Genomic DNA, 54,683 nt, shown 5'->3' with positions numbered 1-54,683 from the left:
ACCTCGCGGTCCTCGCCCTGGATCAGGGCGTCGAGCGCCAGCAGGTTTTCCGGCAAGTCGTCGACAATCAGCAGTTTGGCGGTAGTGTGGCTTAGCATGCGCTGTATTCCAGGGTCGCGAGCAACTGCCCGATACCGCTCAGAGTAAGGATATGGTCGGGCTGGTGCAGGGCCAGGGCGGCCTCCGGCATCAGGGCAACCTGTGCGTCACGAGGGTCCTGGACGATCGTGCGCCCCCCATTGTTCTTGATGTAGGCAAGGCCCCTGGCGCCGTCTTCGTTGGCCCCGGTGAGCAGCACACCCAGCAGGCCATCGCCATAGGCATCGGCCGCCGAGATGAACAGGAAGTCGATCGCCGGGCGCGAGAAGTGCACGGGTTCTTCCTGGCTCAGCGACAGCGTCAGGTCGCGTTCCACCGACAGGTGGTAACCCGGCCCCGCCACATAGATCTGCCCGCTGCTGATGCTCTCCTTGTCACGTGCCTCGCATACCGGCCGATGCAGCCGCCGCTGCAGCACGCCAGCCAGTTGGCTGTGGCGGTCGTCTGGCAGGTGCAGCACGCAGAGCACCGGTATGGCGAACGCCGATGGCAGCGTGCCGAGCACCTGGAACAATGCCGCCACGCCACCGGCCGAGGCGCCGATCACCACTGCGCGTACGCCGCTCATGATTTACGGAAGATCCGTTGGGGCTTGACCAGCGGCTCGAAACGGTCGCTGTAGGCCGAAAAGTCCACCGACTCCTTGCTACCCAACACCAGGAAACCGCGGTGGCAGAGCGACTCATGGAACAGGCCCAGCGCCCGATCCTGCAGGTCCTTGTTGAAGTAGATCAGCACATTGCGGCACGACACCAGTTGGGTCTCGGAGAACACGCTATCGGTGGCCAGGCTGTGGTCGGCGAAGGTCACGTTGTCGCGCAGGCTGCTGTCCATGATGGCGTTGCCATAGGCGGCGGTGTAGTACTCGGCGAAGTCACGGCGGCCACCGGCCAGGCGGTAGTTTTCCTCGTACTCGCGCATGCTCTGCATCGAGTAGATGCCCTGCTTGGCCCTGTCCAGCGAATGCGGGTTGATGTCGGTGGCGTAGATGATGGTGCGTTCAAGCAGCCCTTCCTCACGCAACAGGATGGCCATGGAATACACCTCCTCCCCCGTGCTGCAGCCCGCGATCCAGACTTTGATCGACGGCCAGGTACGAAGCAGCGGCACCACTTCGTTGCGCACGGCAAGGAAGTGGTCAGGGTCACGGAACATCTCGCTGACCGGGATCGTCAGGTACTGCAGCAACTGCATGAACATGCCCGGGTCGTGCAGGACGCGCTCCTGCAGCGCAGACACCGTCAGGCAATCGAACTGACGCAGCGCGTGGAGAATCCGGCGCTTGATCGAAGCGCCGGAATAATTGCGGAAATCGTAGCTGTACTTGAGGTAGATCGCCTCGATCAGCAGTCGGATCTCGATGTCGGTGTTGCGTTCGCTAGTCAAATTCGCTCCAGTTGCGGCAGCCAGACACGGATCAACGAGAACAGGCGGTCCAGGTCGATCGGCTTGGCCAGGTAATCATTGGCACCGGCTTGCAGGCAACGCTGCTGGTCATCCTTCATGGCCTTGGCGGTCACGGCGATGATCGGCAGTTTGCGCCAGCGCGGTTGCTGACGGATCAGGCGGGTGGCCTCGAAGCCGTCCATCTCCGGCATCATCACGTCCATCAGCACCAGGTCGATGTCGTCGTGCTGCTCCAGGCGCTCGATGGCTTCGCGCCCGTTGCGGCCGATTTCGACAATGGCGCCCTTGTGCTCCAGGGCACTGGTCAGGGCGAAGATATTACGCACATCGTCGTCCACCAGCAGCACCTTGCGGCCCTCGAACACCTTGTCGCGGCTGCGCGCGGTCTTGAGCATGCGTTGACGCTCGTTGGACAGCTGCGATTCGACCTTGTGCAGGAACAGCGTTACCTCGTCCAGCAGGCGCTCCGGCGAACGTGCGCCCTTGATGATGATCGAGCGTGAATACTTGAGCAGGTCGGCTTCTTCCTCGCGGGTGAGGTTGCGGCCGGTATACACGATCACCGGCGGGAAGGCGCGGATATCCTCGGCGGTCATGCGCTTGAGCAGTTCGTTGCCGAGCATGTCTGGCAGCTTGAGGTCGATGATCATGCAGTCGTAGATGTTCTGGCGCAACAGCGCCAGTGCATCCTGGGCCATGGCGACGGCCGTGATCTCGACATCGTCGTCGCCGATCAGCCGGGCGATGCTCTCGCGCTGCAGGTCGTCGTCTTCCACCAGCAGGATGTGCTTGAGCTTTTGCGTGAGCTTGGCTTCCAGGCGAGCGAACACCTCCTTGAGCTCCTCGCGGCTGGTGGGTTTGACCGCATACCCCACCGCCCCCATGTGCATGGCCGCCTCGACGCGGTCTTCCACCGAAATGATGTGCACCGGGATATGGCGGGTGCTGGCCTGCTCCTTGAGGCGCTGCAGGACGGTCAGGCCTGAGTGGTCGGGCAGGCGCATGTCCAGCAGGATCGCATCCGGAATGTACTGGGCCGCCAGCTCGAAGCCTTCGTCGGCGCCATGGGCCACCAGGCAGCTATAGCCCAGCTCATGGGCCAGGTCGAAGAGGATGCGGGCAAAGTTTGGCTCGTCTTCGATCACCAGAATGCAGCGGGTATCGAAAGGGGCCCGCTCGCGGTCGTCGGCAAAGGCCGGCGCCGGGCGCGTGACAGCGGCGGCCAGCGGCGCTTGCGGTGCAGGCGGCAACGCATCGACGGCCGGGCGCAGGCTTTGCGGCTCGACGTCTTCGGACTCGGCGGCATAGCGCTCCGGCAGAATCAGGCTGAACACGCTGCCTTGCCCGGGGCTGCTGTCGACATTGATCTGGCCTCCGAGCAAATGCGCCAGGTCACGGGAGATCGACAGACCCAGGCCAGTGCCACCATAACGGCGATTGCTGGTGCCATCGACCTGGTGGAAGGCGCCGAAGATCGCCTGCTGCTGATCGGCCGCAATGCCGATGCCGGTGTCACGGACTGCGAACACGATACCGCTGTCAGCGTGGAAGCTGACGTTCATGCTGACCTGGCCACGCTCGGTGAACTTGATGGCGTTGGACAACAGGTTCTTGAGGATCTGCTCCAGGCGCTGACGGTCGGTGAACAGCGTGACCGGTACATGCGGCTCGACCTTGACCTCGAAGGCAAGCCCCTTGTGACCGGCAAGCGGCTGGAACATGCCGCGCAAGCCTTCGACCAGGCGCTCGACCTGGGTGGTTTCGGGCCGTACTTCAAGCTTGCCGGCCTCGACCTTGGCGATATCGAGAATGTCGTTGATCAGGTTGAGCAGATCGTTGCCGGCCGAGTAGATGGATTCGGCGAACTTGACCTGCTCCTCGCTGAGGTTGCCTTCAGCGTTTTCTGCCAACAGCTTGGCCAGGATCAGCGAGCTGTTTAGCGGCGTGCGCAGCTCATGGGACATGTTGGCGAGGAATTCGGACTTGTACTTGCTCGATCGCTGCAGGTCGTCGGCACGGGCCTGCAGCTCCAGCTGCGCCTGGCTCAGCTCATCGTTCTTGCGGTCCAGCGCTTCGGTGCGTTCCGACAACTGCTCGTTGGTCTGCTCGAGTTCGGCCTGTTGGGTTTCCAGATGGGCCTGAGACTCCTTGAGCACCCGTGACTGCTCTTCGAGCTCTTCGTTGGCAGTCTTGAGCTCTTCCTGCTGCACCTGCAGCTCTTCATTGAGTTGCTGGGTTTCGGCCAGCACTTCCTGCAGGCGCTGGCGATAACGGGCACTCTCGATGGACATGCCCAGGTTGCCGCCAACCCGCTCCAGCAGCTCTTCATCCCGCTCTTGCAAGGGGCGCAGGAAACCCAGCTCGATCACCCCGTTGATCTGCCCGTCTTCGGTCGCCGGCATCAGCAGTGCGCTGCGCGGCAAGCCGCTGCCCAGGCCGGAACTGAAGCGATAGAAATCTTCGGGCAGTTCCTCCAGGCGCAGCAAGCGGCCTTCGCGGACCGCCTGGGCCAACAGGCCATGGTGGTCCGACTCGATCTGCTCTCGGGCCTGCTCTTCGGTACTCAGGCCATAACAGGCCACACGCACCAGCCGGCCATGCTCGTCGCGCACGTACACGGCGCCCACCACGCTGCCCAGATAAGAGGCAAAGAAGCGCAGGATGTTCTCGCCAAGCATGGGCAAGGTCAGCTGCCCGAGTACCTGCTGCGCCAGTTGGGTCTGGCCGGTGCGCAACCAGGCCTGGTGCTCCAGGCGCTGCGCCGAGCGTTGCTGGGCTTGCAGGTTGTCAGCGTAGTTGGCCGAAAGTGCCAGCAGGTCGCGACGGCCCAGGTAGGCCAGCAATGCACTGAGGCCGACAATGAACAGCACGAAAGCCGAAATCGCCGTCACGGTGACGGTACTGACTTTTTCGTTACGGGCCATGCGCAATTGTTGTTCGGTAATGATCAGGTCATCGAATTCCTTGCGGATTTCATCGGTGATGCGCTTGCCCCGGCCATTGCCGATCGAGGCCTGGTAATCGCCCTGGCTGCGGCGCAGGCTGATCATCTCGCTGCCGAAGTCGTTCCAGGCCTGCTGCAAGGCCATCAGCCGGTCAATACGGTCAACCTGCTGCGGGTTGTCCTCGACCATGCTGCGCAGGCTTTGCAGGCTGCCGAGAATACGTGGCTTGGCCACCTCGTAGGGATCAAGGAAGCGCTCGTCGCCCGTGATCAGGAAGCCGCGCATGCCCGTTTCCATGTCGATCGACAGCTTGACCGCTTCGTTGGCATTGCCGATCACCCGGTCGGTGTGCTCGACCCACTGCATGGCCGAAAGCAGGTAATTGATCACCGCAACGAAGGCCACGGCCCCCAGCAGGCCAACCCCCAGGGGGAGGCCGATGTTGCGGCTCAACAGCTTGCGAAAGCTTCGCTGGTCCATCGAGGCTGCTTGAATCATGAGAAAACGCCCGAGCTAGAAAAGTCCATTGAAAAGAGTGGCCGATCCGTCGTTGTTGTTATCTGCCACTGCCTGTCCTGATATGCGAGTCTAACCAGCTTTGACGGGTCTGGCAGGGCATTGAGCCAGTATTTGAAGGTTGCGTTCTGCAATCGTTCCATCTATTTGCATGGAGCGGTATCCTCGGGAACTTCTGATGCCGCGCGGTACACAGATTAAAGACACTCATTTGTACAGGATTTGAACCATGCACCTTCTGGTAGTCGAAGACGACGACATCGTACGCATGCTGATGGTCGAAGTGCTCGACGACTTGGGCTACAAGGTCATCGAGGCAGAAGACGCCACAGCCGCCCTGCGTGTACTTGAAGACCCCAGCCAGGCACTGGCACTGATGATGACCGACGTGGGTCTACCGGACATGCGAGGTGAGGAGCTGGCGGGAAAAGCGCGCGAACTGCGGCCACTGTTACCGGTGCTGTTCGCCAGCGGCTACGCCGACAGTTTCAATGTGCCGGAGGGCATGCACCTGATCGGCAAGCCGTTCAGCATCGACCAGTTGCGGGACACGGTGGTGGGTATTCTGGGTACCCCTTGAGCACGGCGGAGCCTGTTTCGCTCGTAGGCGCGGGCGTGCCCGCGAAGAGGCCGATACAGGCAACCCACCTCACAGCTCTCTGCGCAGCAGATAGGTATCCATGATCCACCCCTTGCGCGCCCGCTCCCGCTCGCGCACTTCCAGTATCTGCGCCTTCACCGCCTGCAACGGCCCGGCAATCAGCACTTCATCCTCGGTCCCCAGGTACGCGCCCCAGTAGATGGTCAACGCCGGGTCATCGAGCCCGGCAAAGGCGCACTGCCCGTCGAGCATCACCACCACATTGTCGACAGCCCCCTGCTCGGCCAGGCGTCGCCCCGGCAGCACGGTCAGGGGCTCGCCGATGCGGTTGAGCGGCACCTGATGCCGCGCCGCCAGCGCCTGCACACTGCTGATGCCAGGGATGACCTGCAAGCGCAGCGTCACGCCCTGTTCGCGAACCAGGTCGAGTATGCGCAGGGTGCTGTCGTACAGGGTGGGCTCGCCCCACAGCAGGAAGGCACCTGTTTCCCCGTCGCCAATTTCCTCCTCGATAAGGCGCGCATACAGCGCAGCACGCTGCCGGTGCCAGTTCTGCACCGCGCCCAGGTAGTCTTGCGCCTGCGCATCGCGCAACGGGTCGACCACCGGCACCAGGCGATAACCACCTTCGGGGCGATAGCGCTGCAGAATGGCCTTGCGCAGGCGCACCAGTTCATTTTTGTCGTCGCCCTTGTCGAGCACGAAGAACACGCTGGCACTGCGCAGCGCATCGACCGCTTCATAGGTGACCTGGCGCGGGTCACCCGCGCCGATACCGATCAACAACAGGTCTTTCATTGCCCTGCCCTTTGCGGGAACCCGCCACCATTGTCAGGCGGTTACCGGTATTTGGCAAAGCAGCTGCTTAGAAGATCGAGAAGTTGTAGCTGACAATGACCCGCGTCTCATCCATGTCTCGCGCCCACCGTTCATAGTTGCTGCGGTAAGTGGAATTACGCAGGCGTACGCTGACATCCTTGAAGGTGCCACTTTGCACCTGGTATTTGAACTCGGTGTCGCGTTCCCATTCCTTGCCTTCGACACTGCTACCCGGCACCTTGATATTGTCGCCGTTGATATAACGGGTGAAGAAGGTCAGGCCGGGTACACCCAGCGCCTTGAAGTCGTAGTCATAGCGCACTTGCCAGGAGCGCTCCTGTGCAGCGGCAAAATCATTGACCTGGGCGTAGTTGACCAAGTACGGGTTGCTGCCATCCAGGTACGGCATGGCACTGTTGCCATACATGCGCTGCCAGCCGGCGCTGAGCTTGTGGCCTCCGAGGCTGTAGCCAAGCATGCCGCTGAAGGCGCGATGGTCGATTTCGCCCGCACGGGCATTGCCGATGTCATCACTCTTGATCAGGCGCATGTCAGCCGACAGGCTGCCCACCGACAGCGGCTGACTGGCCACCAGGCCGAGGAAGTGCTGGCGGTAGATATTCTCCAGCTTGGCCACTTGGTACTGCGCGCTGAAACGCTCGTTGAAACGGTAGTCGACACCGGCCAGGTCGAAGTGGTCGGCTTCTGTATCGCAGGCATAACGCTTGTTCTTGCAGTGCACGCGGATGTCCTGGCGGTCGGTGGAATCCCGAGCGGTGTATTTGTCCAGGCGAGCCAGGGTGAACTTCAGGTCGTGCAGTTCTTCAGAGGTGAGCATGGCCCCATGGAACAGGGTCGGCAGCAGACGGCCATCGTTGTACTTGAGCAACGGCACATCCGGCATCATCGAACCGTACTTGAGCACGGTATTGGACACCTTGACCTTGGCCGCCAGGCCCATCTTCGCATACTGGTCGGCCGAGTGCCGGGGGTCGTGGCCAGACGAGGGCAGCAATCCACTGTTGCTGTCGGCCGGGCTGGAATCCAGTTTGAAGCCGAACATGCCCAGCGCATCCACACCAACACCTACCGGGCCTTGCGTATAACCCGATTGCACATTGAGGATAAAGCCTTGTGCCCACTCTTCGCGCTTGGATGCGCCCTGGCTGGAACTGCTGTAACCGTCCCGGAAGTCGCGGTTGAAATAGACATTGCGTGCTTCGATCTTGGCACTGGCGTCTTCAAGAAACCCGGCAGCCTGGGCGTTGACACCGGCACACAATAGAAACAGGCCGGTAACACGGTGCCCAGGGGCGAGGGGGAAAGGGGAAAACATGCGAGGAAACATCCAGAATGAAGACGAGTTAACAACCTGTGGCACCTGTTGGCCACGGTACTGCGGCAGGTCCGAACATGAGTCGACCATCATCTGAAATGATCGCGCAAAGGCTCTGTCACGGGCCATTGGACCATGGTCTAGGCCCTCTGTCGTGCAACCGCAGAAAAACCGGAGAATACCGCGCGCAAAACTAGGAAAGTTCCCGCCTTACTTGCAAAAAGTTAGCAGTTTACCCAGTAGCCATGAATGACTACACTCGATATCAGCGAACAGTGAAACCCAACTGCGTGGCCGGCGTTTTTACGCGTCTTCAATGTTCGTCACGCCCTGCCACGACTGACGTACAGGAGTGATTACAGTGTCCAGACTTGCAGAGTTTCGTGCTGCCGAAAAAGCGCTCCAGGAACAGATGGCGCAACTGGAAGCGTTGAAAAAGGATGCCGGCCTCAAACGCGAAATCGAATTCGAGCAGAAACTAGTCGGCCTGATGAAAAGCTATGACAAGAGCCTGCGCGATATCATCGCCATCCTCGACCCGAAGGCTGTGGCCCGCGCTTCCAGCACACCCCCCAAGCAACAACGCCGCCCGCGGGTGGTCAAGGTCTATCAGAACCCTCACACCGGCGAGCGAATCGAGACCAAAGGCGGCAACCACCGTGGCCTCAAGGCCTGGAAAGAACAGTATGGGGCCGCCACGGTAGAAAGCTGGGTACGCTGATGAAATGCCCACACAGGCTTCACACTTTTTTCACAAGGGCTGGCTCAGTATCGAAACAGCTAAAGGACTAGCGACCCCATCACGCGCCCGCACATGCGGGCCTCTAATTTCAGCGCCCTGCCTTTGCAGGGCGCTTTCATTTGCGCAATCGGCGCACTGCCGTATCATGGCCAGCCTGTCTGTTTTGCCGGCGCCCTGCGCCCGGCCCCGTCTCAGGAGTTCCCATGAGCCTGCACGATCTGCAAACCCTGCCTGGCGTCACCGCGCAACCTGACGCCGCCACCGCCCAGTTCGTCTTCAACCACACCATGCTGCGGGTCAAGGACATCGAGAAGTCGCTGGACTTCTACACCCGCGTTCTGGGCTTCCGCCTGGTGGACAAGCGTGACTTCCCTGAAGCCGCTTTCAGCCTGTACTTCCTGGCCCTGGTCGACCCTGCCCAGATCCCCGCTGATGACACCGCCCGCCACCAGTGGATGAAGTCGATCCCTGGCGTGCTGGAGCTGACCCACAACCATGGCACCGAAAACGATGCCGATTTCGCCTACCACAATGGCAACACCGACCCACGCGGCTTTGGCCACATCTGCATTTCGGTACCCGACGTCCGCGCCGCTTGCGCGCGCTTCGAGGAACTGGAAGTGCCGTTTCAGAAACGCCTGCAGGACGGCCGCATGAACCATCTGGCCTTCGTCAAGGACCCGGACGGTTATTGGATCGAAGTGATCCAGCCAACCGAGCTCGAAGGCTAAGCGTTCGTCGCGGCGCGCTCGTCAGGCCGGGAACTCCCGGCCTCTTGCTGTGGTATATGAAGGTAACTGCTTCACATACCACAGCGAGGTAAGGACGATGCAATCTCTTCACTGTGAATACCGCGAGCACACCATCACTGCCAGCGTGATGCCCCATCCCGACTCACCCCTGCCCTATGCCGCCGGCTGCCTGATCACGGCACCTGACGGGCACACCAGCAAGCGTATGTCGATGCCCATGCAATTCTTCTCCGACCTTGAAAATGCGCAGCGTGTGTCGCTGGCCCATGGCCGCGCACTGGTCGACAAACAGCTGGATAACGGGCACGAGGTGTTCTGATCCGGTTTCGCCTGTACCCCCCTTCGCCGCCGGAGCTGCGAAGGGGGGGTAGGATTAACTAGGTAGCCCGCGCGTATGCCACCGCCGCATCCACCTGCTCCTGCGTCGGCCTTACCCCGGTGTACAACACGAACTGTTCCAGCGCCTGCAGCGCAATGACCTCCAGCCCAGTGATCACTGGCTTGCCCAACGCCTGAGCCCGGCGAATCAACGGCGTCTGCACCGGCATCGCCACCACATCGAACACCCGTTCCGCCGCCGCGATGGCGTGCTCGGGAAACGCCAGCTCTTCTGCCTCCAGCCCGCCTGCCATACCGATCGGCGTGACGTTCACCAGCATGGGGGGGCAGATGTCGCCTGTCTCAGGCACCCAGCGATAACCACAGACATCCGCCAACTGACGCCCGGCCTGCTCGTTGCGTGCAACGATGATGCCTTCGGCAAACCCGGCATCGCGCAAGGCGCTGGCCACGGCCTTGGCCATGCCCCCGCTGCCTCGCAGGGCAAAGGCCGTGCCCGGATCGACCTGATGCTGAGCCAGCAATTGGCGCACGGCAAGGTAATCGGTGTTGTAAGCCTTGAGGTGGCCATTGCAATTGACAAGGGTATTGACCGACTCGATGGCCGCCGCCGAGGGATCGATTTCGTCGACCAAGGCCATGCAGGCTTCCTTGTACGGCATCGACACCCCGCAGCCGCGAATACCCAAGGCGCGGATCCCTGCCACCGCCGCCGGCAGGTCATCGGTGCGCATGGCCTTGTAGTAGAAGTCCAGGCCCAACTGCTGGTACAGGTGGTTGTGAAAGCGCACGCCGAACGTGCCGGGGCGACCGGCCAGAGAGATGCAAAGCACGGTGTCCCGGCTGGGAGTTGTCGGCATAACAGGCTCCTTGGTCATGACTGAAACGTTTATTCAGCGTAACAGAGTCAGCCACTGGTCGTCCCTTACACAACCTTTACCGTTCCCCTGTGCTCAGCTGACAGAGACCGGAGTCATAGTAACAGGGCCCCGGACGTGGGGTTTTCCTGCGAGGTTGTTTTATGAACCGTCTCATTCCCGGAATCGTCCTGCTGGTCGGTGCCCTGGCCATCAGCGGGCCTGCAGCAGCTCACGGCGGCTATGGCGGCCATGGGCACGGTGGTTGGTATGGGCCGGGGCCCCTGCTGGGTGCGGCAGTGGTCGGCGCCGTGGTGGGGGCGACGGTTTATGGCGGCCATGACCGTACGGTGTATGTCGAGCGCCAGCCGGTCTATTACGCGCCGCCGCCGGTGTACGTACAACCGCCTCCACAGCCGGTGTACTACCAGCCCTACTACGCGCCTCCCCCGCCGCCACCGGGCTACCGCACCTATTATGGGCCGCCACCGGTGCATTACGGGCCACCGCGCTGGTAAAGGTTGACAGGACCAATGATCACTATCGAGGAAGTTGATTTCAAACAGATCCGGCTGCTGCGTATGGTAGAGCCATGTTTTAAAGGAGGTCCCCATGGCCACTATCCAGATCATGTCCGTTGTCGGTAGCGCCGTTCCCGCCTCACTGCGTGAGCAGGGCCTGCTGGCGTGCTGGTACCTGGTTCGCAACGGCGAAGCCGTGAGCGGCCCGATGCCGACCCGCGCCTCAGCCCAGGCACTGGCCGAACAGTTGCAACCAGGCACTTTGGTTGCCTGAACCGAATTTGTTGTGCGTTGCTCCCTACGCCCTTGTTGCCCGCCAATTTGGCGGGCTTTTTTTTCTTCACGGATTGCCCGGGCTGCCACCTCATGTTTGCCCGCTACTGCCCAGCTTACTGGTCAGCACCATGACCTTGCCTTGCAGCCGGCCTACGGTCATCACCAGCTCGTTTCGCTCCTTGGTGAGCAGATCAGCTTTTGCCTGCGCCTCCCTTCGAGCATCCCGTTCGATGTCCAGCAGCTCTGTCAGGTGGCGGATGACGGCAATTTCTGCGGTGTCCATCGCGCGGTCGACTGCATCCCTCGACAACCATTTACGCAGCCACAGAAACGCACCCAGCAATACAGTCCCCGTACCGCCCAGCCAAGCGACGGTACCCGGGCCGAGGTCGGTCGGATCCATGTGAACCTCATTACAGATGATGATGTGATCAGCCCTGGAGAAAAATGTCTCGTCAGCTTTCCTTGTTTGTGCGCTTAATTTAGCCTACAGCTAACATCACGACAAGAGCAGATTTAGCCATGCGCACATTTAGCAGCAAGCTAAACACTGGCATGCTTCACCCCATGGACATCTACCAAATTCGCAAGCACAACCTGGTGAAACTGATCGGCAGCCAGAGAAAGGGGACCTGCGCAGAGCGCTGGGGGATGGCGCCTGCACACCTGAGCCAGATCCTTTCCGACAAGACCGTGAAAAACCTGGGCGATGACGTGGCCCGTCGCATCGAGGGCATCGAAGGCTTGCCACGGGGCTGGTTCGACGCGCTGTCGCCAGGCGAAAACATGCAAGCGGCTGTCGAGCCAGGAGACAACAAGCTCTCTGCAGCCGACCTGGTCAAACAGATGCTTGCCCGAAGCGGCAAAGGTATCTCCGAAGAAACCCGGCAAAGGCTGCTGGCAGCGGCGCAAGAGCCTGCAGATGCCACGCTGCTGGAAGCCGAGCCGCTGCGCCCCGGCCTGGTCGGTGACGAAGTGTGGATCGCCCACTATGACGTGCGGGCAGCCATGGGTGGCGGCCAGATCCCCCACGACTACCCCGAGATGTTCAAGGACGTTCGCGTCAGCCCCAGCCACCTGCGCGAACTGGGCGTGACGTTCAGCGAGCACCATCACCTGAAGATGGTGACCGGCTGGGGCCAGTCGATGGAGCCGACCATCAGGCACCGCGACCCGCTGATCGTCGACGTCAGCATCCGCGAATTCGTCGGCGATGGTATCTACTTCTTTTCCTGGGGCGACCACATCTACATCAAGCGGCTACAGATCGCGGACGAGGACCACTTCGAGATGATCTCCGACAACTCGCGGCACAAAGACCGCATGATTCGTCGGGAAGAGACCTACATACAGGCCAGGGTCCTGCTGGTGTGGAATGCCCACCTTGTATAAACCGAAGCCCGCCCTGACCAGCGGGCTTTTGCTGAAGCTCAGAACGGTGCAGCCTCCTCGACCTGAGCCTCGCAGTCGCGCTCGACGATAAAATCATCACGCTCTTCCACGCTACTGCGCGCCCATCGCACCGTCACGCTAGCGTCATCATTGAACGTCAGCTGCAACTCGGGCATTTCCAGCAGCTGGCCGATCACCTCCTCCCATTCCGCTTCACCGTCTGTATCCAGACGGTGCACCACTACCCAGCGCTGCGTCTGTGCGAGCGGGTGGTTGATCATTGACGATACCCGCAGGCTAAGCCGCTCTAATCCGGTCATTTCCTGGCGCTGATGGGGTTCCGACTTCATGTGGCTTGCCATATTCTCATCCTGATAGCTGTATATTCGTACAGTGCTCAGCAAAAGCTTATCTCACCGCCAAATCCTGCGTAAAGCCCCCCACTGCGGAAAATTTCGCCAGTAGGTAATTTTCCGTGAAGCGAGATTAATTTAGCCACAAGCTATTGACCATGATTTAGCTTAAGGCTAAGTTTGTGTTCAGCCGTCGCTTGTACGGCGGCTATGCCACTCAAACCTTTTCTCCAGGAGTTCCCCATGGCCGTAGATATCAGCCACCTCACCATCGCCACGCCGGTAGCCGTCTCCTCAACCAACCCCGTTGCTCTGGAGCTGAACGGTGCTGAAGCGATTGCCCGCTTTCCCAGCATCGTGACGGTGCTCAGCGATGGCTCGATCCAGTTCTCAGCCCCAACCAAAGGGGCTTCGAGCAAAAGCACCCGCAGGACACGCTGCGAATGGACGGAAACGCAAGACTGGACGCTGGCCAGCGCCCAGGATCACTGGAATCGCCAGACAATGACGCTGACCAAGGTCAACTCGGCGCAGAAGGTGGTCATCGCCCAGATGCACGTACGCGGGGACGACGGCCCGCCGGTAAAGGTGTTCTGGAACAAGGGCAACATCACCCTGGGGTTTCGGCGCACCTTCAACCAGACCGACCCGGTGAATTCCACAGTCCTGAAGGGGGTGCCACTGGGTGCGACGTTCCACATCAGCATTCACACCACGTCTGAAGGCGTGGTAACCGTGACGGCCGAATGCAACGGGGTATCCGCTTCGTCGGGCGATTTGCAGCTCGACAGTACCTGGGCTTCACGCCTGTTCGAGTTCCACGGCGGGGTCTACAACCAGGTCGACTACACCGACGCAACGCCCGCCGAGGACGGCTCGATCTGCATCATCAGCGAGCTCTCGCTCATCCATCGCTGAACGTCGATGCCCAGCCCTGCTATCAAAATCCCTCAGGGCGTCGCATGAATGCAAAAAGCCCAGCGCGGGGCTGGGCTTCTATCAGCTGGGCTGAACAGTACTTCCGCCAGCCTTTAAACACTGTACTGGCAGTTACTCCAGTGGGCGCTTGTGATAACTATAACGCTCGGCATTGGATGCCCGCGATGGGTCCGGCGGGCCTGATCTCTGCCTGCCTCGAAAGGGCCGATTATGTGCGGAATCGTCGCGATCCTCGGGCTGCTCCCGTTTACCTTCCGAGTCTTGACCGCCTGGCGGACCATTGTTTTCAGCCGGCCTGCTAACCTGCTGATCACAATCCATTCCATCCCTATCTATGGTCATACGCACCTCTCAATGCTCAGAAGCTCTGAGCTACATCAAGTGTGCGCTTACCCTGTCCAGAAAGGTTTTATATCAGATCACCGGACACGGGCGAGAACCTCAATACCGGGACCTTTCGCTGAACTGCATCCCACTATTGGTACAAAAATTGGTACGCGCCGGCTGTAGTCCATCCAGCACATCCCGGCAATGCAGCAGTAGCGTGGGAATCTAGCCTCAGACCGCACCGCAAGCGGCCTGAGCATCTGGCCTGTCTAATAGGGTTCAGCCAGTTTCAGCGACTTTGGCCCAATAAAACCGAGACGCTTTCGGGCGGTTTTAGACAGCTTTATTCCCCCATCCAAGCGTTCAGCCAACCAAGATCCGTCCTGGGTCGTCAGCTACACCCACCTCCCACAGTCCGCTGTCGACCCATAGCGGACAGCCGCGACGAAGGACCCTTGGGCACAAGTTGGCTTCAAGCAAATCCTCCAGCTCACAAAAGTTCAACCCAGGTCGTACAGGCACTAATTCCAATCGCTAAACTCTTCCGCACTTCTAAAGACGTCATGCTGCCACGAGCCCAAGGTGCATTCAGCGTATAGGGCTTACATTAAAAATCCAAATGTGATATACGGGCACAACTCTTTAACTCACTACCTGATGAGTGAACTATGTTAACTGCTGTCATTTCTGGCAAGAAACGTGGTACTGGCCTTGAAGGAAATTGGTTGAAGCTTGGCCAGGCTGAAGGTGCTGAGGATGTGCTCACGGCGAGTGTCTTCGAGCGTCTTGCTTACTTGCCAGATAACTTATTTAGTTCCGCACTCACCGCGGTATTAGGGGTGGCCATTGGTGCAATTGAGACTATCGATTTCTGGCCGTCATGGTACTTGTCCGATGGTCGTCGCGTCGAACCTGATGTAGTAATCAGCGATGGGCAACAGTCGCTGCTGGTTGAAGCCAAACGCCATGACTATTCTCGGCAACAATATGCAGGTCAATTGGCGATAGAACTCCGCGCAGGCTGGAGCGAGGGAAAACTGACTGAGGACTGCATCCTGCTGACGCTAGGCGGCTTGAACGATTATGGGCATAGAGCACGTGAAGATCTATATAGAGATGTCATCACAAGCCTTCCTCCAGGCAAGGAATATCGATTCAAACTGGTCTGCTGTAGCTGGCAACAACTATTCTGCGCGCTGGAAGAAACGCTGAAGGAGCACCCGAGCCCAGGGCTCCAACGAATGCTCTCAGATATTTCTGAGTGTTATTACTGGCATGGTTTACGCACTCATCGCACGTTATGGCTAAGCGCATTAAAGTCTGCGCATCTGACCACCAAGCCAAGTATTTTCGACCGATGGAACCTGAAATGAATCAAGATCTTAATACTGCCTTGCTTGATGTTCGCCGCGCATATCGTTTGCTGGCCAACTACCAGAAACGCCAATTTGATCTACTTTCCTATATTCGTGATAAGCTAGAAGCTCTAGATTATTATCAAGACTATGCGTTTTCTCGTCCTAATGACCTAGGCGGGCTGGAGAACCAAGCTAATTCAGGGTTGCGTTTCCTTCCTTTTCTAGATATTTCGGTGATATGGCTCCGCCACCAGAATCAGGAAGAATATTGGGATAAACACCTACCTGGTGACTTGATGTTTGGTGCATGGGTACGCAGTGATACTGGGTTTGACAAGTATCAAGGTCACTATACAACGATAACAGCTGAGGACTCCCAAAGCATCCTTGTTATCTCTGTTGTAATCTGTGACGAGCCAAACAAAATCTTAGGAAATTGGTATAATAAAGTGTGGAACCAACTTCCCTATCCAGAAGATGGGCAAGTGGGTAGGAGCGAATCCGTTCCGGGGTATCGTGTGTATAGCAATAGTATTGAATTGGCTGAGCTTGCTGACCAGCATTCAGTAGATGCAGCCATCGAGAAATGGAGAAAAGACGCTGCAATTGCGCTAGGTGTCCCTTACATCTGATAAAACGGTTGAAGCAGCGCATTTTTCAGTCGATTGATTGAGAACAGTCTGTACTGACTGGCTGCTTTGGGTCGATAGCGGTCAGTCGTGAGCGGCTGCAATCGACCCATAGCGGACATCTAATATCGGAGTTCCCTCGCGGCTCAACGATCATTCAACTATGGATACCGGCGTTCATGAGCGCGGCGGTAATGAATGGTCCCTTTTTCTCAAGATATTCAGCCATTCCACCAGTATTGCTCGACTCCAACTGAAGCTTGAGCGCTTCATACTGCTGGCGGATCGAGGCATCGCTCCTGAGCAAATCTCTAAACCCAAGCATCTGAGTGATCGAAATGTGGTCGCGGACACAAGCGTGGAGCTTGTGCGTGCGGATCCCATCCACATTGCGTCGGTAGAAATAATGCCCTTCCGATAGGTCACTTCCTCGAACATACCCCAAATCCTTTAACACCTCGTCTCGCGCCGAGACATTGCAATGATCGCGGACCTCGATGAGTACATCGATCTCGGGCTTCGCCGCGAGACCTGGAACAGAGGTGCTCCCAACGTGATGTATGGCAATCAGTTCATCGCCAAAGGCCGAAGCGATGAGTGACGTGTCTGCCAGAAATTGGAGGGGCCATGCGGGGTTGTAGGGAGCGATCTTGCTGGTCAGTGCCATGTCCGTTCCTTGATGGCAAATACTTGAAGTGGCGAATTATCTCTGATCTTGCAGGTTGGCGGGACGATCAGCATTGAAAAAGGACGGCAAAAGTCATCCAGGCGTTGCCGCACCTTTCGCATTAACGCTCATGCCTCCGACCAATGCATGCAAAGCAATTTTTTCTGGGCTACCCGTTTTCAAAGTGGGAACGTGCCGTTCTGCCTGCGCAGTGATCAACACGATCAAAGCATCAAATTCTCGTTCCAATTCCTGAGCACGCTGGTATTGCATCTTCATCCTCCTCCCATCAATGCCCGACTGCTTTCGACTATTTGCGGTCTTAGATGAAGCAGTGCCGAGGCAAACCCAATTGAGCCACGAGTCGACAACCGATTGGTCTTGCTTGGGCAGATCTCCCTCAGTCGGAAGCCAGAGAGCCCACAGCAATTTTCGGAGTGAGCACCCTTCTATGCAGGATCTTAAGCCTCGATCGCAGCATCCCTGATGTCCAGGAGCTGGTTGTCATGCAGGAGTATGAACGGCGCATCAGTTGTCGGAACAGCCATTCCCCATAATCCGGTACTCCATGATATGCCGCTCGCCATTGGAGTCGTCGTAAGTCAGCCGCATCGGCACAACATCGCAGACATTGGGCACCGGCGTAACAGCCACAACATGCGCGATATCGAGGCTCTGAGAGTAGCGATAGGGTTCAACCGTAAGTTGTGCAGTTTGAGTACCTTGGTCATCGGCCATAGCAACAGAACCAAGGCAGCCAAGGAACAAAACGAGTAACAGTTTCATGGTAATCACCTGTACTGAGGGCGTAAGTAGGCGTGAGCATCCGATCGGCGCTCAGTCGTTATAAATGTTGGGAGTGGCCCGGCGCCGTCAGGCGCCGGGCTGAGCTACATCAGAAGGGCTTGGTAGGCAGGTACTTGCCGTCCAGGGTGATCACAGCACGGTGGCCACCGTCTGGATCTTCGACCTTCTTGATGTCCAGCTTGAAGTTGATGGCACTGATGATGCCGTCGCCGAACTTCTCGTGGACCAGAGCTTTGAGGGTGGTCCCATACACCGACATCATTTCGTAGAAGCGATAGATGGTAGGGTCGCTCGGCATGCCGTCGAAGAAGCTGCCGCGAATCGGCATCGATTGCAGCAAAGCCACTTGATCAGCGTCGAGGTCGAGCTTCTCGCCTACGACCTTCGCGGCGCTTTCAGGCAGCGGATGTTGACCAAGCAACGCTGCGGTGACAAAAGCCTCGGACAGGCCGGTACCGTCAACGATTTGCGCAAAAGACAGGTCCTTGCGAGCCTTGGCCAGAATGATAACTTCGGTCAGTTCTTGGCGAGCGGTGCGGGTGGCTTGAGTCTGGATCATGGTGAATCTCCTGGGTAGGCAAAGGTGCAGGTACAGGTTTCAGGCGACGTGCCTGGCTTGCTGGGAAACAGCGTGGACTTCTGGGTTCTCCGCGAGAGACACGAAGGCGTTGGTACTGCCATCAAAGGCGTCGATACGTCCGGTTTCGATGTCATAGATCCAGCCATGCAGGGTCACGCGGCCTTCTTCGAGCGCCAGGCGAACGGATGGGTGGGTCTGGATGTTGGCCAGCTGCGCGATGACGTTTTCGCGCACCATGGAAGCGACTTTGCTGGGCTTGTCGGCGTGTTGACGGGCTTCGTTGACCACCTTGGCCGAGTCGGCGTAGCGCAACCAGCCGGCCACGGCGGGCATGTGGTCCAGGCACTTGCAGGTGGCAATGGCGGTCATCGCGCCACAATCGGAGTGGCCGCAGATCACGATGTCTGCAACGTTAAGTCCAGCGACCGCGTACTCGACCGAGGCTGAAACGCCACCCGGCTCTGGCCCATACGACGGCACGATGTTGCCGGCGTTGCGGATTACAAACAGATCGCCTGGTTCGCGCTGGGTAACCAGTTCAGGCACCAGCCGGCTGTCCGAGCAAGAGATGAACAGTGCCTTTGGGCTTTGTTGGGTGGCCAGGTCCTTGAACAGTTTGACCCGCTCCGGGAAGGCGTTTTGCTGAAATTTCAGAAAACCGTCGATGATCGCTTTCATGGTGGCTGTCTCGATGTCGCTGGGTGTGAGACAAAGATTAAGCAGTGCATGACATAAGGTAAAAGTCTCATTTAATATGCATGCAATCAGATAATCTTATGGGTAAGGCCATGCTCGCTCGACATATCCAGTACTTTCTTGCGGTGGCGGAGCACCTCAGTTTCACCAAGGCTGCAGCGGCGCTGCACGTATCTCAGCCAGCCCTTTCCCAGCAGGTAAGGCAGTTGGAAGAAAGTCTTGGCACCCAGTTGTTCGACCGCTCAGGACGCACAACACGTTTAACGGATGCCGGAGACGTCTATCTTCACTATGCACGCCGTGCTCAGCAGGAGCTGCGGGAAGCTAAAAGCGCCATCCATGACGTTAGCGACCTCAGCCGCGGCTCATTGCGCGTAGCCGTAACGCCGACATTCACGACCTATCTGGTGGGGCCGCTGATCGAGGCATTTCACTTCCGGTATCCAAACATCACCCTCAACCTGAAAGAGATCTCTCAGGAGCGCATTGAGGAGCTGCTTTTGGCGGGGGAACTGGACGTAGGGATCGCGTTCGATGAAATAAATACGCCGGACATCGAGGCGCTCCCCTTACTGAACGAAACCCTCGCTTTGGTGGTGAGCCGCAGACACCGCCTGGCCGAGGAACGCTCCATTACCTCGCACGGCCTGAGTGCTGAGTCTTTGGTCTTGCTCAGCACAGAGTTCGCCACGCGCGAGCAAATCGATCGCTACTGCCGCAAATATGACATTCGCCCTAGGGTTCAGATGGAGGCCAATGCCCTAGGCGCAGTCATTGAGATCGTTCGCCGGACGAACCTTTCGACCTTATTACCTGCCAGAATTGCGTTGGCCCATGACGATCTGGTGGCCATCACGCTGGAGCCGGAGCGCTTGCAGCGTCGAGCCGTCCTTATGCGTAGGAAAGACGCCTTTCTGAGCGCAGCGGTGCACGTGTTCATTGATCTGGCTAAAGAAGTATCCAGCGATCTTAATGATTAAGACAGTGCGCGACTGCATGTTGCGTGTGCGCAAAGTGGGGCCCACCAGTACTGGTCATCTGGTGATCATCGAGGGTATGAGTTTTGCCGCTAGGGCTGACGCGCAACATGGAGCAGGGGAGAGTGTAAACCAGAGAACCGTAATAGGGATCACGTATCTCTACTAAGCGAGAAAACCTGATCCTTTAAGTGAAAAGGATCAGGTTGAAGATGACTTACAGGCCTAGCTCGGTCAGACCTGGGTGGTCATCCGGACGGCGGCCCAGTGGCCAGTGGAACTTACGCTCGCTTTCCTTGATAGGCATGTCGTTTACGCAGGCGAAGCGACGGCGCATCAGACCATCAGCTTCGAACTCCCAGTTCTCGTTGCCATAGGAGCGGAACCAGTTACCGGAGTCATCATGCCATTCGTACGCGTAACGGACGGCGATGCGGTTGTCGGTAAAGGCCCAAAGCTCTTTGATCAGGCGATAATCCAGTTCTTTTTTCCACTTGCGGGTGAGGAAACCTTTGGCCTCTTCGCGATTGGCAGCAAACTCAGCGCGATTACGCCATTTGGTATCCAGCGTGTAGGCGAGCGAAACCTTCTCTGCATCGCGGCTATTCCAACCATCTTCAGCCAGTCGGACTTTTTCAATCGCCGTTTCACGAGTAAAAGGAGGAAGTGGTGGGCGAGTTTGAGCAATGGACATAGTGGTGCCTCCAGCTTAGTTGGATAAATAATTAAAAGTAGTGCTTGTGAATCGCAGGCCTAAAGCAAGGCGCATTAAGCCACAAGTTGCGATGATTAACTTTTATTGCTGGCGCCGATGTTGATACCTATTGCCATCCGTCTTGATGGCGGTGGTCACCATTAATATAAATATCATTGATGCAGGTGCGTGTATGCTTGGGAATTTATATCCGTGGCGCAACATAAACGTCGGTCGAACTGCGCTTTAGCTAGAAAGCGCCCGTAACTGATCCGCAGTAGCAGAAATTGAATTCCAAGCTCATTCTGCTCAGCCAAGAATCCTAGGTTTACAAAGAACCTGCATAGACTCCGGAGTTACAGTCCCAACTCAGTCAGACCAGGGTGATCATCGGGGCGGCGGCCCAGCGGCCAGTGAAACTTGCGCTCGCTTTCCTTGATAGGCATGTCGTTAACGCAGGCGAAGCGACGGCGCATCAGGCCATCAGCTTCGAATTCCCAGTTCTCGTTGCCGTAGGAGCGGAACCAGTTACCGGAATCATCATGCCACTCGTAAGCGTAACGGACGGCGATGCGGTTATCGGTAAAGGCCCAGAGCTCTTTGATCAGGCGATAATCCAGCTCTTTTTTCCACTTGCGGGTAAGAAATTCTTTAGCTTCTTCGCGATTGCTAGCAAACTCAGCGCGGTTACGCCATTTAGTATCCAGCGTGTACGCGAGCGAGACTTTCTCCGCCTCGCGGCTATTCCAACCATCTTCAGCAAGTCGAACTTTTTCGATCGCCGTTTCACGAGTGAAAGGAGGAAGTGGCGGGCGAGTTTGGGCATTGGACATGGTGGTGACTCCAGTCTAGTAGGATAGATAAGTGTGAGTGGTGTCTCTGAAGCTCAAGCTTTAGGGCGTAAGCTGTTTCAGCAATAGCTGTGCAACTTCCTTTGCGTTATCAGTAGCGTGATAGTCACCCATAACACGAGCCATGGTGATTGCGCCTTCCATCAAAATTAATAACTGCCTAGCTAAGACCAGCGGTTGCTCGGTGTTCAATTGCTCAGTCAGTTCAAGCGTATAGTCTAAGAGTTTTTGCTTGTGCAGCTTCGCGATCTGGCGGATGGGGTCATCGGGATTTCCTACCTCGCCTGCCGTGTTAATGAACGCGCAGCCGCAGAAACCATCCGCCTCGAACCAGCTTTTCAAAACAGTAAACATACTCAGTATGCGATCGTACGGCGTAGCTGCTTTGTCGCATTCAGTCCTGAACCATTGCATCCAGCGTACGTCGCGGGCACTTAAGGCCGCAGCTGCGACATCATCTTTGGTAGCGAAGTGCTTGTAGATACCCTTCCTTGACACGCCAGAGGTCTTCACCAGTAGGTCCATGCCCGTGGCATGAATCCCGTTTTCGTAGATGAGTTTCTCGGCAGTGTTTAGGATCTGGGCTCTGTGATCTATCGTTGTTTTGCTCATGTATTCAATGTAGAACGATCGTTCTCCCTGGTCAAGCACCATTCGGTGATTTTTTCGATTAGGCGGGGAGAGCCCCGGTTACAGACAGCTTCGGACAAGCCACGAGCGCGCCTCTGATGGATAGGGCTGATCCAAGAACGATCAGACAGTTCTCCGTGGAGATAGCCGGATATGTGGGGTTTGATGACGCAGACGCGCGCCGTCGGACACTCGTCTCGGGTCTGCGCTCAAAGGACGGCAAAGTTGGAGAGCGGTCGTTCCTTAAACATGACCGGCGGCATTCGTCAGTCCCCGCGAGATCGCCGGGCGCCGCTTAACGTGAATCATGAGGCAAGCAATTCGTGCATTTTTTGCACTCAGTGCAGCTTTTCTCTTTTATCTGGGATGCCTCCAAGAGGACCAAGCTTCGGCATCTGCGAGCTACTGCTTCACGCGCGAGAGCTGTGCGACTACGGGACTGCCTAACAGCATTGCAGGCAGTCGCCGAGGACGGCTGACTCTTCGAAAGGAGCTGCCTAGATGCCGGCGGCGTTGTACTCGGCCACAAGCTTGTCCAAGAAGATGAACAGCATCTGATTCATCTCCTCCCAGTCGTTTCTGCGCAGGGCCTCTGGCTGCTGAACAAAGCGCCGGTCAGTGAGGGTGACTAGTTCCGCTTCCGAGGCTGCGATCAAGAGTTCAACGACTTCTCGCGTGAGCTCCATATGGCACTGGAAACCATAGACCAAATCACCGTACTCGACGATCTGGCGAGGGCAGCCTTCGCTCACCGCAAGAATCTTCGCGTCGGCGGTGAGACCTGGCATGTCATTGTGCCAGTGGCCGACTTCAAGGACGTCGCCGAAGTGAGCGACCTTACTGTTAGATTTCCCCTCGGCCGTCAGGTTGATGGGGTATTTCCCAATTTCTTTTTCTGGGCTGTGCTCAAAACGGGCGCCCAACGTCTCGCCGATAAGCTGAGAGCCAAGGCAGATACCCACGACCGCCTTTTTGGCATTGATGGCTTGAGCGATGAGTCGGCACTCAGCAACCGCATCGAAGTGTGGACACTGTTCTACCGTGGTGGCTGGATCCTGTGGCCCGCCCAGAACCACGAGTAAGTCGAGGTCGTCTGCATTTATTGGCAGAGCCTCATTCGCATAGACACGGGAGTAGCTGGCTACGTACCCCCGCTTCCTGACCCAGTCTTCATAGGCTCCTGGTGCCTCAAACGATTCGTGGACAATGAAGTGGACTCTCATCGTTGGTCTCTCAGTAATGGCGGAATAGGCTAAAAAAAGTGAGGGTATTCGACAAAAATGACTAGCGAGCCCCGACGCTTAGCTTCTTGATAGACACCATCACGGCGGCAGTCGCTGATGACGTGATGAGGTGCCATCAGTTGCGTTTGCTAATCATTGAACTGCGTGACCGGAGCGTGATAGAAACTAGCCCAAGAAAATCCAGGCTGCTTTGCAGGAGGAGTGCCCATAGTCAGGGTTAACTAAGGGCGCTCAGCGTCAATTATTTGTAGACGGGGAACGCCTTGGTCAACACTTGAACCTGTTCCCGTATGCTTGCGACACGTACCTCATCGTCCGGATCGTCCAGTAAATCGGCGATCAAGTGAGCAATCAGACGTGCCTCGGCCTCCTTGAATCCCCGTGTAGTCATCGCTGGCGCCCCCAATCGGATACCGCTGGTAACAAAGGGTTTTTCTGGGTCATTGGGAACCGCGTTTTTGTTCACGGTGATATGCGCCTTCCCTAGGAGGTGCTCTGCCTCTTTACCTGTTAAGCCTCTTGAGCGCAGGTCCAACAGCATAAGGTGACTCTCTGTTCTGCCAGAGACGATTCGCAATCCACGCTCAATCAAGGTCTCGGCCATTACCTTTGCATTGGCCAGTACCTGTGCCGCATAGACTTTGAACTCCGGCTCCAATGCTTCCTTCAGCGCTACCGCCTTGGCGGCAATCACATGCTCCAACGGGCCGCCTTGGATCCCAGGAAAAACGGCAGACTTGATAGCTTTCTCGTATTGCGCCTTGCACATGATCAGACCACCGCGCGGCCCGCGCAGAGACTTGTGCGTGGTTGAGGTCACGAAATCTGCATGCGGGACTGGATTAGGATACACGCCACCGGCGACCAGGCCTGCATAATGGGCGATGTCGACCATGAACATCGCTCCGTTGGTCTTTGCGATTTCAGCCAAACGCTCAAAGTCAATTCGCAACGAGTAAGCCGAAGCGCCAGAAACGATCAGCTTCGGCTTGTGTTGCTCGGCCAAACGCGCGACTTGATCGTAATTAATTTCTTCTTGTTCATTGAGGCCATAGGCGACAAAGTTGTAGAGCTTGCCGGAGCAGTTCACTGGCGAACCATGCGTGAGGTGTCCACCTTCCGCTAAGCTCATCCCGAGAACGGTATCACCTGGTTGGATAGCTGCCATATAGACTGCCTGGTTGGCCTGCGAGCCTGAGTTAGGCTGTACGTTCGCAGCCTCCGCGCCGAAGAGTTCCTTGGTCCGATCGATAGCGATCTGCTCGACAATATCGACGTACTCGCAACCTCCATAGTAGCGCTTGCCGGGATATCCTTCAGCGTACTTATTGGTGAGCTGAGAGCCTTGGGCCTGCATGACCGCCGGGCTGGTGTAGTTCTCCGATGCAATCAATTCGATGTGCTCTTCTTGACGCGTGTTTTCCTGTTGGATGGCAGACCAGAGCTGAGGGTCTGTCTGATCAAGTGTCCGGTTACGATAAAACATGGTAGAAGATCCTTTATTTATGGAACTAATATGTTGGCCGTTGTGAGATGGCATCAACCATCAATTAGGGGGCGGGACCGCGGCAGCTTCTATAGCGCACCTCAACAGACCCATGGCCGGTGTCATTACCACAACCCTCTGGCAATTTAAGTGGTGCTCATGATTCCTGCTCCGAAGTAACGCTTAAAGTAAATTACGGATCAGTACATAGATTCGGTCGTTTAAAGTTACAGGCCTCACGATTCGCACACCTCAATACTCTTCACCAAGCATGAGCAAGCCCTGAGAATTCAACAGGGTTCGATATCCATCATTCGCTAGATGCAGTCGAGAGGCGCTCGCTGTTTTGAACATAAAATAAAGCCGAGCCCAACAACAAAAGTCACAGACGGCGTTGCCTCCGGCATCGATATGGCCGCATACTGGAAAAGTACTCGCCAGCAGCGCAAACGCATAAGATTTCGAATTATATGTTTCGAGCGTCCAGTTTAATAGGTGTACAAGTAACAGGCAGCCTAACGCCTCCAATGCAACTCAAAAAGCCGACTCGCTACCCTCAGTGGCCGTCAGAAATCCAAGGTGGAGTTTGTTGCAAAACACTCCAACTAATGGCTTTCAGCCAGGCGACCTTTCAATCAATATAGACTTTCGAAGAGGTCACCCATGGCGCCGTTGGAAGTCAATCATATACCCAGCTAGCGCTTGCACTGCATCTTCCGATACCGCGTTATAGATTGAAGCACGTATCCCGCCTCTTGCGCGGTGCCCTGTCAGGCCTAGAAAACCAAGTTCTGATGCACCTAACAAAAATTCCTTTTCCAGTCTTTCATCAGCGATCCTGAATGGCACATTCATATGCGATCGATCAGCCGCAAGTACGTCGTTGATATAAAAGTCGTCGCTGTCGATTACCGTATACAAAATCTCTTTCTTACGAAACTTTCGCGCACGCATCGCCTCCAGACCACCTATCGATTTTATCCATTTGAATACCAAGCTTGATGCATACCAGGCAAATGTGACCGGCGTATTGTACATCGATCCGTTCCTGGCCTGTATTTCATAGTTTAAAATCTCAGGGCAGTGTTTGTGCGCACGACCGAATAGGTCTTCACGGACGATAACCAACGTCATGCCACTTGGGCCAATGTTTTTTTGGGCCCCTGCATAGATCAAGCCGAAACGGCTAATATCGAGAGGCCCCGACAGGATGTTGGCCGAAAAATCAGCCACCAAAGGAATATGTTTTTCGACATCGGGTATCCAGTGAAACTCTAGTCCATCAATCGTTTCATTAGCGGTGTAATGGAGATAGGCAGGAGATCTCGATATACGCCAGCTGTCTTCACGAAGTAGACACTTCGAATGAGTAGTACCCCCGACTGCTTCAACGACGTTCACGTCCCCATATGACTTCGCGGCCGATAACGCTTTCGACGCCCAGTACCCTGTGTCGACGTAATCCACGACCCCACCCGTGCCCAGAAGATTCATTGGGACCTGAAAAAACTGCATAGCGCCCCCCCCCTTGAAGGAAGAGCACCTTGTAATTTTCCGGTATCAACAACAGTTCTCGAAGATCGCGCTCCATCTGCCGGGCCATTTCGATGAAGTGCGGTGATCTATGGCTCACCTCCATAACTGACGCGCCCGTATCTCTCCAATTTAGCAACTCACGTCTGACCTGTTCCAAAACTGGCTCCGGGAGCGCCCCGGGACCCGCGCTGAAATTTGGCGACCTGTTCGTGGATGTCATCATCATCACCTCCAACGCTTTGCATACTGATCCGTGCCCCCCGCCAAAGGCGGGGGACGCCATCAACGTGTCATACCTACAACGCTCATGAACATACGCATCACCAAGGCGGCCATGCCGAGGCCAACCACACTGCATGCCCATATCAACAACAGCCAACCAACTCGGGAAAGGGTGGACTGCCAAGAGCGAACCATCTTTGCAGGTTCGTTGCCCATTTAGTGGTACCCCTCGCCTGCCTTGACCTTTCCGCGAAACACGTAATAAGACCAGGCGGAATAACCTAGGATGAATGGAATGATGAACAATGCTCCGACTAGGGCGAAGCCCAGGCTCTGCGGTGGCGCCGCCGCCTCCCAGATAGTCAGGCTTGGTGGCAGTACATATGGCCAGATGCTGATCACCAGCCCGGTGTAGCCAAGAAAGACCAGCACCAGCGACCACACGAAGGGCCCGGCATGGGGCTCTCCCCGCAGCGACTTGAGGATTGCCCAGGTCGCCACCAGTACCAGCACGGGCACCGGTACAAAGAACCAGAAGTTCGGCAGACTGAACCAGCGCTCGAAAATCGCCGGGTGTGTCATGGGCGTCCAGATGCTGACGATCAGCATTGTCGCAACGGTGGACACAGTGATGGGCGACGCAGCACGGATGATGCTCGCCTGTAATGGTCCTTCGGTCTTGAGGATCAACCAAGTAGCGCCCAGCAACCCGTAGGCGACGACCACACCGAGCCCGCAGAACAGGTTGAACGGCGTCAGCCAGCTCATCACGCCGTTTGTGGCTACACCTTCGGCAATCTGGTGCCCTTCAATGAACGCCCCCAGAATCACCCCCTGGAAGAACGCCGCAGCGAACGACCCGGACATGAACGCACGATCCCAGAATGGCTTGTGCGCGTCGTCAGCCTTAAAGCGGAATTCGAACGACACACCTCGCCAGATTAACCCGACCAGCAGGCCAAGCGCTGGAATGTACAGAGCGCTGAGCAAAATGGCATAGACCTTGGGGAAGGCAGCCATCAACCCGGCTCCGCCCAGCACCAGCCAGGTCTCATTGCCGTCCCACACCGGAGCGACGGTGTTGACCATAGTATCGCGATGCTCGCGGCTCCTGATAAAGGGGAACAGGATGCCGATGCCTAAGTCGAAACCATCGGTGATGACATACATCATCACGCCAAAACCGATGATCAGAAACCAGATCAACGGAAGATCAATACCCATGACAGTGTCTCCCGTCAGTCAGAGTGTGGAGTTGAGGAGGAATACAGCGATTCGTCCACCGCCGAGAGCGGGCGTGCTGGTCGCTGGATTACGGCGATTTTGCCGGGGTGAAGGTCATGCGTCTCAGGCCCCTTGCGAACGAGGCGCATCATGTAGGCGATACCGGTACCGAAGATGCCGAGATACATCATCACTAGCACCACTAGGCCGACCGAAAGGGTCATCGCCGAATGGTTCGATACCGCATCCTTGGTCCGCATTACCCCATAAACCACCCACGGCTGACGGCCGATTTCCGTTACGTACCAACCCGCCAACAACGCGAACAAGCCTGATGGCCCCATCCACAGGGCAAAGCGCGCCAGTACCCGCGACTGGTACAACCGTCCACACCAGCGCAGCCAGGCGCCAAAGAGTCCCAGTACGACCATCAGCATCCCTAAGGCCACCATGATCCTAAAGCTCCAGAACAGGATGGTGGCGTTGGGGCGGTCTTCCTTCGGAAAGTCCTTGAGCCCAGGGATCTCTCCATCCAGCGAATGGGTCAGGATCAGACTGGCCAGGCGGGGGATCTCCACCTTATAGTGAGTAGTTTCCGCTTCCATGTCCGGGACCCCGAATAGGATTAACGGCACGCCTTCACCCGCAGTATTGCTCCAGTGTCCCTCCACCGCCGCGATCTTCGCCGGCTGGTGCTTAAGCGTGTTCAGGCCATGGGCGTCGCCGATCAGTACTTGCAACGGCGCAGTGAACAGCATCATCCACAACGCCATCGAGAACATGCGCCTGACTGCCGGGGTACTACGCCCCTTGAGCAGATGCCAAGCGGCCGAGGCTCCTACGAACAAAGCTGTCGACAGCATCGCAGCCGTCACCATGTGCGCCAGACGATAGGGGAACGATGGGTTGAAGATGATGGCGAGCCAATCAACAGGCACCACCACACCGTTGATCACTTCATGCCCCTGAGGTGTCTGCATCCAACTATTTGAGGCCAGGATCCAGGTGGCGGAAATCATCGTACCCAACGCGACCATCACCGTAGCGAAGAAGTGCAGGCCGCGGCCGACCTTATTCCAACCGAACAGCATCACGCCGAGGAAACCGGCTTCCAGGAAGAACGCTGTCAGTACCTCGTAAGTCAATAGTGGGCCGGTAATGCTGCCGGCGAATTGCGAATAGAAACTCCAGTTGGTACCAAACTGATAAGCCATTACCAGACCGGAAACCACCCCCATTGCGAAGTTCACGGCGAAGATCTTCGACCAGAAGTGATAGAGGTCGAGGTAGGCGTTGTCTTTTTTCCACAACCACAATCCTTCCAGCACTGCGAGAAATGCTGCCAGGCCGATGGTGATCGCCGGAAAAATAATGTGGAATGACACGGTGAAACCGAACTGGATACGCGCCAGTTCAAGCGCTGTCAGGCTGAACATCACGATGCCTCGTTGCGTTGGGAAAGGCGCTCCAGCAAGGTGCGCGGCCGGGCATGTCGAAGTGCTGCTGCGGCGTCCTGCCAGCGAACCGCTGGTATGGATGCCGAAACAAGCAAACTGCTGAAACCGCAGTGGAGCAACATGGCGAATTGGTCTGGCAGTAACGGCCCGGTTGCCCGCAGGTCCCCTGTGAACCCGTGGCGCTCGCGCAGTAGGCGTGCGAGCGTAAAGCCTCGCCCATCCCGGGACTTTGGAAACTCGACCACGATCAACGTCAGGTGTCCAAGCAATGGCAGTATTTCTGCCGGATCCTGGTCACCAGCAAGCCAGAGCCCCGGGGCAGGTACGCCGAAACGCATGTGGTAGTCGTCCCATTGGTGCGGGTGAACAACGCTGCTGGCAGCGAAGACGGGGACTTCATCAATACCTAGGTAGTGCCAGGTGTCGGCCCGCGTTTGGCCTTGACGATCAACGAGCATCACGCAGCACCTCCTTGAACGGGTCGATACCTACGCGCCGGTAGGTGTCGAGGAAACGTTCTCCATCCCCGCGCAGCTTTAGATAGATGTCGATGATTCCCTCGACCACTTCAGGCACTTCTTCGTAAGGCACCGAACGCCCCAAGATGGTCCCGACTGCTGCATCTTCCTCGGCGCTGCCGCCTAGGGTGATCTGGTAGTTTTCGCGGCCGGCCTTGTCCAGACCCAGGATGCCGATATGCGCCACATGGTGGTGGGCACAGGCATTGATGCATCCTGAGACGTTGAGCTTGAGCTCGCCAACCTCCTGCTGCCGGGCTGCGTCGAAACGCAAGGCAATTCGCTGGGCGATCGGCACCGAACGGGCGGTGGCCAGGCTGCAGTAGTCCATGCCTGGGCATGCTATGGAGTCGGACAACAAGCCGATGTTACTGGTCGCCAGAGCGACCCGGCGCAAGGCCTGCCACACACTGTACAGGTCGCCCTGGCGGATATGCGGCAGGACCAGGTTCTGCTCGTGAGAGACGCGAATCTCGTTCAGCGAGTAAGCCTCGGCCAGGTCGGCCAGGGTTAGCATTTCCTCGGCACTGATATCACCTGGGATTCCACCCGGCGGTTTCAGCGAGATTACTGCGCTGATGTAGCCACACTGCTTGTGCGGGTGGGTATTGGTGCGCACCCAACTGGCGAACGCCGTGTCGTCTGCAAGCGCGCGCAGGAAGTTCTCACACCGCCCGGGTAGCGCCTCGAAGGCCGGTTGCACGAAGCGGGAATGAATGCCCTGGACAATGGTCGGCTCCAGGTATTGGTGGTCGGCGGGCAGGCTAGCGAACTCTTGCTCGATCATCTCGATGAAGCGGCCGGGCTTGAGCTCACGCACCAGTATCTTGATGCGTGCCTTGTACAGGTTATCGCGCCGCCCCAGAGTGTTGTACACCCGCAGGATGGCCTCGACGTAGCGCAGCAGTTCCCGCTCCGGCAGCCATTCCCGCACCCGGGTGCCGACGATCGGGGTACGCCCCAATCCACCACCGGCATACACCTGGAAGCCGGCTTCACCTTGTGCGTTGCGTTGAGCCAGGATGCCGATGTCATGGAAACGTACGGCGGCGCGGTCTTTGGGGCTGCCGGTGATGGCGATCTTGAACTTGCGCGGCAGGTAGGTGAACTCCGGGTGGTCGGTGGACCACTGGCGCAAGATCTCGGCGTGTATCCGCGGATCGACCACTTCATCGGCTGCGGCACCGGCGAAGTGGTCGGTGGTCACGTTGCGAATGCAGTTGCCGCTGGTCTGGATGCAATGCATGTCAGCGTCGGCCAGCACCGAAAGGATTTCGGGGGTATCGGCCAGGCGCGGCCAGTTGAACTGGATGTTCTGCCGGGTGGTGAAGTGACCGTAGCCTTTATCGTAGGTGCGGGCTACATAAGCCAGCTGGCGCAGCTGCACAGCGCTTAGTGTGCCGTAGGGAATGGCCACCCGCAGCATGTAGCCGTGCAATTGCAGGTACAGGCCATTCATCAGTCGATAAACCTTGAACGCCTCTTCGTCGAGCTCGCCACTTAACCGGCGAGCCACTTGCTGTTCGAACTGACGCGCGCGATCCTTGAGGAACTCACGCTCGAACGGGTCGTACCGGTACACCCCGGCTTGGCCAGCCACCATCGGTACGACGGGGCGCCGGTCGGCGTGCCTGGCAGGGCCGCGTAGGTTCCGGGCCTGTTTGCCTAGGTCGGTCCGCACCGATGGGCCGCGCGCCCGAAGACGTTCACGCAGACTCACCGGTTCAACCACACCGTCGACGATGCGTGCTTGACAAGGAAGCGGGCCAACCACTTCATTGGCTCGGACAGACGCCTCGGCAGCATGGACTGCCGCAGGCAGCGCATCCGGACCGAACAAAGCAGCTTGCTGCAATATCTCCACCCATTGATGCCCAGCATCAAGCCAGACCACAGCGCCATCGTCGAGACGATTTGCACAGATTAGATGGCAGTCATTCATCGATCATCTCCATGACTGGCAAGCCGGAAGCGCTTATCGTTGCAATCCTGAAGCACCGCTCCGGCGACCACCAAGAAAACCATACAAAACAAAATTGTATGGATAAATTGTGTAACGTATGCCATTGTATTGTTTGGTGTATGGATTTACAACTGGAGGAACATTGATGCCTCTCGCTGAAGAGACCCCAAGATCTTTGCAAATACGCTGGACAAGGCCTTTCAAACCAAAGGCGGGCGCGAAATACATACAAATCGCTGAAATGATCTCAGAATCCATACGGTCTGGGATTTTGCAGGAAGGTGACCAGATTCCGCCGCAGCGGACCCTGGCCACCCATTTGGGCGTCGACCTCACGACAATCACCCGTGCTTACACCGAAGCGCGCAACCGCGGCCTGATTGTTTCGTACGGCGGACGCGGTTCTTTCGTCATGGGTGCCGATGACACCGAGCATCAAACCCGGATCGATCTGACCATCAACATCCCGCCACAACCAGCCAACGGCTCGATGGCCCAGCGGGTAAGCGGCGGAATCGAACAATTGCTTGCGCGGAACAGCATCGAAAGCTTGTCGCCCTATCAGGGCGAACCGGCTACCCGCTCGGTACTCCAAGCCGCGCAAGGGTGGTTACGGCCCGCGCTGGGTGACCTGGATAGCCGAGCCCTGTTGGTCTGCTCAGGCTCACAAGCGGCGATTTTCGCTATCCTCAGCGCCCACACTCGGCCAGGTTACACAGTGCTGTGCGATCCGCTGACCTATCCCGGCCTGCTGCTGGCTGCCGAACAACTAAACCTGCGCCTGTGGGCCGTTCCCAGCGACGAGCAAGGCATGTGTCCTGACGCCCTAGAACGGGCATGGCAAGAGTCCGGAGCTCGGCTGCTCTACCTAAATCCCACCTTCCATAATCCGACAGCTCACACCATGCCACTAGCAAGGCGGAGGGAAATAGCCGAGATCGTCTTGCAACGTGATATCACGCTGATCGAGGATGACCCCTATCGCTATCTGATCGACGATGCGCCAGTGCCAATCGCCACCCTGACCGGGGGCGCCAACACTTATTACCTCGCCTCAATGTCCAAATGCTTGTGGCCAAGTCTGCGCACCTCCTTCGTCCTGCCGCCACGCGGCGACGACGGGCAACGCCTGCAATTAAGCTTGCGAGCCTCAAGCATGGGCTGTTCTGCGTTACTGCTGGCGTTGGTCGAGCAATGGATTCGCAGCGGCTGCGCCAAGGAACTCGTGCAGGAAATCCAGCGTGAAGTACGTGCCCGTCAGCAACTGGCGCGAGCGCTTCTGTCCCACCCGTTCCAGGCCCACCCTACCGGCTTGCACCTGTGGCTTCCATTACCCTCCCAGTGGAATCAGGAGCTGTTCACCCACGCACTGAGTGATGAGGGAGTAAGCGTCGCATGCGGGAACTCGTTCAACGTCACGCCGCAGGTTCAGGACGGGATACGCATATCGATCGGGGGGGCCAGTAGCCAAGCAGTACTGGCCAATGCCCTGCGCAGGGTCGAAGCACTACTAAACCAGGAGCGGCGCCGAGGCTCGCGAGCGTTCGTCTGAGTGCTGCAATCGGCCCTGCTACAGGTGCCCCTTGATCACCAACCCAGCAAAATTCTCGACGCAGGTGACCTCGTCTTGAGGACTGAAGCGGAGGTTAACTAACTGTTAGCTTGGTCGCCCCGAGCTAACAGCCACACTGGACCTGGCAATAAGATAGTCACTGCTCAACAGCGACTCGCATAATCTCTCTTACAGGCCTGTTTGGGGTGAGCACAACGAGAAGCGATACATAAGATTGCAATTGTGTCGCAGAAATCACCTCAAGCCAAAACCCTGACCAGTCATGGGAGCTGATGCACTGGCTCAATCGAAACCATAGCGTAAATATATTTTGTGCGCAAAATATTATCGCGCAAGATTTGTCTCAAGAACTAAGCAGTCGCTCATTACTTACGAGACATTGGAGAACGATCATGACCATTCGCAAAACATTCGCCATCGTCACTCTTACGCTCGGCGCCAGTGTTGGCGCTTTTGCACAGACCGCCACTCCGTACCACTACGGAATGGACCTGGACATCGACAAAGTCGTCTCTGTGGATGCCACGCCCAGCAACAGCGGCCAAAACAGCATTGCGACACTGACCTACCGTGACAGCCACGGCAAGGAGCAGAAAGTTAGTTACATCCGTCCGAACACTGCAGCCAACCAGAACTAAACGCCTGCCCACGACCTAGGAGCCCAAACAATGAAACTGTCCCGTACCCTCGCCGCCGGCCTACTCGCTCTGGCTGTCAACAGTGCCTTCGCCGCTGGTAGCCCTGGCGTGGAACACACTACCCAAGGCTTCCTTGAGGCTCTGGCTGCAGGCGGCGGCAAGCCGCTGGAAACCTTGTCGCCGAAAGACGCCCGATCGGTGCTGACCGGTGCCCAGGCGAGCGTGAAGGTCGACTTGTCCGGTATTAAGGTCGAGCGCCGTACCATTCAGGCCGATGGCCAGCCGCTGGAGATCCGAGTGGTGCGGCCAGAGGGCGCTAAGGGTGACCTGCCGGTGTTCATGTTCTTCCATGGCGGTGGCTGGGTGTTGGGCGACTATCCGACCCACGAGCGACTGATTCACGATCTGGTAGTGGGCTCTGGTGCGGCAGCGGTATACGTCGATTACACGCCATCGCCCGAGGCCAAGTTCCCGACAGCGATCAACCAAGCCTACGCCGCCACCCGCTGGGTCTCTGAGCATGGCAAGGAGATCGGTGTCGACGGCAGCCGCCTGGCTGTGGCAGGGAACAGCGTCGGTGGCAACATGGCCGCGGTAGTAGCCATCAAGGCGAAGGAAACTGGAGTTCCGAAGCTGCGCTTCCAGGCGCTGCTGTGGCCCGTGACTGATGCCAACTTCAACAACAGTTCCTACAACCAATTCGCCGAAGGTCACTTCCTGACACGCAACATGATGCAGTGGTTTTGGGACAGCTACACCACTGATCCGAAGCAGCGTGACGACATTCACGCATCGCCGCTGCGGGCAAGTTTGGATCAGTTAAAGGGTTTGCCGCCGGCACTGGTCCAGACTGCTGAAATGGACGTGCTACGTGATGAAGGCGAAGCCTATGCCCGTAAGTTGAACGCTGCTGGTGTACCAGTAACCGCCGTGCGCTACAACGGCATGATTCACGACTTCGGCCTGCTCAACGTCCTCGGCGAAGTGCCTGGTACCCGCAGTGCGATGAACCAAGCCGCACTGGCGATCAAGCAGCACCTCAAGTAATAGCGGCAACCAATACCGGGGCGACCGCTGTCGCCCCGGATTTCTCATTTCGCAAGCTGCCATTGAGCGGTTACCGTCGAGTTCTGAATTGATCACCGCGAGAATACAGCGTGGAAGGTCTGCACGAGAAAATGGTGATGTGTGAGCCCCTAATGCAGCAGGCGATTTAGGGATTAGGGCGGTATCATTATCGGTGTATTTCTCCCCAAGCTTCACAGCTCTGTTGAAGGAAAGGAGTTGGGTTTTGCCTGTGTCCAATGGGAGGCTGCAGTGGGGCCTATCGCACGGATCTGCCGGGCATCCTGGATGATCTGCTCAAACCCAGAACCCCAAGGATGACGCCGAGCTCAGGAAGTAGTTGCGAGCATTCAGGTGCTGACGTCCGTTTTCGGTTCTCCGTCATAGATCGAAACCACGTTGATCGCTTGGCGATAGTTGAGCCCGCGTGCACGGTGGTGGGGCTGTAGTGATGGAAGGGGATCCATCCCCTGGTCTGAGCAACTCAAGCCTTCTCAGCTTCTAACTCTTGGTGATCCAAGTAGCGGTTGCCGATGCGTGGGTGAGCACGCCCGCCGTCAGCTGCGCCGAGCACCACAACGATTTCGTCGGTACGTGGAGCGTCTTCGATCTGCATTTCCAAGGTCAAGTAATGGGAGCGCTGGCCCTCGTCATCTTTGTGCATCATCGGGATCTGGATGGAGGTGCCTGGACCGCCACGTTTGTTGGTGAAACACAGGTAGCTCTTGGCGTCCACGGCGGCGCGGAAATGATTGCCGAATCGCAGGTTGTGAATCACTGCCGACGCATGCTCGATCTCGCCGTCGGCGCCAACCACAGAAGCCTTGCCGTAGGCCTCGATGCACTGTGCGCCATCGATACAGGCACAGAGTTCCTGGACCATGAGAGCGCCCAGCTCCGAGCTGTATGCCCTGATCTCAGGGTAGAGGTCTTCGACAAAGCCTCGGCCAGCCCAGGGATTTTTGATGACGACGGCGAGGCCGACCATGGTGATGGGCTTTTCCAGCATCTTGCCACCCTCGCGGTGAAGCTCTTCGACGTAGCGTACGATTTTTCGAATTTCAAAACCCATCGGTGCTACTCCAGCTGATGATTTAGTGTCTTATGGTATTCCGTAATACCATCAAGAATTAGCATCAGATGGTCATTTTTTGAACAGATCAGATGGAGTCGACAGGCCGGCCGAATGTCGGATCCAGTCTTGCAGAGAAGCGCCCCGTGCTCTCCGCTTGGTTGACTGCCCTAACTACTTCGAGAGTCTGATTTAAGAATAGGCCATCCCGCTAGGTCCAAGTCTGCGATAGACCGCTTCACTAGTATGCACTTCCCCTCTGATCAGCAAAGTATAAGTACCTCATCCTGGTTGGAGCATCCGAGCCAGATCTCTGCCGAGCACGAGGCAATCGCATCAATTTCGATTTTTGCAGCTATTTCGAAAACCTACACAAGCCCAAATTGCCTACCTGATCGAAGCTATAGGCTGCCAAGGTGTTATAAATTGTCGATTGCAGAATACCTGCCAGAGTGACATCACGACCGAATCCTTTGGCGATAGCTGCAGCTGAAGCATTGTTAATCGCCTGTTGGCCCCCAAATCGGCTGACCGCCTCCGCAGAGCTCAGATCGATTACCGTCTTACCGTTAACCTGCTTGGTAAGCGTCATGTCGCCAAGATACGACCCGGTGATAGAAGTTAGCTCAAGGCTCAGCCTAATGGACGTTTACTTGGCCAAAGACGACGATTGGGACGATGTTGCTAGCGACTTCTTCCATCAGCGCTGCGAGACAATGCTGGCGATGCTGACCTCGCTGGCCGGTGATGGGGCGGTCATAATGGAAACGGCTTTGCACGCTCTCACTGGTGAGGACTGAGCCGCTCACACTTCCGTAGACTCTGCGATTGACCGATTCTGGCTGCTAGCTGTACTCCACGAGTGGCAGCAATGGGTCGAATCGCGACGGTCATTCCTCGACCGTCGCTGGACGCTGTCAGACCTCCGTCTGCTCTGCCATCTCCAATGCGTCATCGACTTCAATGCCCAGGTATCGCACCGTGCTTTCAAGCTTTGTATGGCCGAGCAGGAGCTGAACTGGCTCTCAGGTTCTTTGTCCTGCGATAGATCAGCGATGCCTTTGTACGTCTCATCGTGTGGGTGCCGTACATAGCAGGATCTAGCCCAATAGACTTTATCCACGCTTTGACGATTCGGGCGTACTGCCGGGTGGAGAGATGCACTGAGGCGTGTAGCCGGCTTGGGAAAAGACAATCCTCGCTGTGGAGTTGGGCTTGATGTATCCATGCCTGTAGGGCCAGCCGCATTTGCTCTGTAATTTCAAACTGTACGGGACATTGGGTTTTCTGCTGCATCACTATCGCCCGCGATGACACGTGCTCCCCATGAGCAACGTCGCGTACGCGAAGCTTGGTCAGATCGCAGGCTCGTAGCTTGCTATCGATGGCCAGATCGAAAAGGGCTAAATCACGAGTTTCCTCCGCGATTTGGAGCCTTACCCGAATGGCCCAGATATCTTTCAGTCGGAGCGGAGCTTTCTGCCCGACCAATTTTCCTTTGTTCCAAGGCTGATGGCTGCTGGTCGTAATGGCGTTCATGGCTTGTCCTCCATGTGAGGTAAGACAAGGATGGTCAACCCAATCCAGAGGCGCTAACCGACCCATAGCTGCCCTTCGCGAAAGGCAGCTACCGGCCAATAGCGGCCGTTCTGGAATGGCAGGAAACGACCGATAACGGCCTTCGATACGCGACTTTCGCCCGCCAGCGGCTCGATTGTAAGAATATGGCGGAGAGCTGCAAAACCGCCTACGCTTATAGAATGATTCCTCGAACGCCTTGCCCATCTGGTGGTATAGAACCGAGAGATCTGACTTCCTTTGACCGTCCGCTTAACACCCACCCGGACCAACCCGCGCCTATCGCCAGCAACTGCCCCCTGAGTCCGGTCCACACGACCAGCAGTACGGCGCAACGGGTAAAAGCCAGACCCAGTCCCCCCACTGCCGTTCAAAAGCGACCGATGCCGCAGCACCTCTGGAAACGGGGGCGCTGTTCACGTTCTGCCATGAGGTCAATCCGTATGTATCGGCCGAGCACGATTCCTTACCAGAAGCATCGAGGGTTCAGCCGAACCTTCACTCAGGGGCATTTGAGCCTTGGATTATTCTTTCCCATGGAGGCGTTCGACGGGGACACTCCGAGCATGCTCAACCAGGTCACACTGGCTAAACAAGCCGAGGCGCTGGGCTTCTGCGCGCTCTGGTTTCGCGACGTGCCGCTTCGCGACCCTGGCTTCGGCGATGTCGGCCAAGTCTTCGACCCCTGGGTTTACCTGGGTTATATGGCCGCCCATACCTCGGAGATTGCACTTGGCACCGCCTCCATCGCCATCCCGCTGCACCATCCCCTGCACACGGCCAAGGCGTCAGCCAGCTTAGATCAGTTGAGCACTGGTCGCTTGATTCTGGGGGTTGCTTCGGGAGATCGGCCAGTGGAGTTTTCGGCGTTTGGCGTCGATCCAGAAAGGCGTGGAGAGATCTTTCGAGAACACTACGAAGTGATTCGCCGCGCCCACAGCACCAGTTTTGAGCCCATCCACTGGAGCACTGGTGAAATGCAAGGCGCAGACCTGATTCCGAAACCGACCACCCAATTCATTCCAATGCTCGTGACCGGCAACAGTCGCCAGTCACTGGATTGGATCGCGCGTGAGAGCAACGGATGGATCAACTATCCACGCATTCCGAACATGCAGCGGCTGGTCGTGGAAGATTGGCGACTGGAGGTCACGAAACAATGTGGTTCTGTGTATAAGCCCTTTACTCAGTCGCTGTACATCGATCTCGATGAGAATCCGTCAACGCCACCCACACGTATCCATTTGGGGTTCAGACTTGGACGTTACCATCTACGTTTTTTGCTGGAGTCGCTTGAGGAAATCGGCGTGGACCACGTCATTCTCAATCTCAAATACGGCAAGCGCCCTGCGGTGGAAGTTATTGAGGAATTGGGTACGCACATCGTTGCGCAGTTCGGAGTGCAGCCGCGTCAGGCAGCTCATTGAACATCGGTCACTGCTACGCCGACGAATGCTCACTTGACGAAACCATAAGGTGTCACGGCGCGGATGACCTCCGGTTCTATATCAATGATGGAGATCTTCGCGCCATGAGCGACCGGTGCCCGGCAAACAATCTACCCTACCCAGCCTAAACCCGTGATGAGCACGTTGCCTTGCAGATTCTGTGCGGCTTCCACGCCGTCCCTGGACACGATTTGCGCGCGTATCCTTTCACTTATACCGAGCGCGCAAGCATGGCATGAATCCTGGACACGGCACTTTAGCCATGACATTTATCTTCAATACAAGTGTTTTGATTGATCACCGCCCGGAACAGCAGCAGGCCCAAGCTATCCTGATTTTCACAAAATACATCGTGGGCCTCCCAGTACTGACTGGAGCTTCCTATTGGGTTTGCTTAGCCGGCTAGCTTGGCCGCAAGGACGTCAACCTTCTCGATTGATGGCGGTTCGGCAAATAGCTCGGCAGCGTTTGCCATAAGCGCCGCCGCGACCTTGCCCGAAAGATGAGCCTGCCGGCCCGCTTCATCCGGGAATGCGTCAAAGATGCCAAAGGTGGACGGCCCCAAGCGGATTCCAAACCAGGCTGTAGTGGCTGGCTCCTCCTCCACTAACGGAAGGCCACCCAAAAGAAAGCTCTCTACATCCTTTTCTTTCCCGGGTTTTGCTTCTAGGCGAACGAACAACGCTACTTTGACCATGATGTGGCTCCTGTTGTTACGATGCGGCTGGCGCTATCAGATCGCGATAGCTAAGAGGGGCATCCGAGACTCTTAACTATGGTCGACGATACCAGGATTACAAACCCAAATAGACCAAGGGTAGCGGCGAGTAGCGCACGAGCAGTGAGACCGACGTAGTGGGCAGCATGTAACCGCAAGTCAGCCACTTGCTCACTTGGTCCCACCCTCTGGTCTGATAATGATGATTCAACGATATCTGAAATTTAGAAAAACATAAGAGATCATGGTTGCTGTCAGGCCGACCAATATGTACTCGACGCGGGGTAAAAACACGACTAACCCGCCCAAAGAAAACACTATCAACGTGTTTTGTAGGATGTATTTTCTTATTCTACTCACGGCTATGAAATAGCCATATTGCTTACCTAGGAAAAACAAGGCCATGCCGGTGATCGACATAATCTGGAAATCGCGTATCGCAATGTCGTTCAGGATCGCATGCCTAATCAAATTTGCCAGAAGTGCCAGCCCCATAAAAAGAAAAAGGTGCGAGTAGATTAAGGCGTGTCCACTCATACTGCTTTGATGTTTGTTCAGCAAGTAAAAACTATCAAAATAGATCCACCAGATACTGCAAATCATGATAAATCCGGTGATGGCTGCCATCACATTATAATAACCCCATTGAATGTTAGATAAGCCTCCGGAAAGGCTAATAATTGACTCCCCCAATAAGATTAGGGTGAGTAGGCCTATGCGCTCAACCAAGTGCTCTGTGTGTGCTGGCAACGGTTTTAGTTTAGTCCAGAAAAATACAGGAAACAGAATATCAAGAACAATCCCAATATAAGCAACAAGGTAACGCAAGGGCGGGTCAAAAATAACGGATGAAAGGCTAATAACTGCGCTAACTAATAGGGCGAAGCCAAGCCTTGAGGAAAGTTCGCCGCGAGAATCGAGTTTACTAATGGATGAAACATACATAACACTGATGATTGCACGTATACCAAAATAGCAGGCAATAATGAGCGGGTAGTTCACTTCCAAGTCTTCCCCGATCCGTGCCGATAGCACAATGAGCAGGAGCATTATGAATAATGTTGCCAAACGGTGAAGATTGCTGTCTGTATCGAACCTGTTGGAGTAAATCGTGTGACTGGACCAGATCCACCACAACGGCACAAAAAGCAGTAAGAATGTCCATAATTGCTTATGTTCAAAGTGCCCATCATGAACATGTCCGAGAGTGTGCGTAACTTGGCCTATCGTAACAACGAAAGTCAGGTCAAAAAACAACTCTAACCATGTGGCGTGTCGATTTTCTTCATAATACTTCAAAGATTTCATTAGTTGCCGGCTCCGTGCCCACCTCTTTAATGTAAAAGGAAGCTAACGTTGGTTTTTCCTCGGCTCCGATGTGGGTGATGCCAAGCCGATTTGGCTCTCTAGCGATTTCGTCCACGCACTAACAAAAGCTCAATCATCTGACTCATCCCGATGAACTCTGGAACTCCGTCATAGCGAAGCCCGTCAATGTAAAACGCTGGGGTGCCATTCACGCCGCTGCGTACACCGCCATTGAAATCGGCTTGTATTTTGGGAATGTAAGTATCCTCTTGCATTGCAAGATCGAATTCCTCCCTGGAAAGGCCGTGTTTGAGAACGATGGCGCGATACAGCGGCAGGCCCAATCGATCCTGATTTTCGTACAATTCGTCGTGGGCCTCCCAGAATAATCCTCGACTCCCGGCATACTCAGCGGTGACCGCTGCACCCAATGCATGGGGGTGAGCGGTGGTCAGAGGGAAGTTACGGAACACAAACAGCAAGTCATCGCGAAAATGCTGTTGCAGATTCTTGACCATCCAATAAGCTTCACCGCAATAGGGACATTCATAGTCGCCAAATTCGACCAAGGTGACCTTGGCATGCGCACTTCCCTGGCGATGGTCGTTGGCACTTACCGGGACTTTGAGAGTGGCCATCTAATCACCTGTTAATTTTTGGTTGGCGTGCTTTGTGGCGAATTCGCCAAAGCATCCAGCGCATCCAGAATACCGTCCGCACCAGGGTTGATTGCCATCGGGGAGACGTAGCTCCAGGCAACCACCCCGTCCTTGTCAATCACGAACAGCGCACGCTTACAAACCCCGAGCTGGGACTGGTACGCTCCATACTGTCGTGCCACAGCCCCTTTGGGCTCGAAATCGGCCAGCAGGCTGAAGTGAAAATTCCGATCTTTGGCAAAGGCCTGATGACACCAGGCGCTGTCAACCGAGATACCCAGTAGCGCCGCACCGTATTCTCTGAATGTGGGTAGCAGCTGGTTGTACAAAGTCAGTTGGTCACCACACACCGAAGTCCAGTCAGCGGGATAAAACGCCAATATCACGGGATTTCCCTTTAGCTCACGCAGCGACAACTGTTGATCAGGGGTTGCGTGAAGAGTGAAGTCGGGCGCGACAGTGCCGGCCGGCAGCGGCCCCTGAACCAGGTCGCCATTGGTTTTTTGTGCATCATCGAACTCTAAAGTATTCATTGCTTGAACCTTGATAGATGGGTGGTTGGGACGTGCTCAGTGGGATGCGACGTGCCCGGTGGGATAACTCCATCCACCATCAAGGGGTTCAAAAAAAGACAACGCTGCCTCGATCTCAGCCTGAGCCTGAGTGATTTCGGCAGCGAAACGTTCACGTTCCGCATCAAGGAACACAAGAAGATCCGCCGTGTAATCGCGGAATTGGATTAGGCCAGGTTGGCAGGGGAATGGTCAGATTCGCTCTGGCTCACCAATGACTATAGTCGTTGATGACGCTTACCGTAGTAGCTGAACGATTTTTCGCTACCCTCCAGTGCCAACAACACTCACGCGCTTATCTTGCTGCCATTTCAGGCGGCGTTTTAACACGATGATTTTGGCAGCTATTTCGCCACTTCAGACAAATTTACATCTGCTTTCTAGACGACAACTGCTGCCCCTTACGACAAGCAGAAATCGACCAGAGGCAGACACTGAGACCGCCTTCAGGTCTACAGAATGAAGGTTGATATGGGAAATGCTCTGGACAAACGAGTCGTTGTCATTAGTGCCGGCATCGTGGGCGCTTCGCTGGCGTAACACCTAGCTGATAAAGGCGCGAATATCACCTTGGTTGAGGCTGAAGGTATCGCGTCGGGAGTGTTTGGAGATTCACTCGCATGGAGCAACATCCTATACGGATAACGTGACCCCATTGCAGCACTGCGCGGAGCAGCAGTCAAAAATGCGGCTCGCGCAGCGATGGTGCTGTACCTAACGAATAGTCGAGATCGGTCTTCGGGAAGCTGAGCGGTAGACTTTGCGAATATTGTCACTGACCGCTTTTGGCCGTTAGCTGCCCTCCGCCAAGGGCAGCTATTGGGTCGAAAGCTGCCGGTCGCGCCTAACCGCTATCGACCCAAAGCGGACGTAGTCAACCCTGATAATTTGCCGCTCGGCGAGCGACATCTTCACTTATGGAAGAGCAAGCTCTTACCCTAATGCGGCGGCAAATGCTTCTGGCGTGGGGCTCTCCTGCCATTGTGCGATTGCTCCCGGCAGCACCAGCCATGGCTGCTTGCGCCGAGTCCAGATATGCGCAACCGGCTCGAAGCGCTCAGCCCCTTCCAGGATGCCGGCCCGTACCACTCGCATGCCGGGTGCTGCCGTCGTCTCGTTGAACAGCCGGGTATGACATGTACCGCAGGCATGTTGGGTAGACGTTTGACCTTGGTGTTCATGCTCAAAGATCGCCGTTTCGCCAGACACCTGAACAGCCGAAGCCGCGCTCAGCATGTGCAGACCAAACGCACTGCCGCTCCAGCGCTGGCAGTTCAAACAGTGGCAGGCATACAGCGGCGGCAATTGCCGCGCCACGATCTCAAGGGTGACTTGCCCACATCGGCACTGACCGGTGATTCTCATGCGTTAGTTCCTTACAATGACGCCCGGAAAAATGTGGGCGAATGATCGCTTTTCACGGGCTCGGGCAGAAGATCAAATTAGGAGCAACTGTTGGCCAAGAATGTATGAGCGGTATTGAATGGGAAAGCCAGCGTGTATTTCTCGCCGTGTTGCGCTCTGGTAGCCTGAGCGGCGCGGCGAAGCTGCTGGGTATCGCCCAGGCCACTGCGCGCCGGCGCCTCGACTGTCTTGAACACGCTCTCGGTGTGAGTCTGTTCACCCGCACACCTCAAGGACTGACGCCTACTGCCGGAGCGCAGCGCCTGATCGAACATGTGGAGGCCATGGATCTGGCCGCGCAAACCTTCAACCGCATGGCCAGCTCTGAAGCGTCGATGGATCACGGTACAGTCCGGCTGACCTGTGGCGAGTTGCTTGGCGTCGAAGTCTTGCCCGACCTGCTGCGCCCTTTCCATTACGAACACGTCGGACTCAAACTTGAGCTGAGCATAAGCGATGCCCTTGAAGACATCGCCAGGCTGCAATCGGATATTGCGGTGCGGCTGATGCGGCCCAATGAAGCGGATATCACGGTGCGGCGTGTCGGCAGTTTGCAGATTGGCATCCATGCCAGTGCCGGGTGCCTGGAGCGCTACGGTAACCCAACCTCCCTGCTGTCGCTGCGCCAGCGACCGCTGATCGGGCCAGACAGACGCTCAGCGGATTTGCGTCGGTATATCGACTCTGGTCTGTGCGATGCCGACCAGCATTTCGCCATTGCCTCTGATCATCACCTTGCTCAGCTGGCCGCTCTGAGAGCGGGCTTAGGCTTCGGGCTCTGCCCGACTCAAATCGCAAAATCGCACGGACTGGTACATGTGCTACCACACGATTTTGGCTTTGAGGTTGAGGTGTGGATCGCAATGCACAATGACCTGCGCAAAATTAACAGGATCGCTCAGGCGTTCGAGGTTCTTGGAGAGCAGTTACATCAGTATCTATGCTTAGCCGATCAGTGAGCAGCGTAGGTCGTGGCATCCACTGCTTTGTCTAAACGGCTGCAATGGGTCGAATCGCGACGGTCATACCTCGACCGTCGCTGGACGCTGTCAGACCTCCGTCTGCTCTGCCATCTCCAATGCGTCATCGACTTCAATGCCCAGGTATCGCACCGTGCTTTCAAGCTTTGTATGGCCGAGCAGGAGCTGAACTGCTCTCAAGTTCTTTGTCCTGCGATAGATCAGCGATGCCTTTGTACGTCTCATCGTGTGGGTGCCGTACATAGCAGGATCTAGCCCAATAGACTTTATCCACGCTTTGACGATTCGGGCGTACTGCCGGGTGGAGAGATGCACTGAGGCGTGTAGCCGGCTTGGGAAAAGACAATCCTCGCTGTGGAGTTGGGCTTGATGTATCCAGGCCTGTAGGGCCAGCCGCATTTGCTCGGCGGCGGCAAAAACTGAGTGCAACACCTGACCTTTCCGGTAGGGTGTTGCCATGTCTTATCACGAACTCAGCGTTGAAGAACGCTCCGATATCCAGGTCAGTCTGCTGCGTGGCATGAGCCAGCGCGCCATTGCCCGAATGCTCAACCGCAGCCCCTCAACGATCAGTCGCGAGATCCGTCGCAATCGTGATGCCCGGGGTGAGTACACCACCCAGCATGCCCAACAAGCCATGCGCGATCGTCGATTGCCCTGCCGGCCCCGGCAAAAGCTGGTGCCCGGCAACGAATTGTTCGAGCTGGTCGCCCACCTGCTGCGACAGCGCTTTTCTCCCGAGCAGATTGCCGGCAAGCTGCGAACCATGAAATCCCCAAGCTTCGAAGACGCCTACGTCTGCCGCGAGACGATCTACAACGCGATCTATGCCCTGCCGGTCGGCGAACTGCGCAAGGAGCTGATCATCTGCCTGCGGCAAGGCAAAACCTCCCGCCGTCCGCGTTCTGGCGGCGTAGATCGCCGTGGCCAGATCCCGGACATGGTCAGCATCCATGTGCGTCCGCCGGAGATCGAGGATCGCGTGATGCCGGGACATTGGGAGGGCGACTTGATCAAGGGCAAAGCCAACGCATCGGCCGTGGGTACGCTAGTCGAACGCACCAGCGGCTACCTGATGCTGGTGAAGATGCAAGACGCGACGGCGACCTCGGCCGTGGAAGGCTTCAGTTCGGCGCTGAACCATATGCCGCTGGCGGCCCGCAAGAGCATGACCTACGACCAAGGGCGGGAGATGGCGCGTCACGCGGAAATCACCCAGAAGACCGGGGTGGCAATTTACTTCTGCGACCCGCACAGCCCCTGGCAGCGCGGCAGCAATGAGAACATCAACGGACTGATCCGCCAGTACCTGCCCAAGGGCACGGATCTGTCGGTGTGCAGCCAAGAGCAGTTGGATGCGATTGCCTACGAGTTGAACATCCGACCGCGTAAGCGCTTCGGTTTCAAGTGCCCCATCGAGGTCATGACCGAGCTGATGGCCAAGCATCACGAGGCTCCCGCCTCAATCCAGTAACTGTGTTGCACTCAGCTCCTGCAACCGCCGGCAGATGTAGGTCGAATGCAGCCACTCATTGCTTGAGCGCAAACAAGTCCTCTGCCAACTCACCGGGTTGCCGCAAGTCCATCAGCAGCACCTCTGCCTTGCTGTACCGAAAACCGGGCCTGAAGATACGGTCGACCGCCTCTGAGGCAAATCGGGTCATCAGCAGCGTGTCGCAGGGTGGGTATGCGCACAGGCGAGATTATGTCGCTGCGCTGGGATGAGGTCGACGTCGAGAAAAAGACGGCTCACATCTGCCGGATCGTGGTTGAAAAGCAGGCAGTCGAGCGGACCAAGACGAAATACACCCGCACCGTAATGTTGAACAGCCGGGCTCTTGGCGCACTGGCAAGGGCCAGAGAGATCGCGCAATACCGCTCGAAGCAGAAGCGCCGCGTCTCGACGGAGTCGCCATTCATCTTCCAACCTTCTGGCTCGTCACCACGAATCCAGCGTTCATTGCTTGGCAGCTTGGGCGCTCGGTGCAGGTGCTTCTCTCGACCTACGCCAAGTGGTTGAATTCTGCCAACGATTGGACGGAACTGGCGAAGCTGGAAAAGAACGTAATGGGTACAGGATTAAATATCGTTCACCTTGCGCCCTTTAGTCATAAGGCATTCGACAGCAATTCAGCCATACTCCAAAATGCATCGGTTTTAGGGGGAAAACCCTTGCACAGCCAACGACATACCAACTTTTAGTGAGCCTCAACGTGAAAACATCCCTGTCCATCCTCAGCCTGCTGCTGTTGCTCACAGGTACCGCGACCCTTCCGTCGACTGCTGCTGCACAACCCCCGGCCCAGGTTCAACGTGACCCATCCAAACTGCATCTGGCTTCGGGCAGCGCTCTGCTGATAGACCTGAACAGCAACCAGGAGCTGTATTCAAGCCATGCCGACCGCGTGGTGCCGATCGCTTCGGTGACCAAACTGATGACGGCGATGGTGGTACTGGATGCCAAGCTGCCCATGGATGAAATGCTCACCATGACCATTGCCAACAACCCGGAAATGAAAGGTGTGTACTCGCGCGTGCGCCTGGGCAGCCAGCTGGACCGCCGCGAAACCCTGCTGATTACCCTGATGTCGTCGGAAAACCGTGCGGCCAACAGCCTGGCCAACGCCTACCCCGGCGGCTATCCGGCGTTCATCAAGGCAATGAATGCCAAAGCCCGCAGCCTGGGAATGGCCCATACCCGCTATGTTGAGCCGACCGGCCTGTCGACGCAGAACGTATCCACTGCCCGCGACCTGGCCAAGCTGCTGATGGCCTCGCGCAAGTACCCCATGCTGAGCGAGCTGTCGACCACCCGCGAAAAGACCGTCGCCTTCCGCAAGCCCAACTACACCCTGGGCTTCCGTAACACCGACCACCTGGTGAACAAAAGCAACTGGGATATCAAGCTGACCAAGACCGGCTTCACCAACGAGGCCGGGCACTGCCTGGTACTGCTGACCCGCATGGACAACCGCCCGGTGGCCATGGTCATTCTCGATGCCTTTGGCAAGTACACCCACTTCGCCGATGCCAGCCGCATGCGTCAATGGCTGGAAACCGGTAGCGCCAAGCCGGCACCGGCGGTGGCCATGCAATACAAGGCCGACCGGCAGAACAAGGGGCGGTTGGCGGCCGAATGACCGCCATTTCCTGGAACGTGCGGGCTTGTTGGCGAAACAGACCACGCGGTGGATAGCACGGGCTTCGCCCGTGTTCGCGGGTAAACCCGCTCCTACACGACGGCCTGCGCCCAATCACCAATGTGTGTCCACCCTCGATAGGTGTAGGAGCGGGTTTACCCGCGAATACGGTCGCGGCGGCAACCGTGAACGGCGGGTGGAAATTGGCCAGCAGGGCGGCCCATTCGCGGGTAAACCCGCTCCTACAGCGGCCTGTGCATGTCCAATCAGGCCGTAGCGCTGACCATACCGCCCGCACTGCTGCCGCCCTCTTGCTGCAACAGCTCCAGCAACTGCGCCGTGGCCGCCATGATCTGCCCGTTGAGGGTGGCAATGCTCGCCTGCTTGGCACCTATCGCTGCCGCCTTGGCAGCCTCGTCCATCTTGCTGTTCTGCAATGCCGCCAATTGTTTCTGCTCTTCTGCCAGTTGCTTCTGCAGATCCTTGATCAACTGACGCAGCTCGCTCACAGCCCCCGATTCGCCACTGCCTTCAGCGTCGGTGGATTGCGCCTGGCTACCCACCGACACCTTCATGCTGTCACTGCTGACGCTCAACGGCCCCACCGCCTCACCGGCCTGTTTCGCCTGTTCACGCTCGGTTGCTGCGTTCGCGCTCAGCGTCTGCGCTGAAACACCATTGATCATCAGGTTGCTTGCCGTGATGCCGCTCATGTCGATTCCCTGCCTGAAAGATTGGTCCTTGCCGTAACCAACACATCGGCCGCCTCACGCTGTTCTTTAGCCCGCTTAAATTCCCCCTCGGCTGGCTCGTTCCAACTCATGTACTTGCGCAGGAGCCGGAGCCCCGGCGGGCGTCCATATTCGACCATTCAGGGAATCGCAGCCATGAGCCAGTCCTCACAGCAGGAAACCATCAAAGACATGATCGGCGTGGGCTTCGGCCCCTCCAACCTGGCCTTGGCCATCGCCCTGGAAGAACTCGCCGAATCCCGGGGCCATGCGCTCGACGCACTGTTCATCGACAAGCAGCAAGACTACCACTGGCACGGCGAGACCTTGGCTACCCAGAGCGAGTTGCAGATCTCGTTCCTCAAGGACCTGGTGTCGCTGCGCACCCCGACCAGCCCGTACAGCTTCGTCAACTACCTGCACCAGAAGCAGCGCCTGGCCGACTTCATCAACCTCGGCACCTTTTACCCCTGCCGCCTGGAGTACAACGACTACCTGCGCTGGGCCGCCGAGCATTTCACCTCCCAGGCGGTGTATGGGCAGGAAGTGTTGCGCATCGAACCGCACGTGCATGCAGGCCGGGTCCAACACCTGTGCGTAATCACGCGTGACAGACAAGGCCGCGAATACAGCCGCCCCACCCGCTCGGTGGTGGTGGGCAGCGGTGGCACACCGAAAATTCCGGAAAACTTCGGCGCCTTCAAGGACGACCCGCGAGTGTTCCACCACTCGCAGTACCTGAGCAGCCTGACCAAACTGCCGTGCACGGCTGGCAAGCCCATGCGCATTGCCGTGATCGGCTCAGGCCAGAGCGCCGCCGAGGCATTCATCGACCTCAACGACAGCTATCCGTCAGTCAAGGTCGACATGATTCTGCGCGGCTCGGCCCTCAAGCCCGCCGACGACAGCCCCTTCGTCAATGAGATCTTCTCGCCCGACTATACCGACCTGGTCTACAACGAACCGGCCGACCAGCGCAGCAAGCTGCTGGGCGAATACCACAACACCAACTACTCGGTGGTCGACCTCAACCTGATCGAGCGCATCTACGGCATCCTCTACCGGCAGAAGGTTGCCCATCAGCACCGCCACAATGTGCTGTGCCGGCGCCAGGTGGAAGCGGTGGTGGCCACCCGCGAAGGCCTGGAACTGACTCTGCGCGACCTCGCCACCGGCCAGCAGCAAACCCACCGCTACGATGCCGTTATCCTCGCCACCGGTTACGAGCGCCGCTCGCACCGTGAATTGCTGGCGCCGCTGGCCGATTACCTGGAGGACTTCAGCGTCGACCGCAACTACCGCGTACTGGCCAGCCCCGACCTGCAAGCCTCGGTGTACCTGCAGGGCTTCTGCGAAAGCAGCCACGGCCTGAGTGACACCCTGCTTTCGGTCCTGCCAACCCGCGCTGCGGAAATTGGCCGAGCGCTGTACCAGGATCTGGAGCAGCTGCACGAAAAACCCCAAGCAGCAGTGGCGCTGACCCGCGCCTGACCCCTCTGCAACCCGCCATCAAGGCCGGACTGATGCCTCGTGCGCAGTCCGGTTTTTGTGCTTTGAAACATTTAGTTTCATTTTAACCTGCAGGTTTTCAATTCTCATTCGTCCTTATCAGTACAGCACTCTTTGGTTGGCACACGCTCGACCACCAATAGCAGAAGACCGTCTGATGGCCAAATCACCGAAAAAATCCAAATCCAGGCTGTGGTTCCTGGTCCACAGCTGGCTCGCCTTGCCGATCTGGTTCTTTGTCCTGATCGTCTGTTTCACCGGCATGCTCGCCGTGGTCAGTCAGGAAATCGTCTGGCTCGCCGATCCGGCGGTGCGCGCCAACAAGCCAGACGCGGACACCGAGCGCATGAGCTTTCAGCAGGTACTGGAGGCCTTGAACAAGGCCGAGCCGGACATGGTGGTGGAGCGCCTGAGCCAGCCGGATGGTTCGCACTTCGCGGTAAAAGCCAATGTCACGCTGCCTGACGGCACCAGCCCGACGCTGTATGTAAACCCCTACACCGGAACCATTCAGGGCAGGACCCCAGACTTCAACTTCGAAGCCTTCACCCGCGCCCTGCACGGCTGGTGGCTGGTGCCGTTCACCAACGGTTTCAGCTGGGGCTGGTATCTGGTATCGCTGCTCGGCCTGCCGATGCTGGCCTCGTTGGTCACCGGCCTGGTGGTTTACAAGAAGTTCTGGAAAGGCTTTTTCAAACCCGTGCGTACCGGCCATGGTTCGCGAATTTTCTGGGGTGACCTGCACCGTCTGTCCGGGGTGTGGTCAATCTGGTTCATTGCGGTCATTTCCGTCACCGGCACCTGGTTCCTGATCCAGGCGATCCTGTCTGACAACCACATCACCCTTTCCAGCCAGCCCATCGTGCCGGTGATCGCCCGTGAGGAAGTGCCACAAACGCCAGATGGCAGCCCCGCCTCGCGCATCGACCTGGATGAGGCGGCACGCCTTGCCGGTCTGGCGATCCCAGGGCTGGAAGTGACCTCCATCTCGCTCCCCGCCACTGCCTACAGCCACGTCACGCTGTCTGGCCCGGGCTGGTACCCGTTGATGTTCCAGAGTGCTTCGGTGAATCCGTACACACGCAATGTCGACAGCCAGTTCCTGATCAGCGACCGTTCGGCGCTGGAGTTCGTCACCGAGTCCATGCGCCCGCTGCACACCGGCGACTTTGGCGGTTTGCCGATCAAGCTGGTGTGGTTCTTCTTCGGCCTGATCCTGACCCTGATGGTGCTCAGCGGCCTGCTGATCTGGACCAAACGCACCGCCCAGGCCACCGCCGCGGCCCTCAAGCGCAGCGAGCGCGCTCCACGTGCGGCACACAGTGAAACCACCGTGGAGATCCACTCATGAGCCAGGCCCTGCCCGCCAGCCCGCTGAAGCAGCTTTGGCTGAAGTGGCGTTTTCATCTAAACATCCTGCTGATCCTCATCCCGCTGGGCTTCATGCCCAAGTACTTCGCCGACGCCAGGCTGTTCCGCGGCGAGGCGGGCCTTGGCGCCAACGTGATCAGTGACATCCAGGTCGGCCCCTACAGCCTCGACCTTGCCGAACTGCGTGACGAGGCGCCACGCGCCGACGGCCCGGCCGGCTACTTCAAATCGTTCAATGCAGCGTTGTGCAAGGCCTGCATAAAGGACGTCAAGGCCGCCTACCTGCGAATCGGCAAGCCACGCAGCCTGCGCGCCGCCGGCACCATTTTCTTCGGTGCACCGTACAACATGGGCACCTCGTTGCCGATCCCGCCGCGCACCAAACCCGATGCGCACATCTGGATCACCCTGGAAGGCTGGGACGGCAGCATGCACCAGGCGTCGATCCCCCTGGCCAAGGCATCGCCAGCCACCGTTGCATGGCTCGAGAAACAAGGAGGCAACAAATGAAATACCTGATGCGCACCCTGACGCTGCCCTTCCTGATACTGGCTGCCAGCCCGGCGCTGGCGCACAACCCGATGTGCGAATGCGAGGAGCTGGCCAACGGCCAGGTCAAGTGCACCGGCGGTTTCTCGGACGGCAGCGGTGCCCCCGGGGTGACCCTGGACGTGATCGGTTATGACGAACAGGTGCTGGTCGGCGGCAAGCTTGGCGACGACTCGACGCTGACCTTCAAGCGCCCGGACGGCGAATTCTATGTGCTGTTCGATGCCGGCCCCGGGCACGTGGTGGAAGTGGACTACGCCGATATCGCCCAACCATGAGCCGCGCCCAAGTCATTCGCCCGGCTGGTGCCGGGCACGAAACCCTGTACGTGCTGCTGGCAAGCCTGCTGATCGTGGTGCTCGCCGCCAGCGTGGTGCTGCTGCGCGGTGAGCGCGAGGACGAACAGGCCATCGCCAGCCACCAGATCGACGCCCGCCGCGACCTCACCGCCGCCGAACAAGGCCTGTACACCGACCTGCGGGTAGCCTTCGACGAGATCCAGCTACTGCGCGAAGAAAACGCCGTCACGCCCAGCGTAAAGGCCCTGGCCGAAGAAGGCCTGCCGCCGTTCGTGGTCGATGCCGGCAGCCAGAGCCGTGGCGGCCACCAATGGTCATGGCTGGAACCCGGCGCCTACCTGGGTCGCAGCCAGGCCCCGGAAGTTGCCGGCAGCCTGCTGCTGATCCTGCCACCCGACAGCACAGGCCAAGCCGATGTCTGGCTGCGCCGCGACAGCGCCGCCGTGATCCCGGACGACCTCGGCCAGGCCGCCCTGATCGCCGCTGGCTGGCAGCAGGTGGTCAGCCACTACGACGCCGGTGTTACCCGCGAACACCGTCACTGAACCCAAGGACCCGCCCATGTTTCGCTCCGCCCTCGCCCTGCTCCTGTCCCTTGCCCTGCCGGCAATGGCCCTGGCCGATAACAGCAAGCCGCTGCGAATCGGCATCACCCTGCACCCCTACTACAGCTACGTGAGCAATATTGTCGGCGACAAGGCCGAGGTGGTTCCCCTGATTCCGGCGGGCTTCAACCCGCACGCCTACGAGCCGCGGGCCGAGGACATCAAGCGCATCGGCACACTGGACGTGGTGGTGCTCAACGGTGTTGGCCATGACGATTTCGCAGACCGCATGATCGCCACCAGCGAAAAACCCGACATCGCCACTATCGAAGCCAATCAGAACGTGCCGCTGCTGGCGGCCACTGGCATCGCCGCGCGCGGTGCCGGCAAGGTGGTCAACCCGCACACCTTTCTGTCGATCAGCACCACCATCGCCCAGGTGAACAACATCGCCCGTGAACTGGGCAAGCTCGACCCGGACAACGCCAAGCTTTACACGCAGAACGCCCGTGCCTACGCCAAGCGCCTGCGCGCCCTGCGTGCCGAGGCCCTGGCCAAGGTCACCGAAGCCCCTGGCGCAACGTTCCGGGTCGCTACCATTCATGCCGCCTATGACTACCTGGTGCGCGATTTCGGCCTGGAGGTGACCGCTGTCGTCGAGCCGGCCCATGGCATCGAGCCCAGCCCGGCGCAGCTGAAAAAGACCATCGACCAGCTCAAGGCGCTGGACGTGCGGGTGATTTTCTCGGAAATGGACTTCCCGTCGGCCTATGTCGAAACCATTCAGCGTGAGTCCGGTGTGCGCTTGTATCCGTTGACGCATATCTCCTACGGCGAGTACACCAAGGACAAGTACGAGGTGGAAATGAAGCGCAACCTCGACACGGTGGTCCGCGCCATTCAGGAGAACCGCGCATGACCGCTGCCGCCAAGCTGGCGACAGCCTGCGGGCCGCGCATCGAGTTCACTGGCATCGATCTGACCTTGGGGCGCACGCGCATCCTCGAACAGGTCAGTTTCAGCGTGGCAGCAGGCAGCGTGCACGCCATCGTCGGCCCCAACGGCGGTGGCAAGAGCTCGTTGATCAAAACCCTGCTCGGGCAGATGCCACACCAGGGCCAGCTGACCTTGCATTGGCCAGGTGAGCGCGAAGTGATTGGCTACGTGCCGCAGGCACTGGAGTTCGACCGCGGCCTGCCCATGACCGTGGACGATTTCATGGCCGCCATGTGCCAGCGCCGCCCGGCCTTCCTCGGCCTGTCGCGGCGCGTGAAGCCGGCCATTGATGCAGCCCTGGTAAAGGTTGGCATGCTCGACAAGCGCACGCGGCGCATGGGGGCACTGTCCGGCGGTGAGCGCCAGCGCGTGCTGCTGGCCCAGGGCCTGATCCCCGAGCCGCAATTGCTGGTGCTGGACGAACCGATGTCGGCCCTCGATGAAGCCGGAATCCAGGTGTTCGAACAGTTATTGCAGGGCTGGCGCCAGGCCGGCACTACCGTTCTATGGATCGAGCATGACCTGGAAGCCGTGTTGCGCCTGGCGGACCGGGTAACAGGCCTGAACCGCCAGGTGCTGTTCGATGCGCCGCCTGCCCAGGCCCTGACCCCGGAGCGCCTGCTCGGCCTGTTCTCCGTTCACCCGCGTAGCGAGAGCCTTGCCTGATGAGTTTTGAAATCTTTCGCCAAACGGTCCAGGACTGGGCCACTGCCGGCTATCTGCCCGAGGCGTTGGCCTACGGCTTCGTGGTCAACGCCCTGTTGGCCG

At 57.6% G+C, this 54,683-nt stretch carries 59 protein-coding genes and 5 pseudogenes (2 of these 64 only partly in view); 29 read left to right on the top strand and 35 right to left on the bottom strand.

Going from position 1 to position 54,683, the window contains the following annotated elements; genetic code table 11:
- The 4 genes in view from AC3RCM_RS10665 to AC3RCM_RS10650 are tightly spaced (each overlapping or abutting the next) and all read right to left on the bottom strand, a layout consistent with a single transcriptional unit that may run on beyond the window.
- Positions 1-98: the 5' portion of a hybrid sensor histidine kinase/response regulator gene (locus AC3RCM_RS10665; RefSeq protein WP_129933632.1), read on the bottom strand. The gene continues 1,129 nt to the left of window position 1, outside the view; the window shows 98 of its 1,227 coding nt (coding positions 1-98); the start codon lies at positions 96-98; its stop codon lies off the left edge, out of view.
- Positions 92-667, bottom strand: coding sequence for a chemotaxis protein CheB (locus AC3RCM_RS10660; RefSeq protein ID WP_010954590.1), 576 nt, complete (start codon positions 665-667; stop codon positions 92-94). Before AC3RCM_RS10660 ends, AC3RCM_RS10665 begins: the two co-directional genes overlap by 7 nt.
- The gene (locus AC3RCM_RS10655) at positions 664-1,485 is read right to left on the bottom strand and encodes a CheR family methyltransferase (RefSeq protein ID WP_010954591.1); all 822 of its coding nucleotides are present in this window, start codon (positions 1,483-1,485) and stop codon (positions 664-666) included. Before AC3RCM_RS10655 ends, AC3RCM_RS10660 begins: the two co-directional genes overlap by 4 nt.
- On the bottom strand, positions 1,482-4,949 hold the full coding sequence (locus AC3RCM_RS10650; protein ID WP_336088569.1) for a response regulator: 3,468 nt from the start codon (positions 4,947-4,949) through the stop codon (positions 1,482-1,484). The genes AC3RCM_RS10655 and AC3RCM_RS10650 overlap by 4 nt, the downstream gene beginning before the upstream one ends.
- A gap of 247 nt (positions 4,950-5,196) precedes the next feature.
- Here AC3RCM_RS10650 and AC3RCM_RS10645 point away from each other — a divergent pair, with 247 nt between their 5' ends.
- Complete coding sequence (locus AC3RCM_RS10645) at positions 5,197-5,547, top strand: response regulator (RefSeq protein ID WP_010954593.1); 351 nt, start codon at positions 5,197-5,199, stop codon at positions 5,545-5,547.
- A gap of 69 nt (positions 5,548-5,616) precedes the next feature.
- Here the strand turns inward: AC3RCM_RS10645 and cobF are convergent, their stop codons facing one another.
- Entirely contained in the window at positions 5,617-6,366 is a 750-nt protein-coding gene (gene cobF, locus AC3RCM_RS10640) for a precorrin-6A synthase (deacetylating) (RefSeq protein WP_064493032.1), read from the bottom strand.
- Positions 6,367-6,433: 67 nt separating this feature from the next.
- Positions 6,434-7,723 carry an OprD family porin gene (locus AC3RCM_RS10635; RefSeq protein ID WP_064493031.1) on the bottom strand — a complete coding sequence of 430 codons (1,290 nt, stop codon included), beginning with the start codon at positions 7,721-7,723 and terminating at the stop codon, positions 6,434-6,436.
- Positions 7,724-8,084: 361 nt separating this feature from the next.
- On the opposite strand from AC3RCM_RS10635, the gene AC3RCM_RS10630 reads away from it, so the two are divergent.
- The 3 genes from AC3RCM_RS10630 (at position 8,085) to AC3RCM_RS10620 (ending at position 9,536) form a co-directional block, all read left to right on the top strand.
- Complete coding sequence (locus tag AC3RCM_RS10630; RefSeq protein WP_010954596.1) at positions 8,085-8,444, top strand: histone-like nucleoid-structuring protein, MvaT/MvaU family; 360 nt, start codon at positions 8,085-8,087, stop codon at positions 8,442-8,444.
- 224 nt (positions 8,445-8,668) lie between these two features.
- Positions 8,669-9,196 carry a lactoylglutathione lyase gene (gene gloA, locus AC3RCM_RS10625; RefSeq protein ID WP_020192077.1) on the top strand — a complete coding sequence of 176 codons (528 nt, stop codon included), beginning with the start codon at positions 8,669-8,671 and terminating at the stop codon, positions 9,194-9,196.
- Between the two features lie 97 nt (positions 9,197-9,293).
- Entirely contained in the window at positions 9,294-9,536 is a 243-nt protein-coding gene (locus AC3RCM_RS10620) for a hypothetical protein (protein WP_003256190.1), read from the top strand.
- A gap of 58 nt (positions 9,537-9,594) precedes the next feature.
- Here AC3RCM_RS10620 and AC3RCM_RS10615 read toward each other — a convergent pair whose 3' ends face one another.
- The gene (locus tag AC3RCM_RS10615; protein WP_064493030.1) at positions 9,595-10,416 is read right to left on the bottom strand and encodes a shikimate 5-dehydrogenase; all 822 of its coding nucleotides are present in this window, start codon (positions 10,414-10,416) and stop codon (positions 9,595-9,597) included.
- A gap of 161 nt (positions 10,417-10,577) precedes the next feature.
- Between AC3RCM_RS10615 and AC3RCM_RS10610 the strand changes: the two genes are divergently transcribed.
- Both AC3RCM_RS10610 and AC3RCM_RS10605 read left to right on the top strand, forming a co-directional pair.
- Entirely contained in the window at positions 10,578-10,931 is a 354-nt protein-coding gene (locus tag AC3RCM_RS10610; protein WP_492629591.1) for a hypothetical protein, read from the top strand.
- Between the two features lie 94 nt (positions 10,932-11,025).
- On the top strand, positions 11,026-11,208 hold the full coding sequence (locus AC3RCM_RS10605) for a hypothetical protein (RefSeq protein ID WP_010954600.1): 183 nt from the start codon (positions 11,026-11,028) through the stop codon (positions 11,206-11,208).
- Between the two features lie 90 nt (positions 11,209-11,298).
- On the opposite strand, the gene AC3RCM_RS10600 is transcribed toward AC3RCM_RS10605, so the two are convergent.
- On the bottom strand, positions 11,299-11,613 hold the full coding sequence (locus tag AC3RCM_RS10600) for a chemotaxis protein (protein ID WP_457250644.1): 315 nt from the start codon (positions 11,611-11,613) through the stop codon (positions 11,299-11,301).
- Positions 11,614-11,777: 164 nt separating this feature from the next.
- Here AC3RCM_RS10600 and AC3RCM_RS10595 point away from each other — a divergent pair, with 164 nt between their 5' ends.
- Positions 11,778-12,602, top strand: coding sequence for a S24 family peptidase (locus tag AC3RCM_RS10595; protein WP_104961397.1), 825 nt, complete (start codon positions 11,778-11,780; stop codon positions 12,600-12,602).
- Positions 12,603-12,640: 38 nt separating this feature from the next.
- On the opposite strand, the gene AC3RCM_RS10590 is transcribed toward AC3RCM_RS10595, so the two are convergent.
- Positions 12,641-12,964 (bottom strand): DUF1654 domain-containing protein, encoded by a 324-nt coding sequence (locus tag AC3RCM_RS10590; RefSeq protein WP_336088570.1) that lies wholly within the window; start codon positions 12,962-12,964, stop codon positions 12,641-12,643.
- A 234-nt stretch (positions 12,965-13,198) separates the two neighbouring features.
- Here AC3RCM_RS10590 and AC3RCM_RS10585 point away from each other — a divergent pair, with 234 nt between their 5' ends.
- The 3 genes from AC3RCM_RS10585 to AC3RCM_RS10575 all read left to right on the top strand — a co-directional run bounded on the left by AC3RCM_RS10585 (position 13,199) and on the right by AC3RCM_RS10575 (position 16,211).
- Positions 13,199-13,873, top strand: a complete 675-nt coding sequence (locus AC3RCM_RS10585) for a polysaccharide lyase family 7 protein (protein WP_064493027.1) — start codon at positions 13,199-13,201, stop codon at positions 13,871-13,873.
- Positions 13,874-14,889: 1,016 nt separating this feature from the next.
- Positions 14,890-15,594: an F-box domain-containing protein gene (locus AC3RCM_RS10580; protein WP_492629590.1), complete on the top strand. Its 705-nt coding sequence runs from the start codon at positions 14,890-14,892 to the stop codon at positions 15,592-15,594.
- The gene (locus tag AC3RCM_RS10575) at positions 15,591-16,211 is read left to right on the top strand and encodes a PM0109 family protein (protein WP_492629589.1); all 621 of its coding nucleotides are present in this window, start codon (positions 15,591-15,593) and stop codon (positions 16,209-16,211) included. The genes AC3RCM_RS10580 and AC3RCM_RS10575 overlap by 4 nt, the downstream gene beginning before the upstream one ends.
- A 154-nt stretch (positions 16,212-16,365) precedes the next feature.
- Here AC3RCM_RS10575 and AC3RCM_RS10570 read toward each other — a convergent pair whose 3' ends face one another.
- The 5 genes from AC3RCM_RS10570 to AC3RCM_RS10550 all read right to left on the bottom strand — a co-directional run bounded on the left by AC3RCM_RS10570 (position 16,366) and on the right by AC3RCM_RS10550 (position 18,940).
- Positions 16,366-16,875: a GrpB family protein gene (locus AC3RCM_RS10570; RefSeq protein WP_492629588.1), complete on the bottom strand. Its 510-nt coding sequence runs from the start codon at positions 16,873-16,875 to the stop codon at positions 16,366-16,368.
- 93 nt (positions 16,876-16,968) lie between these two features.
- Positions 16,969-17,148, bottom strand: coding sequence for a hypothetical protein (locus AC3RCM_RS10565; RefSeq protein WP_492629587.1), 180 nt, complete (start codon positions 17,146-17,148; stop codon positions 16,969-16,971).
- Between the two features lie 255 nt (positions 17,149-17,403).
- Entirely contained in the window at positions 17,404-17,661 is a 258-nt protein-coding gene (locus AC3RCM_RS10560) for a DUF2790 domain-containing protein (protein ID WP_492629586.1), read from the bottom strand.
- 109 nt (positions 17,662-17,770) lie between these two features.
- Complete coding sequence (cynS, locus tag AC3RCM_RS10555) at positions 17,771-18,241, bottom strand: cyanase (protein ID WP_492629585.1); 471 nt, start codon at positions 18,239-18,241, stop codon at positions 17,771-17,773.
- Between the two features lie 39 nt (positions 18,242-18,280).
- Entirely contained in the window at positions 18,281-18,940 is a 660-nt protein-coding gene (locus tag AC3RCM_RS10550) for a carbonic anhydrase (protein WP_492629584.1), read from the bottom strand.
- Positions 18,941-19,050: 110 nt separating this feature from the next.
- On the opposite strand from AC3RCM_RS10550, the gene cynR reads away from it, so the two are divergent.
- Positions 19,051-19,938, top strand: a complete 888-nt coding sequence (gene cynR, locus AC3RCM_RS10545) for a transcriptional regulator CynR (RefSeq protein WP_492629583.1) — start codon at positions 19,051-19,053, stop codon at positions 19,936-19,938.
- Positions 19,939-20,152: 214 nt separating this feature from the next.
- On the opposite strand, the gene AC3RCM_RS10540 is transcribed toward cynR, so the two are convergent.
- The 11 genes and pseudogenes from AC3RCM_RS10540 to AC3RCM_RS10490 form a co-directional block, all read right to left on the bottom strand.
- Entirely contained in the window at positions 20,153-20,629 is a 477-nt protein-coding gene (locus AC3RCM_RS10540) for a nuclear transport factor 2 family protein (RefSeq protein WP_492629582.1), read from the bottom strand.
- Between the two features lie 356 nt (positions 20,630-20,985).
- Complete coding sequence (locus AC3RCM_RS10535; protein ID WP_492629581.1) at positions 20,986-21,462, bottom strand: nuclear transport factor 2 family protein; 477 nt, start codon at positions 21,460-21,462, stop codon at positions 20,986-20,988.
- A 60-nt stretch (positions 21,463-21,522) separates the two neighbouring features.
- Positions 21,523-22,092, bottom strand: coding sequence for a TetR/AcrR family transcriptional regulator (locus tag AC3RCM_RS10530; protein ID WP_492629580.1), 570 nt, complete (start codon positions 22,090-22,092; stop codon positions 21,523-21,525).
- 515 nt (positions 22,093-22,607) lie between these two features.
- A complete protein-coding gene (locus AC3RCM_RS10525; RefSeq protein WP_492629579.1) occupies positions 22,608-23,333 on the bottom strand; it encodes a type 1 glutamine amidotransferase in 726 nt (241 codons plus the stop codon).
- Positions 23,334-23,595: 262 nt separating this feature from the next.
- A complete protein-coding gene (gene glyA, locus AC3RCM_RS10520; RefSeq protein ID WP_492629578.1) occupies positions 23,596-24,840 on the bottom strand; it encodes a serine hydroxymethyltransferase in 1,245 nt (414 codons plus the stop codon).
- A 657-nt stretch (positions 24,841-25,497) separates the two neighbouring features.
- Positions 25,498-26,596, bottom strand: a pseudogene (gene serC / locus AC3RCM_RS10515) (3-phosphoserine/phosphohydroxythreonine transaminase).
- 62 nt (positions 26,597-26,658) lie between these two features.
- Complete coding sequence (locus tag AC3RCM_RS10510; RefSeq protein ID WP_492629683.1) at positions 26,659-26,793, bottom strand: DUF2474 domain-containing protein; 135 nt, start codon at positions 26,791-26,793, stop codon at positions 26,659-26,661.
- A gap of 21 nt (positions 26,794-26,814) precedes the next feature.
- Positions 26,815-27,822, bottom strand: a complete 1,008-nt coding sequence (gene cydB, locus AC3RCM_RS10505) for a cytochrome d ubiquinol oxidase subunit II (protein ID WP_492629577.1) — start codon at positions 27,820-27,822, stop codon at positions 26,815-26,817.
- Between the two features lie 14 nt (positions 27,823-27,836).
- A complete protein-coding gene (locus tag AC3RCM_RS10500; RefSeq protein WP_492629576.1) occupies positions 27,837-29,258 on the bottom strand; it encodes a cytochrome ubiquinol oxidase subunit I in 1,422 nt (473 codons plus the stop codon).
- A complete protein-coding gene (locus AC3RCM_RS10495) occupies positions 29,258-29,737 on the bottom strand; it encodes a DUF934 domain-containing protein (protein WP_492629575.1) in 480 nt (159 codons plus the stop codon). Before AC3RCM_RS10495 ends, AC3RCM_RS10500 begins: the two co-directional genes overlap by 1 nt.
- Entirely contained in the window at positions 29,727-31,739 is a 2,013-nt protein-coding gene (locus tag AC3RCM_RS10490; protein WP_492629574.1) for a DUF2849 domain-containing protein, read from the bottom strand. Before AC3RCM_RS10490 ends, AC3RCM_RS10495 begins: the two co-directional genes overlap by 11 nt.
- A gap of 166 nt (positions 31,740-31,905) precedes the next feature.
- Between AC3RCM_RS10490 and AC3RCM_RS10485 the strand changes: the two genes are divergently transcribed.
- From AC3RCM_RS10485 to AC3RCM_RS10475, 3 genes are all read left to right on the top strand, one after another.
- The gene (locus AC3RCM_RS10485) at positions 31,906-33,312 is read left to right on the top strand and encodes an aminotransferase-like domain-containing protein (RefSeq protein ID WP_492629573.1); all 1,407 of its coding nucleotides are present in this window, start codon (positions 31,906-31,908) and stop codon (positions 33,310-33,312) included.
- A gap of 413 nt (positions 33,313-33,725) precedes the next feature.
- Positions 33,726-33,971, top strand: coding sequence for a DUF2790 domain-containing protein (locus AC3RCM_RS10480; protein ID WP_492629572.1), 246 nt, complete (start codon positions 33,726-33,728; stop codon positions 33,969-33,971).
- Positions 33,972-34,001: 30 nt separating this feature from the next.
- Entirely contained in the window at positions 34,002-35,018 is a 1,017-nt protein-coding gene (locus AC3RCM_RS10475) for an alpha/beta hydrolase (RefSeq protein ID WP_492629571.1), read from the top strand.
- Positions 35,019-35,520: 502 nt separating this feature from the next.
- Here the strand turns inward: AC3RCM_RS10475 and AC3RCM_RS10470 are convergent.
- Positions 35,521-36,108: an amino acid synthesis family protein gene (locus tag AC3RCM_RS10470; RefSeq protein ID WP_492629570.1), complete on the bottom strand. Its 588-nt coding sequence runs from the start codon at positions 36,106-36,108 to the stop codon at positions 35,521-35,523.
- A gap of 653 nt (positions 36,109-36,761) precedes the next feature.
- Between AC3RCM_RS10470 and AC3RCM_RS10465 the strand changes: the two genes are divergently transcribed.
- Complete coding sequence (locus AC3RCM_RS10465) at positions 36,762-36,908, top strand: hypothetical protein (protein WP_492629569.1); 147 nt, start codon at positions 36,762-36,764, stop codon at positions 36,906-36,908.
- A 117-nt stretch (positions 36,909-37,025) separates the two neighbouring features.
- Here AC3RCM_RS10465 and AC3RCM_RS10460 read toward each other — a convergent pair.
- Positions 37,026-37,647: pseudogene (locus tag AC3RCM_RS10460) on the bottom strand (tyrosine-type recombinase/integrase).
- Positions 37,648-38,129: 482 nt separating this feature from the next.
- Here AC3RCM_RS10460 and AC3RCM_RS10455 point away from each other — a divergent pair.
- A complete protein-coding gene (locus tag AC3RCM_RS10455) occupies positions 38,130-39,113 on the top strand; it encodes an LLM class oxidoreductase (protein ID WP_064493024.1) in 984 nt (327 codons plus the stop codon).
- Between the two features lie 415 nt (positions 39,114-39,528).
- Here AC3RCM_RS10455 and AC3RCM_RS10450 read toward each other — a convergent pair whose 3' ends face one another.
- The 4 genes from AC3RCM_RS10450 to AC3RCM_RS10435 form a co-directional block, all read right to left on the bottom strand.
- A complete protein-coding gene (locus AC3RCM_RS10450; protein WP_019751021.1) occupies positions 39,529-39,831 on the bottom strand; it encodes a putative quinol monooxygenase in 303 nt (100 codons plus the stop codon).
- 228 nt (positions 39,832-40,059) lie between these two features.
- Complete coding sequence (locus tag AC3RCM_RS10445; protein ID WP_492629568.1) at positions 40,060-41,160, bottom strand: low temperature requirement protein A; 1,101 nt, start codon at positions 41,158-41,160, stop codon at positions 40,060-40,062.
- 98 nt (positions 41,161-41,258) lie between these two features.
- Positions 41,259-41,798, bottom strand: a complete 540-nt coding sequence (locus AC3RCM_RS10440) for a DsbA family protein (protein WP_019751019.1) — start codon at positions 41,796-41,798, stop codon at positions 41,259-41,261.
- An 11-nt stretch (positions 41,799-41,809) separates the two neighbouring features.
- The gene (locus AC3RCM_RS10435) at positions 41,810-42,352 is read right to left on the bottom strand and encodes a redoxin domain-containing protein (protein WP_019751018.1); all 543 of its coding nucleotides are present in this window, start codon (positions 42,350-42,352) and stop codon (positions 41,810-41,812) included.
- 510 nt (positions 42,353-42,862) lie between these two features.
- Between AC3RCM_RS10435 and AC3RCM_RS10430 the strand changes: the two are divergent.
- A pseudogene (locus AC3RCM_RS10430) lies at positions 42,863-43,033 on the top strand (FAD-dependent oxidoreductase); the annotation flags it as partial.
- 291 nt (positions 43,034-43,324) lie between these two features.
- Here the strand turns inward: AC3RCM_RS10430 and AC3RCM_RS10425 are convergent.
- Positions 43,325-43,756 (bottom strand): GFA family protein, encoded by a 432-nt coding sequence (locus tag AC3RCM_RS10425; protein WP_012051932.1) that lies wholly within the window; start codon positions 43,754-43,756, stop codon positions 43,325-43,327.
- Between the two features lie 41 nt (positions 43,757-43,797).
- On the opposite strand from AC3RCM_RS10425, the gene AC3RCM_RS10420 reads away from it, so the two are divergent.
- Positions 43,798-44,754 carry a LysR family transcriptional regulator gene (locus AC3RCM_RS10420; RefSeq protein WP_104886208.1) on the top strand — a complete coding sequence of 319 codons (957 nt, stop codon included), beginning with the start codon at positions 43,798-43,800 and terminating at the stop codon, positions 44,752-44,754.
- A 90-nt stretch (positions 44,755-44,844) separates the two neighbouring features.
- Here the strand turns inward: AC3RCM_RS10420 and AC3RCM_RS10415 are convergent.
- Positions 44,845-45,192: pseudogene (locus AC3RCM_RS10415) on the bottom strand (tyrosine-type recombinase/integrase); the annotation flags it as partial.
- A 40-nt stretch (positions 45,193-45,232) separates the two neighbouring features.
- Between AC3RCM_RS10415 and AC3RCM_RS10410 the strand changes: the two are divergent.
- On the top strand, positions 45,233-46,249 hold the full coding sequence (locus tag AC3RCM_RS10410) for an IS30 family transposase (protein ID WP_008435491.1): 1,017 nt from the start codon (positions 45,233-45,235) through the stop codon (positions 46,247-46,249).
- 58 nt (positions 46,250-46,307) lie between these two features.
- On the opposite strand, the pseudogene AC3RCM_RS10405 reads toward AC3RCM_RS10410, so the two are convergent.
- Positions 46,308-46,463, bottom strand: a pseudogene (locus AC3RCM_RS10405) (DNA polymerase V subunit UmuC); the annotation flags it as partial.
- Between AC3RCM_RS10405 and AC3RCM_RS10400 the strand changes: the two are divergent.
- On the top strand, positions 46,463-46,795 hold the full coding sequence (locus tag AC3RCM_RS10400) for a tyrosine-type recombinase/integrase (RefSeq protein WP_081273289.1): 333 nt from the start codon (positions 46,463-46,465) through the stop codon (positions 46,793-46,795). The pseudogene AC3RCM_RS10405 and the gene AC3RCM_RS10400 overlap by 1 nt on opposite strands.
- A 193-nt stretch (positions 46,796-46,988) precedes the next feature.
- Positions 46,989-47,915: a D-alanyl-D-alanine endopeptidase gene (pbpG, locus tag AC3RCM_RS10395; RefSeq protein WP_010954624.1), complete on the top strand. Its 927-nt coding sequence runs from the start codon at positions 46,989-46,991 to the stop codon at positions 47,913-47,915.
- A gap of 266 nt (positions 47,916-48,181) precedes the next feature.
- Here the strand turns inward: pbpG and AC3RCM_RS10390 are convergent, their stop codons facing one another.
- A complete protein-coding gene (locus tag AC3RCM_RS10390; RefSeq protein ID WP_020192949.1) occupies positions 48,182-48,628 on the bottom strand; it encodes a hypothetical protein in 447 nt (148 codons plus the stop codon).
- Positions 48,629-48,802: 174 nt separating this feature from the next.
- Between AC3RCM_RS10390 and AC3RCM_RS10385 the strand changes: the two genes are divergently transcribed.
- From AC3RCM_RS10385 to AC3RCM_RS10350, 8 genes are all read left to right on the top strand, one after another.
- A complete protein-coding gene (locus tag AC3RCM_RS10385) occupies positions 48,803-50,137 on the top strand; it encodes a lysine N(6)-hydroxylase/L-ornithine N(5)-oxygenase family protein (RefSeq protein WP_010954626.1) in 1,335 nt (444 codons plus the stop codon).
- Positions 50,138-50,312: 175 nt separating this feature from the next.
- Positions 50,313-51,506 carry a PepSY-associated TM helix domain-containing protein gene (locus tag AC3RCM_RS10380; RefSeq protein ID WP_064491483.1) on the top strand — a complete coding sequence of 398 codons (1,194 nt, stop codon included), beginning with the start codon at positions 50,313-50,315 and terminating at the stop codon, positions 51,504-51,506.
- The gene (locus AC3RCM_RS10375) at positions 51,503-52,036 is read left to right on the top strand and encodes a PA2404 family protein (protein ID WP_014590504.1); all 534 of its coding nucleotides are present in this window, start codon (positions 51,503-51,505) and stop codon (positions 52,034-52,036) included. The genes AC3RCM_RS10380 and AC3RCM_RS10375 overlap by 4 nt, the downstream gene beginning before the upstream one ends.
- Positions 52,033-52,353 carry a hypothetical protein gene (locus AC3RCM_RS10370; RefSeq protein ID WP_020192951.1) on the top strand — a complete coding sequence of 107 codons (321 nt, stop codon included), beginning with the start codon at positions 52,033-52,035 and terminating at the stop codon, positions 52,351-52,353. The genes AC3RCM_RS10375 and AC3RCM_RS10370 overlap by 4 nt, the downstream gene beginning before the upstream one ends.
- On the top strand, positions 52,350-52,919 hold the full coding sequence (locus tag AC3RCM_RS10365) for a DUF6162 family protein (protein ID WP_064491485.1): 570 nt from the start codon (positions 52,350-52,352) through the stop codon (positions 52,917-52,919). The genes AC3RCM_RS10370 and AC3RCM_RS10365 overlap by 4 nt, the downstream gene beginning before the upstream one ends.
- Positions 52,920-52,935: 16 nt before the next feature.
- Positions 52,936-53,838 (top strand): metal ABC transporter substrate-binding protein, encoded by a 903-nt coding sequence (locus AC3RCM_RS10360; protein ID WP_020192953.1) that lies wholly within the window; start codon positions 52,936-52,938, stop codon positions 53,836-53,838.
- Positions 53,835-54,581, top strand: a complete 747-nt coding sequence (locus tag AC3RCM_RS10355) for a metal ABC transporter ATP-binding protein (protein WP_020192954.1) — start codon at positions 53,835-53,837, stop codon at positions 54,579-54,581. Before AC3RCM_RS10360 ends, AC3RCM_RS10355 begins: the two co-directional genes overlap by 4 nt.
- On the top strand, positions 54,581-54,683 hold the 5' portion of the coding sequence (locus AC3RCM_RS10350; RefSeq protein ID WP_064491487.1) for a metal ABC transporter permease. The gene runs 797 nt beyond the window's last position; only the first 103 of its 900 coding nucleotides appear in the window; the start codon lies at positions 54,581-54,583; the stop codon falls past the right edge of the window. The genes AC3RCM_RS10355 and AC3RCM_RS10350 overlap by 1 nt, the downstream gene beginning before the upstream one ends.

It is taken from the genome of Pseudomonas sp. GW823-FHT05G12 (assembly GCF_058795575.1).
This window is presented reverse-complemented; position numbering and strand designations above follow the sequence as displayed.

Coding starts and splice junctions, on each gene's coding strand:
- AC3RCM_RS10595 (WP_104961397.1), top strand. CDS start 11,778: ATGGACATCTACCAAATTCGCAAGCACAACCTGGTGAAACTGATCGGC.
- AC3RCM_RS10480 (WP_492629572.1), top strand. CDS start 33,726: ATGACCATTCGCAAAACATTCGCCATCGTCACTCTTACGCTCGGCGCC.
- AC3RCM_RS10410 (WP_008435491.1), top strand. CDS start 45,233: ATGTCTTATCACGAACTCAGCGTTGAAGAACGCTCCGATATCCAGGTC.
- AC3RCM_RS10495 (WP_492629575.1), bottom strand. CDS start 29,737: ATGCTCGTTGATCGTCAAGGCCAAACGCGGGCCGACACCTGGCACTAC.
- AC3RCM_RS10360 (WP_020192953.1), top strand. CDS start 52,936: ATGTTTCGCTCCGCCCTCGCCCTGCTCCTGTCCCTTGCCCTGCCGGCA.
- AC3RCM_RS10615 (WP_064493030.1), bottom strand. CDS start 10,416: ATGCCGACAACTCCCAGCCGGGACACCGTGCTTTGCATCTCTCTGGCC.
- AC3RCM_RS10575 (WP_492629589.1), top strand. CDS start 15,591: ATGAATCAAGATCTTAATACTGCCTTGCTTGATGTTCGCCGCGCATAT.
- AC3RCM_RS10525 (WP_492629579.1), bottom strand. CDS start 23,333: ATGAGAGTCCACTTCATTGTCCACGAATCGTTTGAGGCACCAGGAGCC.
- AC3RCM_RS10490 (WP_492629574.1), bottom strand. CDS start 31,739: ATGAATGACTGCCATCTAATCTGTGCAAATCGTCTCGACGATGGCGCT.
- AC3RCM_RS10565 (WP_492629587.1), bottom strand. CDS start 17,148: ATGCAATACCAGCGTGCTCAGGAATTGGAACGAGAATTTGATGCTTTG.
- AC3RCM_RS10580 (WP_492629590.1), top strand. CDS start 14,890: ATGTTAACTGCTGTCATTTCTGGCAAGAAACGTGGTACTGGCCTTGAA.
- AC3RCM_RS10370 (WP_020192951.1), top strand. CDS start 52,033: ATGAAATACCTGATGCGCACCCTGACGCTGCCCTTCCTGATACTGGCT.
- AC3RCM_RS10450 (WP_019751021.1), bottom strand. CDS start 39,831: ATGGTCAAAGTAGCGTTGTTCGTTCGCCTAGAAGCAAAACCCGGGAAA.
- AC3RCM_RS10585 (WP_064493027.1), top strand. CDS start 13,199: ATGGCCGTAGATATCAGCCACCTCACCATCGCCACGCCGGTAGCCGTC.
- AC3RCM_RS10635 (WP_064493031.1), bottom strand. CDS start 7,723: ATGTTTTCCCCTTTCCCCCTCGCCCCTGGGCACCGTGTTACCGGCCTG.
- gloA (WP_020192077.1), top strand. CDS start 8,669: ATGAGCCTGCACGATCTGCAAACCCTGCCTGGCGTCACCGCGCAACCT.
- AC3RCM_RS10485 (WP_492629573.1), top strand. CDS start 31,906: ATGCCTCTCGCTGAAGAGACCCCAAGATCTTTGCAAATACGCTGGACA.
- AC3RCM_RS10455 (WP_064493024.1), top strand. CDS start 38,130: ATGTATCGGCCGAGCACGATTCCTTACCAGAAGCATCGAGGGTTCAGC.
- AC3RCM_RS10530 (WP_492629580.1), bottom strand. CDS start 22,092: ATGAGCAAAACAACGATAGATCACAGAGCCCAGATCCTAAACACTGCC.
- AC3RCM_RS10540 (WP_492629582.1), bottom strand. CDS start 20,629: ATGTCCATTGCTCAAACTCGCCCACCACTTCCTCCTTTTACTCGTGAA.
- AC3RCM_RS10385 (WP_010954626.1), top strand. CDS start 48,803: ATGAGCCAGTCCTCACAGCAGGAAACCATCAAAGACATGATCGGCGTG.
- AC3RCM_RS10650 (WP_336088569.1), bottom strand. CDS start 4,949: ATGATTCAAGCAGCCTCGATGGACCAGCGAAGCTTTCGCAAGCTGTTG.
- AC3RCM_RS10445 (WP_492629568.1), bottom strand. CDS start 41,160: ATGAAATCTTTGAAGTATTATGAAGAAAATCGACACGCCACATGGTTA.
- AC3RCM_RS10420 (WP_104886208.1), top strand. CDS start 43,798: ATGATCGCTTTTCACGGGCTCGGGCAGAAGATCAAATTAGGAGCAACT.
- AC3RCM_RS10560 (WP_492629586.1), bottom strand. CDS start 17,661: ATGAAACTGTTACTCGTTTTGTTCCTTGGCTGCCTTGGTTCTGTTGCT.
- AC3RCM_RS10590 (WP_336088570.1), bottom strand. CDS start 12,964: ATGGCAAGCCACATGAAGTCGGAACCCCATCAGCGCCAGGAAATGACC.
- AC3RCM_RS10380 (WP_064491483.1), top strand. CDS start 50,313: ATGGCCAAATCACCGAAAAAATCCAAATCCAGGCTGTGGTTCCTGGTC.
- AC3RCM_RS10510 (WP_492629683.1), bottom strand. CDS start 26,793: ATGGTTCGCTCTTGGCAGTCCACCCTTTCCCGAGTTGGTTGGCTGTTG.
- AC3RCM_RS10600 (WP_457250644.1), bottom strand. CDS start 11,613: ATGGATCCGACCGACCTCGGCCCGGGTACCGTCGCTTGGCTGGGCGGT.
- AC3RCM_RS10610 (WP_492629591.1), top strand. CDS start 10,578: ATGAACCGTCTCATTCCCGGAATCGTCCTGCTGGTCGGTGCCCTGGCC.
- cydB (WP_492629577.1), bottom strand. CDS start 27,822: ATGGGTATTGATCTTCCGTTGATCTGGTTTCTGATCATCGGTTTTGGC.
- AC3RCM_RS10375 (WP_014590504.1), top strand. CDS start 51,503: ATGAGCCAGGCCCTGCCCGCCAGCCCGCTGAAGCAGCTTTGGCTGAAG.
- cynS (WP_492629585.1), bottom strand. CDS start 18,241: ATGATCCAGACTCAAGCCACCCGCACCGCTCGCCAAGAACTGACCGAA.
- AC3RCM_RS10440 (WP_019751019.1), bottom strand. CDS start 41,798: ATGGCCACTCTCAAAGTCCCGGTAAGTGCCAACGACCATCGCCAGGGA.
- AC3RCM_RS10645 (WP_010954593.1), top strand. CDS start 5,197: ATGCACCTTCTGGTAGTCGAAGACGACGACATCGTACGCATGCTGATG.
- AC3RCM_RS10390 (WP_020192949.1), bottom strand. CDS start 48,628: ATGAGCGGCATCACGGCAAGCAACCTGATGATCAATGGTGTTTCAGCG.
- AC3RCM_RS10605 (WP_010954600.1), top strand. CDS start 11,026: ATGGCCACTATCCAGATCATGTCCGTTGTCGGTAGCGCCGTTCCCGCC.
- AC3RCM_RS10435 (WP_019751018.1), bottom strand. CDS start 42,352: ATGAATACTTTAGAGTTCGATGATGCACAAAAAACCAATGGCGACCTG.
- AC3RCM_RS10550 (WP_492629584.1), bottom strand. CDS start 18,940: ATGAAAGCGATCATCGACGGTTTTCTGAAATTTCAGCAAAACGCCTTC.
- glyA (WP_492629578.1), bottom strand. CDS start 24,840: ATGTTTTATCGTAACCGGACACTTGATCAGACAGACCCTCAGCTCTGG.
- AC3RCM_RS10400 (WP_081273289.1), top strand. CDS start 46,463: ATGCGCACAGGCGAGATTATGTCGCTGCGCTGGGATGAGGTCGACGTC.
- cynR (WP_492629583.1), top strand. CDS start 19,051: ATGCTCGCTCGACATATCCAGTACTTTCTTGCGGTGGCGGAGCACCTC.
- AC3RCM_RS10355 (WP_020192954.1), top strand. CDS start 53,835: ATGACCGCTGCCGCCAAGCTGGCGACAGCCTGCGGGCCGCGCATCGAG.
- AC3RCM_RS10660 (WP_010954590.1), bottom strand. CDS start 667: ATGAGCGGCGTACGCGCAGTGGTGATCGGCGCCTCGGCCGGTGGCGTG.
- AC3RCM_RS10365 (WP_064491485.1), top strand. CDS start 52,350: ATGAGCCGCGCCCAAGTCATTCGCCCGGCTGGTGCCGGGCACGAAACC.
- AC3RCM_RS10570 (WP_492629588.1), bottom strand. CDS start 16,875: ATGGCACTGACCAGCAAGATCGCTCCCTACAACCCCGCATGGCCCCTC.
- cobF (WP_064493032.1), bottom strand. CDS start 6,366: ATGAAAGACCTGTTGTTGATCGGTATCGGCGCGGGTGACCCGCGCCAG.
- AC3RCM_RS10535 (WP_492629581.1), bottom strand. CDS start 21,462: ATGTCCAATGCCCAAACTCGCCCGCCACTTCCTCCTTTCACTCGTGAA.
- AC3RCM_RS10620 (WP_003256190.1), top strand. CDS start 9,294: ATGCAATCTCTTCACTGTGAATACCGCGAGCACACCATCACTGCCAGC.
- AC3RCM_RS10470 (WP_492629570.1), bottom strand. CDS start 36,108: ATGGGTTTTGAAATTCGAAAAATCGTACGCTACGTCGAAGAGCTTCAC.
- AC3RCM_RS10500 (WP_492629576.1), bottom strand. CDS start 29,258: ATGTTCAGCCTGACAGCGCTTGAACTGGCGCGTATCCAGTTCGGTTTC.
- AC3RCM_RS10475 (WP_492629571.1), top strand. CDS start 34,002: ATGAAACTGTCCCGTACCCTCGCCGCCGGCCTACTCGCTCTGGCTGTC.
- AC3RCM_RS10425 (WP_012051932.1), bottom strand. CDS start 43,756: ATGAGAATCACCGGTCAGTGCCGATGTGGGCAAGTCACCCTTGAGATC.